Origin of the sequence: Aliiglaciecola sp. 3_MG-2023, from assembly GCF_030548205.1 — a bacterium.
Classification (GTDB): Bacteria; Pseudomonadota; Gammaproteobacteria; order Enterobacterales; family Alteromonadaceae; genus Aliiglaciecola.
The window spans coordinates 230686-288356 of record NZ_JAUORV010000004.1; the positions used below are offsets into that span (position 1 = coordinate 230686).

Sequence of the window (57671 nt, forward strand, 5' to 3'; positions counted from 1 at the left end):
CTGCCTTCAGGCCCTAATCCAATGAAAAACGCACTAATTTGATGCTCCCCTTGGGCCAAATTGCCAATATGTAAACGTTGCACACCGCCACGATAAAGGGCATCGACTTGGCGGTCTGTGTAAAGATACTCGGTGACGACTTTGTCATCAATTTTTAGCTCTACAGCATCTAACTTAAAATAAGTACCTACATCTACAGAAAGATAAACGACCACCTGAGTGCTCGACGGGAAAAGTAAATCTTCTTCAAGTACGAATAAATCGCGATTAAGGGCAATGACTTCTTTTCTCAATTGCTGTAATTGTTTTGCCACCGTTTGCTGTTCATCGCCACCGGCTTGTTGTGCATTGCTATGCCACGCAGTGGCGCACAACACAATTGTTAGGATAAAAGTGCGTAGTTTCATCGGTATCATCTCGTCGCCTAGTACCAAAATGACACATATAAACGTGTCACATTAGCGGAAAATTCAAACAAAGGCTCTTCCCCAACGGGTGCATCAGCCAAAACATTTCTAAAATCATCATACTGAAAGCGCAAATGATCTAATTCGTAATTTAAGGTACCTTTTTTCAACCAAGAACTCGGAGAAAACTGATATTCGTAGGTCACGCTCAATCCAATAGAAGTATTTTTGAATGAACTCATTTCTTTATCCCGGGCACGATAGTTAAATTCAGCACTGCGAGAAAATAAATCTTGATAAAAATCGGCGTTGTCTTGTTGATACTGTCGAACCCGTAAATCTAAAATCCAGTCATCCCCAAAGGTGTGGATGTAGCCAAGTTTATAGGTATTGGCATCGATTCCCCAGGTATCGGAAAATACCCTCACTTCACCGTAGATACTGGCGCGATAAGCTAAATAGTAATTTAGGTTGATTGCAGCCGCGTTACTGGTGCGGGTATTTGGATAGACCTCAGTTTCAAAACGATATCCTCGATCTGCTGTGGGATCAACATATCGAACCGAACGATAGGGATTATTTAGATAACCTTCATCTGAAATGTTTTCGAAATTAATACCAACAATCATGTTTTTTGTGAGTACTTGTGTGAGGCCAAATTGAAATTGTTGACGCTCGGCTTCTTCAAAAAAATTCTCATCGCCCCGTTTACCTACCTCGTCCCAGCCTTTTGAATAGCCCATACTTAAGGTAGTAAGATCGCCGAAAAAGTCTTGAGATATACCGAAATGCACCGAACGGGCTTCAAAATCGTTTTCTGAACTGCTGGTAAAATTAACATTCATTAAGGTTTTATTATGCAAGAAATCGACACCCACACTATGTTCAGTACGTTCTTCCTCGTAAGGACTGGCTGTGGCTAAGACGTCAATGGACGCGCCGGAAATCATATCGACATAATAGTTAGCAGAAACCGACACCTTATTGCCAATTTGTTTACGCACTAAAACCGATGGTCCATCAATGGACATACCGTCACCTTCATAGGAATGATACATCACATCAGCGCGCTCTTGGGGTAACACAGCACTGAAAGTGCTAAATGAAACCATTAGCAATAGCGAGATTAGAATGAATAAGGCTAATTTGGATTGGTTCATGGTCATTTGCGCTCTAGTTGCATCCACAACCGCCACCCGCACCACCTTCCGCACCCCGCGCACCTTCTCGCGCCTGGAATGCGTGCATGGTATAACTAGAGGAAACAGGATTGCGGTTTGCGCTCATAATTGGATCGGCCAAATTATCCCTTTCATAGGGCTTTACCCATGGCTCAATAGACGTAGCACAGCCGCTGATTAACAACACACTAGTGAAGAGCAATCCACTTAGACTGTATCGAAGCAGTTGTTTATTCATCATCAATCCTTGTTATTCACTTAATAAACCGTAGATTCAACAAAAGTAAGTGCTTACTCTCTAAGTAAAGCTTTAACCACTTTTTCATATTTAGCTTCATCACCACTTTTATAACCATAATGGGTTAGACGCTTATTACCATCTCGGTCAATAATGACTGTAGTCGGCATTGCTCTGACATCGTATAATTTGCTGACTTTATCAAGGTCGTCAAACAATACAGGAAAGCTTACGGGAATATCTCTGAGCAAATTGTTTGCTTTCTCTGGGTGCTCATCTACATTTACAGCTAAAACCGTAAAACCAAGATCTTCATATTCTTTTTGCATAGCATCGAAATGTGGTAACTCTTCCCGACATGGTGCGCACCAAGACGCCCAAAAGTTCACAATAACCACGTTGCCCTGCTGCTCTTCTAGTCGCAAATTTTCCCCACTGTTACTCTTTAAAGTAAAATCTGGAGCGGATTGCAGCTCAGCAGCACCGGTAGTAAAAGCCGTTAATAAGGTTAACGACATTACCGCAATAAACAATAAAACAAAGTTAGATAAAGGTTTTGAATTCATGACAATACTCCGTCAAATATTCTGTTATTTAAAAGGCTCAAAAGAAAAACGTCGCACCGAGTCCATACTCGATGTTATGGGTAGTTTTTTCTTCGCCAATAATTTCACTATTAAAAATGTGGTCTTTAACTCCCACATGTACTGCAAAATAGTCAGTTAATAACAACCGATATCCTGCGCCAACACTGACGGTGAAACGATTATCACCGCCGAATTCTGTACTACCTGCGCCTACGGTAAAATATGTCGCAGAATTAAATACCCAATTAGGGCTAAAAAACACTTCGCCATTGAGGTTATAACCCAACGAGAGGTCGTAAAAACTATATTCGCGCTCTTCTTCAGTTAAAAAAGGCGCGCCGCCACTTAGCAATTCGAAACTGGTTTCTCCAGCAGTAGCTTGTCCATAATTCGCTTCAACAAAAAAGTCTTCATTTACATGGTAAGTTAATCTTGCCCCCACTAATGAGCTAGAGGAAAAATCTTCGATACTAATTACCCCAGCAAACAAGCCAATTTCGAAATCCTCAGTGTCAATATTCGATTCATTTATGTCTCGGCGTTTCAAATCAGGCTCGATAACATTCTGCACAGAGGCTCTGTTGTCAGCCTGAGCAAACGCAAAATTGCTAGCGCCAATTAAAATGGCTCCTAGAAAAAAACTGCAAATCCGAGTTTCCACTCTTCAAGCTCCTCATTTTCATCACGCTCAGTCAGCGCCAGTAAGTTTTGATATTCAAATTTCACAACAAAATTCTGCGCCAGGTAATACCGCACGCCAATTCCCCCCACCAATAGATCGTTAGTTCTGGTTTCTTCTCCAGATTGCACTAAGCTCGCTCTAGGTTTGGTTTTTATCTGTCCAAAACCAAGGCGAAAATACGGAGATATGCGCCATTCAGGGAAGGTAGTATGGGTCACACTTAATAACCCAAATTGACTTTCCGAAAAGTCACCCAATGCCTGGCTATAACTCACTTCTGCAGCGATATTCTCTGTTACCACCCAAGCACCAAAAACACTCAAAGAAGGCACACCGTCTAAGGAACCGCCACTGGCACCCAATTCAAAATCACGCTGTTGATAACTGCTAAAACTGCCATCTTCAATCTGCACCGGTTCACCAACACTGCTCACAGTCAACCTAAGCTCATCGAGTGATACCCAGCCTTCTTTCCCCTTAACCGTTCGCACCTTAAACCAACTTGTGCGACGTTTAAGAATACTTATCCACTCGCCTTTTTCGGCCACGTGAAAAATTGGATAACCTTGCGCTGGTCCTGTGCGCATATCGATATAAGGTTCAACTATCTGAACCTCAGGAAATTGCTCTTCGGCATTTGCCACTTTAATCATTAACACTAACCCAATCAGGGCGATCCACTTTGCCATCATTTCCATCTACTAATCTGCCGGAGCTGCAAAGGGATTATTATAGTATTGGGCGCCAATATCCAGCCATTCAGCGATTAGTTTCAACTCAGCTTGACTTAACCATCCCTGATGGCTGCCTCCGGCCTCAAAAAGGCTGAAAAAGGCAGCGCTACTGCGAGCCCCATTGGTGCTCAAAGTATTTGCCACAGCGACTGTTTGATAAATAGGGATAGGATTACCCTCGGCATCTAAAATAAGCTCACCGTCTTCATCGCGCTCATAAACGGGCTCTCCACTACCATCAAACACCTGTACTAACCGATCAACAATGGCTCCTTCCCGCAATTCTTGTTCAAGATCGGCAAACATAAGTTCACGATAACTAGTCAGGTAATCAGGATTGTCCGTAGAGGCTGTACCGCTTAAATCAAGTTGTGCAATGGGCACCCGAGCCATGTCTGCCTCATCTGTTGGCGAGTGACAACTCACGCAGGTATTATCCTCTATTACCGTCAGGCCATCTTCGGCAATGACTTGTCGTGTCACCTCAAAAATAGGATGAATAGATTCAGGATAATTAATTTGAATTCGGCATAGGCTTGTCCAATTTGTTGCGCAAGCCGTTGTAATCGGCAAAGGAGAGGATAAGTCTGCATAAGAATAGATAAATGACTCGGCGGGTGTAGCTATAGCCGGATCAGTCCAAATATCATTAAATTCAAGATTAGGTTGAGGGTATTCAGCCCCATTAATTCGCGCTGCAGTTTGCGCCATAGTCTCGCCAAAATCAGCAAATAACACGGGGTTTGTATTGGGGAAAGGTACTCCTGTTGCGCTTGCACCAAAATTAATAGATTCCGCTTCTGCACTCAAACGACCATGGGGCAAGGTGCTTTGCTGGGTATGACAACCATTGCAGGTTTTCACCTCGCCGGGTGCAAACTGCAGCCAATTTTGATGACGAGCACCAACACGTTTGCCATTAATATCCACCAAACTTAATGCTAAAGGCAAGTTTGCCGGAACTTCAAATAAAGCCGAACCATCCGGCTGTACAGGAACATAACCGATAATTTCGCGCATTAATTGGCCGCGACTACGTCCAAATGCGGAAGCATCAAAATCTCTTACATCATCATCAGGGATGGATACCGATTTCACCACTCTTAGAAACTGCACAGGTCGCTGTAAAGCAGGCGTTTGAGTCGGATCTGCCAGGGCAGCAATTCCTTGTGAGGAAGAATCGACGCCAGCAAAATCATAAACACTTCGAATATGTACTTTTGCCAAATTTTCATCGGCCAATGCCTGCTCATATTCTTCTGCTATCTGAGCACTGGCCGGATAGGCACGTTCCCCCATTGCCACGGCTTCAGTGTACATTTCACCTTCTACAGGCACACCTATAGGTAGCTGCGTATTCTCAATGCCGTCGTACATCCAAAGACCAAACAAAAGCGGTGCTTGTTGAATATCTGGATTTTCCAGGTGACTGTCATCACAAGGCAAGATTTTCCGTTCAACAACTTCACCGGCAATCACTTCTTGTTCAGGATCATAGACGCGGCATTGGCTCCAACTAAATATAACCCGTTCACTGCCATCCCAAAGGGGATAAACAGAAGCAAAACGCCCTGCTAATGAAAGACTGCCATCAATCACAATATTATCAAACAGTGCAGGGGTTTGTGCCGGCCCAGTCAAATTAGATTGGGACGCTATCCCTTGGCTATTATCGATATAATTCAAGTAATCAATGCTAACAAAATCCCCCCCTATGGTGTCGCTCTGGAAGGGACGAATGGCACTTAAAATAGTACCGTCTTGCAATTCGCGGACTTTAACAAACTGTAAGAGTTGATCTGTACGCTCACTATCATGACTGTGCCGGCCATACACAATTTCTAAACCTGAACCATCACTGTTCATTTGATAAAGATTGATGCTGTTATTGTTACCCGCTTGATCCCAGCGACTAAACAAAATTTTACCACTGGTTAGCACCACAGGATCTAAATCATGACTTTGATTGAAAGAGATTTGTTGTATGTTGCTACCATCGCTATCCATCACATGGATAACTGAGGCATATTCATCTAAGCCTTCATCTAAACCTTGGTATTGTGGCTTGCCTTCATCTAACAAAATAGCTTGATTACCCGCCTGACGAGTTGAACTAAATACAATTCGACCATCAGGCAAATAGGTTGGCCCAGTATCTTGGCCTGCTTCGGCTTGAATATCAGAGCTGATGACACGACGCAATTCATCGGAAACACGATTATATTCCCAAATATTCCAAGTGGGCTGTTCATCGTCATCTGCATCTTCGATGGCAGGCGCTCGCATAGCAAAGACTAATCGTTCAGAGTCATAAGACACATCCACATCTTTGACATCATACCCGGCTAAGGGACTATCTTCTGTGGCTTGTTCAATTTGTTCTTGGGTATAAAATGCGCGGTCAGTAATGTTAGTTTCATCAACACTGGCGGAAGCCCGAGGTTTTATATACAGAGCAGCTCCGGGCAAAAACGCGAATGGCTCTGTTAAATCATCGGTAATTAACACGCCCTCTTCATCAAGGGGGAGAGCACGTTTAACGTATGCAATGGGAATATCGACAACCACAGGATCAGGCTCTTGAGAAGAAGTCACCAATAGTTCATCAGAACCACAACTGCTAACAAAAGCGCAAACAACCGTCAAAAGCACGGCCTTACGAATCATTTCTGTTGTGATCTGGCTAAAAATACATGGCATAAATATCGCTGAACCTTTTCTCGCGGGAAACTAATGCTTCACAACGGGTCTAGAATGTTAATTATTTGCTTGAGTTTAGGAACTCAAAGATATCAATTATCCATCGTTAGCAAACAAGTTTAAACTGTCTCTGCTTCACGACAATTTGCTAATACCCGTCAATACATCAGTCAGTCAATTTAGTTTGAATTACAATTCAACGGTATTCCATTAAGTAAATTGTTTCATTAAGTGCTGAATAAAACAATTTTAGTATTGATGCATAGTGATAGTTTTTAATACCTTAGCGATAACCTGTTACTTAACATCAAGGTCAAAAAAAGTTGTTAAATCCTGTTATCGCCCCATAGCTCAATAGAGTGTCGCCGATTCAACACGCCATTACCACCATCACTAAAACCCACTACCTTACTGTTTTTATTATACTTTTTAAATTACTTAGTCATTAATGTGATTCCAGAAGATTAAAAGTGTAGGCCGATGAATACGAAAATACTGTCCCTATTGCCTCCCAGTAGCGCAAAAATGACCTTGTAAGCCTTAATTTTCGCAACTGGCCCAGAAACTGCTACCTACCTTAAGATCAATAACTTAGATTCCGACTCTTTGATATAGTCACTAAGTTATCACCTCTATTTTGAAATGAGAAATAGCGACAAGAGCTTTAACCTTCTTTGAAGTTGTGAAGTTGAAAGGTAATTTGGGTATAAATATTAACACCCAATAGTAGACTGTCATATTTACCCTTGCTGGCAAATTCGACTATTTTTATATGTATCGCATTGAGGAGCACCAGTTTGGAAACAGTTTTATCTAAAAAGAGGAATTCGCGCCTTTTTCCCCTTCGGCTCACAGCTAACTTCTTTGGTTTAGCGCTTCTGATTTTAATGTTCTGTCACCTTAATGCCCTTGCAGGCCCTACAGAACAGGCCCAGCGGATGCATAATCGTCTAGCTGGTGTGCCAGCAACCTCATCGGTCCTTGAGCAGATGAGCGGCCTTATTGAACAAGGAAAGAATCAAGAAGCGGCCTATTTAGCCATGGATAATCCGGCTTTTTATAATGTCACCTTGAAAAATTGGATAACGCCTTGGACAAACGAAGAAGCTGACATTTTTGCACCCTTGAATGATTACACTGCAACAGTAATAGGCATGGCCCGGGACGATATAGACTTCCGCCTAATTTTAAGCGGCAATATTTTGTACGTAGGTAATACCTCCCTCGACATTCCTGACTATGGAATCGATAACAACGCCCATTATCAAGCCATGGAAGACCAAGAAGTCGATCTCAGTGAAGAGTTAGTTGCAACTACACAAACAGCCATGACGGGGTTGCCAGAGCATGCAACGGCTGGTGTGCTAACCACCAGAGCCGCTGCAAAATCTTTTTTTAAAGATGGTACCAACCGAGCCATGTTTCGATTCACGTTAATAAATCATTTATGTACGGATTTAGAAGGCGTTAAAGACACGAGTCGTGTACCGGATCGTATCCGCCAGGACGTGAGTCGCAGCCCAGGTGGTGATAGCCGAATCTTTTTAAACTCCTGTATCGGTTGCCATTCTGGAATGGATCCGTTAGCGCAGGCTTTTGCATATTATGAATACGATTATGACATTGAAGCCGACCCTGATGGGGTGAGTGGCTATTTAAGCTACAATCAAGAAGGTCAAATTGATCCTCAAACCGGTTCTCGGGTAACGGCTAAACACCAAATCAATGGCAATAACTTCCCCTACGGTTTTATGATTCAAGATGATAAGTGGGACAACTATTGGCGCGCGGGATTAAATAAAAATTTAGGTTGGGATGAGAGTTTGCCCGGCAGCGGTAACGGTGCTAAAAGTATGGGCCAAGAACTTGCTCACAGCGCGCAGTTTTCCCAATGCCAGGTGAAAAAAGTATTTGAAAATGTATGCCTACGAGCTCCCCAAGATAGTCAAGATTGGAGTCAGGTGGATGCTATGGTGGTGAACTTCCAAGGCAGCGGATATCAGATTAAGCAGGTATTTGCAGATGCCGCCAACTATTGTAAAGGGAGTTAACAATGAGGTTTTTATTTCACTCCAGAATACTCCAACTCACCATAATTACAGCACTTACTTTGGTGCTCAGCGCCTGCGGTGGGAGTGCTGCAAAAGTAGAAGAAACCCCAACCCCTCCCCCTATATCTCAACCTGGAGAGAGCTATTCCGGTCCTCCAGCAAATACAGACGATGTGCAAAGTTACAAACTTAATTTATGGGATAACATAAGTAGTGCTGAGCGCTGCGGAGCCTGCCACATAGAAAACGGTCAATCCCCTGAATTTGTAAGAGCTGATGATATTAACCTTGCCTATGCGGCCACCAACCCACTGGTAAATTTAGACGAGCCAGAAACCTCTACTTTGGTGACTAAAGTGGCTGGAGGCCACAATTGTTGGTTAACCAGTCCTTCGGCTTGTGCTGATATTATGACAACTTGGATCGCTAATTGGGCTGATAACGATGTCACGGCGAATAAGATCCAGCTGGAAGCCCCCACATTGAAGTCTCCTGGAGCCAACAAAAACTTCCCGGAAAATAGTGCTTTATTTGCCTCAACAGTATACCCGTTGTTAACAACCTACTGTGCCAGTTGCCACACGAATTCAGCAAGCGTACCAATCTCCCCTTACTTTGCCTCCAGTGATGTTGATGAAGCCTACCTAGCGTCGAAAGCCAGAATCAGTTTAGACACGCCAGCATCCTCACGATTTGTTGGCCGCCTTAGGGATGAATTTCATAACTGTTGGAGTAACTGTAGTAGTGATGCCAGTGAGTTAACTGCCGCGATTCAAGGGATGGCTGATGGTATCGAAGTAACCGAATTAGCCCCCGAACTGGTAAACAGTCAAGCGTTGACGCTTTTTGATGGCACTTTGGCCACAGGTGGCGGCCGATTTGAAAGTGATCTCATTGCCAAATGGGAATTTAAGACCGGCTCAGGTACCACTGCGTTTGACACCAGTGGCGTTGAACCCGCCATTGATTTGACCCTCAGCGGTGATGTTTCCTGGATTGGTGGATGGGGCTTGCAAATGGTAGACGGCAAAGCTCAAGGCAGCACCGCTAGCAGTAAAAAACTACATACCCTGTTAACCGCCACGGGAGAAATGTCGATTGAAGCTTGGGTAGTACCGGCAAACGTAACTCAAGAAGGTCCAGCCCGCATTATTAGCTACTCTGGAGGGGCGCAAACCCGTAACTTCACCCTGGGTCAAACCTTGTATAACTATGACTATCTATTAAGAACAAGCAATACCGATGCAAATGGAGAAAGTGCCTTATCGACTGCTGATGGAGACGAATTACTGCAATCCAGTTTGCAACACGTGGTGCTGACATATGATCCTATTAATGGTCGCCAAATCTATGTAAATGGTGTGCATTCAGGGGTAACTGATAATGTAGAGATCGGCAATTTTAACGAATGGAATGATACCTATGCCTTTGTGCTTGGTAACGAAGTGTCCGGTGATATTCCGTGGGCAGGCTCAATTCGCATGGTGGCGGTGCACAATAGAACCTTAAGCGCAGAACAAATAGCACAGAACTTTGCGGCCGGAATCGGCCAGAAGTTTTTCCTATTGTTCAACGTAACTGAACACACCAATATTGCGCAAAGTTATGTGGTGCTCGAAGTGAGTCAGTTTGATAGTTACAGTTACCTATTCGCCGAACCCTTTTTCATTAGTCTAGACGACAACGCCAGTATTTCATCGGTTCCTATGCAAGGGATGCGTATCGGCTTAAATGGACGTGAAGTAGCCGCAGGGCAAGTTTTCCAAAACTTAGACGTGTTAATCAGTGATAGCGATTATATCCCCGGCGAAGGTCAAGCCCTATCATCCCTAGGAACCACGGTTGCCATCGAAAAAAGTCCCGAAGCCGATGAGTTTTTCTTAACCTTTGAACAACTTGGTAGTGCAACAAATGTTGTGATAGAAGCCGACCCACCAGCGGCTGCGTCCCCCATAGATTTAGAACCTCAAGCAGATATCGGGGTACGAAACTTTGCTGAAATCAATGCCAGTATGTCAGTGGTCACCGGTGTACCAACGAATAACGCTGCTGTGAAGGCATCTTTTGAAAAACTAAAACAGCAACTGCCTAGCGTCACCAATATTGATAGCTATTTAGCATCGAATCAAATGGCAGTGACACAAATGGCAATCAAATATTGCGATCAACTTGTAGAAGACGACAATCTAAGGGCAAGCTACTTCACAGGTTTTGACTTCACTCAACCGGCTGATACGGCTTTTGTTGACCAAGACCGAAACCTCATTTTGACGCCATTGCTAGATAGGGCCATTGGTAACAATATAGCGACTCAACCGCAGAGGGATTCGGTGAGTGACGAATTGAATAGCTTGATCGACATGCTAACTGACTGTAGCGGTGATAAAGTCTGCGACGCCATTTATACACAGACTATCGTTAAAGCGACATGTGCAGCTACCATTGGTAGTGCCGCCCTGCTCATTCAATAAATAGAATCCAATAAGTAGCGAGTTTTAGGTACATAGATATGAAAAAAACTAAATTTGACAATTTATCCACCGATGCTCCGCTGCTGCATGATGATCACGCTAAACCGGTCACGCGTCGCGAGTTTATTTCCCAGGGCTTTACCGCAGGTTTAGGTACGGTAATGGCTGGCTCGGTGTTTAGTATGTTTGCCAATCCCAAACAAGCAAATGCGGCATTATCGAGTGATTTAGAAGCCTTAAAAGCCAACTGTGGTATTGCAACTCAAGGAGCGGGAAAAATTCCGTTTATTTGTTTTGATCTTGCTGGCGGAGCGAATATAGCAGGCTCAAATGTGCTGGTTGGTGGCCGCGGTGGTCAAATGGACTTCTTAAGCACGGGTGGCTACAGCAAGCTCGGACTACCGGGTGATATGGTGCCGTCAATTATGAACCCAACATCAGGCTTAAGTGATTATATTAATAGTGAACTGGGCCTGGCTTTTCATGCCGACAGCGCGTATTTGCGGGGTATTCTAGAAAAAGTCAATCCAGCTAACCGCGCCAATATAAACGGTGCCGTTATTCCAGCGCGATCTGAAAATGATACGGGTAATAACCCTCACAACCCAATGTACGGTATTAATAAAGTGGGGGCTGATGGCTCCTTATTAACCTTAATCGGTTCTCGAAATTCCGATTCGGGTGGAAATAGCATGTCACCAGTTTCGATGATAGATACTGCCAAACGGCCCACTAAAGTGGACCGCCCTTCTGATGTGACTGGCTTAGTGGACACCGGAGATTTGGTTGGACTCCTAAGCCAGCAAGACTCAGTGGCTGTGATGGAGTCTATTCAGCGAATCAGCGACATGAAGTTAGGCCAAGTGAATACCCAAATTAGCACCGATGATGTGATTAAAGACTTGGTCCGTTGTGGTTACGTGAAAAGTGCGGATATAACCGACCGCTTTGGCGACCCATCTGCTCTTGATCCTGAATTGGATGAGGATATTGTTGGTCCTTCTGGCATTTTCAGCCAACAAGAATTTGACAGTGATAGTGAGTTTCGCAAAACCGCAGCGGTTATGAAATTGGTGATGAACGGTTTCGCTGGCGCGGGTACGATTACCATGGGTGGCTTTGATTATCACACCGGTAATCGCATGGTAGGGGAAACACGTGACCTACGCGCGGGTCGCTGTATGGGAGCTTGCATGGAATACGCGGCTCGCGTTGGCGTGCCACTAATGATGTACGTGTGCAGCGACGGCTCGGTATCGAGTAACGGGATGATAGACGACTCAGAAGATGGCAGAGGAAAAGGAGTCTGGACCGGCGATAATTCATCCACGGCAGCGTCGTTCTTTTTAGTCTACAACCCCAACGGTACACCACAACTAATGGGCGCCACCACAGATCAACAAGCACAGCATCAACAAATTGGTTATATGCGCAGTGATGCATCCGTTGAAACCGCTGCGACGCCAGCGGCCAATAACGTAAATTTACTAGTGGAAACCGTGATCTTAAATTATATGGCGTTACATGGCGAGCAAGGCAATTTTAGTAGCCTGTTTCCTTCCAATGGATTAGGCAATAGCACTCTCATGGATAGCCTTACGGCCTTCCAGCCCATTGTCAACGGCACCATTTCGTAACACTCGTTGTAGCATGGTCTTTAGGCCATGAGTTTCAGAATTGGATTTTAAATCAATTGCCTCGGAGCTAAAACACCCGAATTCATTGCTCTGCCCGACAAACAACAGAGAATAAAAAAGCCGCAGAAGCGGCTTTTTTAATGGTTTACGATTCGAACTAAATCATTTAGAACTCGTATTTAAGCGACAAGTTTATATTTGTGCCTCGAGTTTCCGAACGTAACAATGTGTCTTCAAATTCGATGTCTTTTTGTTGATTCAACATATTCTGCACTCTAAACTTCACAGTCGTATTGAAGTTTGGATAGTAGGTATAAACTACATCTAAAGAGTGGAACGGTTGCTCATAACTGTCATCAAATCCATCGATACCAGGAATAAGAATACGTTCACCAAATACGTTGTATACCAAAGACGCAGAATGCTCACCGTTATCTGAATCGAAACCAAGTTGGGTGTTTACCACATACTCAGAGTGACCAGTTAAACGACGAGTGAGGTTGGTAACAGATGTGGATACACCTGTTTGCTCAACTACATTTTGACCGTCTAGTTGAATCTCAGAGTCACTTAATGTGAGGTTTCCAGATAAAAACAGATTATCCCAAATACCATCACCAATGAAACCAAGTCCTTTGAGGAATTCAAATTCCACACCATACAACTCACCAGACTCTGCGTTAGCGATACGCACTAGTGGCGGGCCATCCTGTGCAGGTGATTGAACCGATTCAATAGGGCTATCCATATCTTTATAAAATAGAGCCACTGATAAGTTATCACCCTGATCCAAGTACCACTCCCAACGGAAATCGTAGTTTTTGATTTGCGTCGTACGCAAACCAGGTGTACCACCGACAGGGAAATCAGTAAGGGGATCAATATAGGTTGAAGACGCTAATTCACGAGTATCAGGGCGAACAACGGTTTCACCGTAACTTGCTCTGAATTGCACTTTTTCACTCATGATATATGTTACAGCTAGCGCTGGATAGAAATCGCTTTCTTGGAACGCTAGCTGTGATCGGTCATCTTCGTCTGACAAATCAATTTGATTACTTTTCGGATCAAATGGTACCACCGCCTGACGGTAGTCTTCCCAGCGAACACCACCACTAATACGCCAAGTATTGTCGAAGAAAATATCAGCTTCAAAATAATAGGCATCTATCTTTTGGGCAGCAACATAATCATCACCAGCAATGGTAGTTTCAGACAACAACGGAATGGAAGACAGTTCTGCCGCATCCAAATTCTCATCACTCAGTATGTCGTTAAACACACTGCCTACCAATACTGCACTATCAGAAAAACCACGGGTATTGATATCAAAACGTCTATTTTCAGCGGTTCTCGCTTTACTGACAAAATCACCACCTACCTTAAATTCCATATCAAAACGATCTATGGCATAGGGGTAGTTAAGATTCCAAGTAAAGTTTTCTACACGGTCATCAAGGCGTTGAAATTGATAACGACCCGCAGTCGTTGCATTGGTTAGGGAACTTTCGGTTTCTTTATCGTAAATACCGTCTTCATTATCATCGGTAAGTATAAAGCGAGTTTCCATTGTACCAGGCGCGTAGCGGGCAGAACGACTTTTGGTATATTGCCAATCAAACCCTAAGAAATTCAAATTAGTGAAAGTATGCTGACCACGAATTTGATTTGTCCACATTTGACGTTCTTCGTAAACAACTTCAAAATCTCTAACTCGCTGTCCATCACTTAACTGAATATTATTGGTGTTACCCACTTTTTCACTAATGGCATCATTGGTGTCGTTTAACGCCACCGTTGTAATGTCAATGCGATGATTGCGGTTGTAGTCAATTCCAAAGTTAGCCATTCCTGAAAAGCGAACACTGTGCTCGGTTACATCCACTTCATCAAAATAACGTGGGAAAGAAATAAGATCACCACTGCGCTGAGCTTGTTCACCAATAAACTGTTCGCTGACGGTCCAGCGATTGTCATAACCAGTAGTGAGCAAGAAGCCGACTCGCCAGTCGTCATCTAAATCAAAGCTATTACCCAGGGATAAATTAAATCCATAATCAGGGTCAACACTTTGTAACACCGGATCATAATCAGTATTAAGCTCTTTCAATAGTTCACGGGCTTCAGTTGAACTGATATTATCTAGAAATTGCTTACTATCCCAAAGCGCGACAATAGAAGCCGGGGCAGCACGGGTTCCATCATCTTCTCCCATCCAATCATCGCCACCACCGTTATATTGATAAGCATCATCAAAATTATCAGTATTTGTGCCGATTTTACCCGTCATATTAAACACAAAATCTGTTGGAATAGATTTCAAACGAATATCTACGTTTCCGCCACCAAACGCCGCAGGCATTGATGGTGAAAAAGACTTTTGTACTGACAAACTTTCAATAATATCCGAAGGAAATAAATCCAAAGGAATTACAGAGCGAGTGGGATCCGGGCTAGGAACCGATGCTCCGTTTAATTGCGTACTAGAATAACGTTCCCCTAGACCACGTACGTAAATGAACTTGCCATCCACTAACGTTAGGCCGGTTACACGGCGAAGTGCCGCTGCAGCATCACCATCACCGGTTCTAGATATTTGATCGGCGCCGAGAATATCTGCTACGAAAGCTTGGTTTTTACGTTCCTGCAGTACAGCTGATGCCGTACCTTTTAGGCGAGTACCGGTAGCAACGACTTCCTCAATTACATCTTCTTCAGAAGCACTCTGGGCAAATAACGATGCGCTTGGCAAAGTTACAGCTGCAAGAATTGCTAAAGAAACTGGCTTGAGAGGAAACCTGTTAAAAGGCGTATTCATTATTAACCTCATTGTCGTACAAACGGCAGCTAAATGCATTCAAAACGATGTTACTGCCTTATACATTGTGTCATTTATCTTAATCGTAAAAGCGCTTTTTCGTTCCCAAAAAAGCGCATATCAAATCTAAAAACGAGTTAATAAAGAACCCTATTCTAGACCGACAGTCCAGCCTGAAGTCCAGTCAGCATCTTCATCAACAGCACCAACGAAGTCGGCGTTATCGAAGAAAGTATCACCGCTAAAATCTTTAGGTGTTACATCAGAGATAGTGAATATTCCGTCTAGAACAGCAGCTTGGTTAGCAGCTACAGCGTTGTCAGTTTGATTGTTTAAGAACCAATCTTCTAAGTCTACGATTGTGTGAGTAGCGCCTTCCGGTAAAGAACCATCTTTAAAGTTCTCGTCGTTTTCACAAGCAATAACAGAGTTAGTGAAAGTGATAGTACCGTCGCCTAGGTTAGTTTGACTTTCCAGTACACCTTCAACTTCGAAGCATTCACCCATTCCTGCAGAACCGGTGATGATAACGTTAGAAAGTTGTGCACCTGTACCTTCACGTAAGTAGATACCTTCAGCATCGTCTTCACCGTCGAAGTCGTTTCCAATAATCGTCATGTTAGCGATAGTTGGGTTAGACTGTGGCTCGCTATCTGGAACTGAACCATCGTTGTCGGCTTCAATTGCACGGTTAGCATCTGAGTTATCTTGTGCTTGACGAACTAAGACGTACTGCATGCGACCTACGAAACCATTATCCCAGTCAACACTGTCATCTTGGATATCGGTTAACACTAAGTATTTAACATCAACAGCGCCACCGAAGAACTCAACACCGTCATCAGCATTTTTGTGAACTTGTAAATACTCAACAGTCGTACCAGAACCTACACCACCGAAGGTAACACCGTTCAATTCGTTATCAGGTGCAACTTCAAAACCACCGTGCATAACGCGAACATAACGAAGTGTACCTGAATTATCAGTTGAATCTGTTCCACCAAATACTGCACCTTCTTGTACACCTTCAATTTGAAGCGCACAGTCTGCGTCAGCTGGACATTTGTTTGATGGTGCGTTACCTAGAATAACCAAGCCACCCCATTGGCCAGCTTCACCGGCTTCCAATCCACCAATCACAGCTGCAGAAGAAGTTAGGGTTACTGGGTTAGTCGCTGTGCCTTGGGCATCAATTTTAGAGCCACGGCTTACCACTAGATAATCGTTACCTGAAGCGCCGAATACAGTAACACCAGCATCAATTGTCAATGTTGCGCTATCTTCGTTGTCATCTCCAACAAATACCGCACCAGATAATGCATACAAGTTACCTTCTGTAAGGGTCAAATCAGAAGTAATACGACCTGAAATTTCACAGGTATTGGTGACGCCATCAGCAGCTGAAACAGTTGTTGTTCCTGCAGGGCAACCTGAAGCAGTTTGAGTTACTTTAACTGTTCCACCGCCAAAGCCGAATGCCCAACCTTGACGCCAATCGTCATCAGAGGTTACCGCACCAACAAAGGTTGTTGCATCAAAGAAACCATCGATTTGAGAAACATCAGCAGCACCTTCAAGCAACAAAGAGCCTGTCATTGGCGTACCATCGGCATTCAACATAACTGATTCAGACACTCGGTTGTTACGAGACTCTTCTAGGAACCAAGCTTCTAAATCTACGATAGTGTGAGTTGCGCCATCTGGTAAAGCGCCATCTTTGAAATTCTCGCCATTTGTACAAGCCATAACCGAGTTTTCAATGGTAATAGTTCCGTCTGAAAGATTAGTTTGGCTTTCTAGCACACCTTCAACTTCCAAACATTCACCCATACCATCAGTACCAGTGATAACCATGTTGTAGATTTGTGCACCTGTACCTTCACGAAGATAAACACCTTCTGAATCATCTTCACCATCAAAATCGTTTCCGATAATAGTCATGTTCGCGATAGTTGGATTAGATTGAGGTTCATTGTCAGGAGTAGAACCGTCGTTATCGGCTTCGATACCGCGGTTTGCATCGCCATTGGCGCTATCTTGTTCAATGTAAACATATTGTAGTTTACCTTGGAAACCGTTATCCCAATCAACGCTATCGTCTTGGTTAGAGGTTAAAACAAGGTGTTTAGCAGTAACATTACCACCAAAGAATTCAACACCGTCATCAGCGTTAGCGTGTACTTGGATATAATCCACCTCGGTAGCAGAACCAACACCACCAAAAGTAATACCATTTAATTCGTTATCTGGAGAAATTTCGAATCCTGCGTACTTAACGACTAAGTAATTCAAAATACCTGAATTATCGTCTTCATCATCTCCACCAAATACCGCACCTTCTTCAACACCTTCGACTTGAAGTGCACAATCCGCATCTGCTGGACATTTGTTTGAAGGAGCGTTACCAAGTAAAACAAGACCACCCCATTGACCCGCGCCAATCTCATCACCGATTACGTCGTTATAAGAAGTCATAATAATTGGGTCTGTTGAAGTACCCATAGCTTCGATTTGTGAACCTCGGCTGATCACTAAATAGTCGCTACCCGTGCTACCGAAAATGATAGTCCCTTCTTCGATTTCTAGTACTGTACTATCGGCGTTATCAGATCCAACAAAAACGGCACCGTCTAATGCCCAAACAGTATCGTTTGTTAGGGTGATTTTTCCGCTACTATCTTCGTCATCATCAGTTAAACGACCTGATAATGTGCGTACTTCAATGGTTTCACCTAAGGCAGTTGAGATCTCTGTGCTTAAAGTAGAATCTACCTCGCCTGGAGCATCGTCAGTTGGAGTAGGAGTTGGTGTCGTAGGCGCGTTATTATTCGTAGTAGTCGTACTATTATCAATATCGCCTTCGCTAATATTAATATCACCACCACAACCAGCAAGTACCAAAGCAGCTGCTATAGCGCTTACTTTAAAGATGTTTTTGATTTCCATCGAGCTCTCCAAATGCGAGTGTTAAATTGTTTCAAGTTTTTATCTATTAGTGACTTGATAACGAAAGTTTTAAAATCGCGAGAAGGTTACCCAAGCTCAATGACAGTTTTGTTACATTACAGAACTGTCACAAAAGTTTCATAATTCCAGGAGTATGTAAATCTATGAATTTTGGAGAAAATCTACCCATCTATCTTGTTTAGGGTTGTGGTAATAGGCAGGGGAAACGCCTATAGACTTATTGGTTAGTTGATTTTCTTGGCTTTTTGCCTTTTGTTACAAAAACATCTTCTCTGAACCATTTCGTAATAACCACCTTTTCTCCTCGGGTAATTGGATGGGCATGATGCAAGGTATCTGTGTTAATAGAACCATTTGGAAGAAGATTATTCCACACTAAAGCCATTCCTCGAGTGGGCTTAAATTTGCGCCCCAGTTTAATAAATTCGGTTTCACCTCCTTCACAATCTTCATTGAGATACACCATAAACGTCCAAGTGCGCTGACCACCATTTTTGCTGTAAATTTTAAAATCGTTGGTGCCTGGCAGAAAATAGTCACAATGGGCTTTGAATTCTTGGCCAACAGCATAGTGTTGAGCTTGGATCACTTCTTTTTCACCAAATCCCAACCCTAAGGTATCAATAATTTTTTCATCGATTTCTTGAGCTAAAGGATCTTTGGTAAAGGGTAGATCACAGGTAGAAGAGGTTCTAAATTTTTGATACGCATCCCCTTCTCTTTCGGGGATCTCCGAAGGCCTCAATTTGGTCTTAGTTAGCGCAATTAGGGCGTCGCACTCCTGTTCCGACAAGAAGTTATTGATTTGCACCATCTGCACTCGAGGATCATCAATCAGTTTCCCATTATACTGCGCTAAGTTCTGCAACAATTTAGGTTGAGATACTTTGGCATAAAAACTTTCATCTTTATTACAACCGGTGCCCGCTGGTAAATTGTTACCAAGGGCATTTTTGGCCGCTTCGAAAGTGAACCCGTTTTGCAAAAGAATCTTCAATATTTCAATACTATCCGTTCCTTGCAATAAATTTTGCAAAACCCAAGATTTCCAATTTTGCGGTAAAGATGACATCTAGATAACCTATATTGATTGATTTAAAGATAACGCTTAGTTCGACGTTAATACCTTTAGTTGTTGCTTTATAAGATCGTTAGGCATACTGACATAGCCATCTCGTTGCACAGCCTGCTGACCTTTTTGGGATAATACAAAACGCAAAAACTCTTCTTCGAGCAAAGGTAAATTTTCATTGGGGGGTTTGTTCACCACCAAATACAAAAAACGCGATAATGGATATTTGCCACTGCTAATGGTTTGCCGGGTCGCAGGAATAAAAGCGCCTGTATGGTCTGCAATAGCCAATGCTTTAACTGCTGCGGTTTTTTGACCAAAACCGGCATAACCGATTGCACCATTGGAATAGGCGACTGATTGAATAACCGAAGCCGACCCGGGCAGCTCGTTGACAGTGGCTTTAAAGTCACCATCACATAAGGCTAATTGTTTAAACAAACCATAAGTACCGGAAACAGAGTTACGTCCAAACACCTGTATTTTCCGGTTGGCGTAACTTCCTGTCACGCCTAACTGCCCCCAATAACGGGTTTCTTGCCGAGAACCACAAAATCGCGTGGCTGCAAAAATACTATCGATCTGTTTAATCGTTAAATTTGAAATAGGATTATTCACATCTACGAACAAGGCGATGGCATCAATAGCGACTTTAATAGAAAGTGGCTGATAACCATGCTGACCGCTGAAATAGCGTAACTCACCGCTGTGCATCTCTCGACTCATGGGGCCAACGTTTGACGTACCTTCAGAAATGGCAGGTGGGGCTGTAGAAGAACCTGATGCCTGAATTTGAAACTTTACCTGGGGATAAAGTTGCTTAAACTCAACCGCCCAATTCGTCATCAAACTAGCCATGGTATCTGACCCAACAGACGTTATAGAGCCTGCTACCCCGGGTTTCTTTTGATAAGTTTCAGCTGCTTCAACTGGCAGATATAACCCACTACAAAAGATAAATATACAACCTAAAACAACCGCTTTGAGCTGTTTAATCAAGGTAATTTTTCCATTTTATCTGTTGATGGATTTTGCACAGACAACTCACCGGAAAATGAAAAAGAAAACTCACTACCAACCCCTACTTCACTTGTTATTTCTAACTTCGAATTATGATGGGTTAGCACATGTTTCACAATAGACAATCCTAATCCGGAACCACCGGTTTTTCGAGAACGTGCTTTATCCACACGATAAAACCGTTCAGTTAGCCTGTTGAGATGCTTCTCTGGAATGCCTTCACCATTGTCTTTTACGGAAAAATGCGCATGGCCATCGAGCTTCAGCCAATTAACTTCAATTTTCCCAGGGGATGGAGTGTAATGGATAGCATTAAATATTAGGTTTGAAAACGCACTGCGAAGCTCAGTTTCAATACCATAAACTTTTAGGGAAGGCGCAATATTAAAATGAATTTCGTGGCCTTTATCTTTATTTAACGCTTCAGCTTCGAGTTGAATGGCTGCCAGCATTTGCGGCACATTCACAGGTTTTTCAAATACCCGCTCTGAACTTGCTTCAATCCGAGATAAAACCAACAACTCTTCCACCAAATTTTGCATTCTTTCTGATTGTGAGCGCATTTCATTAAACGCTTTATTCAAAAATGCAGGCGGGACATTTTCGGTGTTTGGAAGCATTTCTAAGTACCCATTTAAAACCGTTAAAGGGGTACGCAATTCGTGGGAAACGTTAGCGACAAAATCTTTGCGCATTTGTTCAAGCTGCGTTAAGCGTGTGACATCTCGTGCAATAAGCAACAAGTGTTTTTCCCCGTAAGGCATAATACGGTATTCAAATATTTTTTGAACATTAGAAGGCGATGGCACTTCCACTGGATAATCGTATTTACCGCTATGGAAATATTCAATAAATTTAGGGTGTCGGATTAAATTATCAACTCGACGTCCTGAGTCCTGGGGCCAACGTAATCCCAACTCAATACGCGCAAGCCGATTACACCAAACTATACATGCGTTTGAATCTACCACTACAGTGGCATCGGGTAAGGCTTCCGAACCTTCACGAAATCGTTTTACCATGCGGGTAAGTTCTTTACGCTTACGTCTATTCCGACGTTGTATGTAATAAACTCCCTCATAAACATGTTCCCAAAAGCCTGGCACTTTTGGCGGGGTCATTTTTTTACTATGCCAAATCCACCGATTAAATCGGTACATGTGCCATGAGTAAAACCCTAATAACCAAGTGGAACCAAATGCAACAGCGATAGCCAATGCATCAAAGTACACTCCGATTAAAATCACGATTACGTAAAACCCACCGATTCTAAGTAAATTTTTCAACCATGAAAATGGATAGTACATGTATCAATGGATCCTTTGTTGAACGTTTTATTCAACCGATTCGCTGTATAACGATTATACTTTTGCAGAAAAGCGATAACCAGCACCGCGAACGGTTTGAATCATGTCATCATGGGAAAATTTAGAAATTGCTTTACGCAATCTGCGTATGTGAACATCAACCGTTCGATCTTCCACATAAACATTAGTTCCCCAAACATTATCTAACAACTGTTCTCGGCTATAGACTCTCTCAACGTGTGTCATGAAAAAATGTAGCAGCTTAAATTCAGTAGGCCCCATATCCAAAGGTTCCTCTTCTGCCGTTACCCGATGAGAAACAGGATCCAAAACCAGACCGTTTATTGCGATAGGCTCTTCTGCGGAAGTTGGTGTTACCCTGCGCATCACAGCTTTGATTCGCGCAACCAGTTCTTTGGGTGAAAAGGGTTTGGTGATGTAATCATCAGCGCCAGAATCTAAACCGCGCACTTTATCTTCTTCTTCACCACGAGCGGTCAACATAATAATAGGAATATCGCGAGTAAACTCGTGTTGTTTTAGTTTTTTCGCCAACTGCACCCCGCTGCCACCTGGCAACATCCAATCAAGTAAAATTAAATCAGGATAAGGTTCTTTGACTAAATCCAATGCAACTTGATAGTCTTCCGCTTGTTGGGTTTCAAAACCGGACTGTTCTAACACAAAATCAAGCATTTCTCTGATAGGTGCTTCGTCCTCTACCAGCAAAATTTTTCTGGCCATTACTTTTTTCCTGCTCATGATAAAGGCGCCATTATTAGTTTAGGTTGTGACACTTTTATTAAACTTATCATATAAATGTCAAATTTCGGTCATGTTAGGGAAAAGAAAGCTCTGAAAACCACGGTTTAGGGTTAATTATATTTGAATTTTATCTTTCTGTTACAGGTAAACATTTGACCCAGTTAAGAAAGTGTTATTTTTTATGGGAAATCCACATTAACGAAAAACTATTATTCACAGCTTCTTGTTAATTAGACGTTTTACGCATATTCTTTACCTTCTTAATTGGTATAATTACTAGATTCTTAAAGGTTCGTGAATGGCTAGAGTCAAAACGGGTTTGTCTAAAAAGTTGTTGACACGCGTGCTGTCCGTTTACTTCGTACTGACGCTAGTCGTCACTGTGGGGCAAATTCTTACAGAATATTTAAATGCCAAGAATCATATTCAAAGCGAACTGCAAACACTCAAAAATACCTTTAGCGTAAGTTTAACGCGGGCAATTTGGGAGCTCAATTATATCCAAGCTGACGACTTAGCTAACGGCTTGATGGCCCTTCCCATTGTAGAAGGGGTGCAAATTCGAGATGAAAATGGCGCATTTATTGCCAACACAGGGCGTACTTCTAAGTTGCCCGCAGAAATGATCACTTCAGGCATCATGCTCGACCATCCAGGAGGCACCTTCGGTTATTCTTTCCCGCTTATTTTCGAGTTCTCTGGACGAAGATCACACGTCGGTGATGTTACCTTGTACTCAAGCGCTAGTATTATATTTGGTCGCATCGAAGTTGGCGTATTTTTCTTAATTGGAAATGCCATCATTAAAACTGCGTTTTTAGTTTTTCTATTTTTAAATGCCTTCCGTCAAATGCTTACGGATCCCCTGGAAGAATTAACCCAGCAAATTAGTGAATTCGATGTTAATCGCCCAGAATCATCTAAATTGCACCTTCATATCGAAGATGACAATGAATTGAAACTGTTGCAGGTATCATATAACGAATTAATTGATGACTTAATTGACTACAAACAAAAGCTTAGAGCCACTCGAAACGACCTCACAGAAGCTAACCGTAGACTCGATGATCAAAACATTATGCTGGAACAAGAAGTAGCTAAGAAAACCGCTTCCTTAAGTAAAATAATGTTGGATCTAGAACAGCAGAAAGATGAATTAATTGTTAATCAACGAGAGTTACGACAAGAAAACGAAAACCGTCAATATATTGAAGATGAATTGCGAAAACGTAATACAGAATTGGCAGATTCAATGGAAACGGTGAAAATCGCCAAAGACCAGTTAATCGAATCTGAGCGCATGGCGTCACTCGGTGGCTTGGTCGCTGGCATTGCTCATGATGTCAATACCCCCATCGGCGTAGGGGTTACCGCTGCCAGCTTTTTACAAGAGCGGATCAAGAATCTACAAACAGCATATGAAGAAAAAACCTTAACCGGTAAAACAATGAGCACATTTTTATCAGAAGCAAACCAAACTACTGAATTATTAATGGGTAACTTGAATCGCGCTTCTGACCTGATCTCTAGTTTCAAGCAAGTCGCCGTTGATCAAACCAGTGAAGCCATTCGTGATGTTGATCTTAAACTTTATATTCATGAAGTCATTCAATCATTGGCACCAAATTTCAAAAAGACATCCCACTCAATTAGCGTTAATTGCCCCGAGAAGTTAGTCGTAAAATGCGCTCCAGGAGCCATTGCTCAAATTTTTACCAATATGATTATGAATTCCTTAATCCATGGCTTAGATGAAAAAGAAAACGGTAAAATAACCATTGACGTTTGCCAACAAAATGACGAAGTGGTGATTAAATATGCCGACGACGGTAAAGGCTTATCTGAAGAAAACTTAGATCGCCATTTTGATGCATTTTACACAACTAAGCGTGGGAAAGGTGGAAGTGGTTTAGGCACTCACATAATGTATAACTTAGTGACGCAAGCGTTAGATGGCAGAATTACCGCTCAAAGTGCCGAAGGTGAAGGCTTGAGCTATGAAATTAGATTTCCTTTGCAATCTTAATATGTTTCGTACACTTCACAGCTACCGCTGGTGAAGGTTTCAAAAGAAACCTCTAATCACGCTAGTTAGTAGCCAAATATACTCACAGATAATCGATTATTGTGCAAGACGCATTGCCCATAAACATGTTAGTCTTCGCGCCTTTCCTTGTATTTTTCTAAAACTAAATAATCCATGTGGTTTTAGAGTTAAATACCAAATAAAAACTGACTAAAGTAGAGAATATGTGGTTTAAAAATCTAAAACTCTTTGCCATCACGCAAACACTAGACTGGCAAGAAGATGACGTTGAGCAAAAGCTAGCAGAATTTAAATTTCGCCCTTGCAATAGCCAAGAGTTATCCACTATGGGTTTCTCATCTCCTTTTGAATCTGGCAGTACTTTACTGCACAGTGCCCAAGGCCGAATTTGGATTACCCTTAAAAAACAAGAGCGTATCCTACCCGCTGTAGTCGTGAATGCGGAACTTGCGGAAAAAGTGGCTCAAATTGAAACGGAAACCGGTTCAGCGGTTGGTAAAAAAGCCAAGCAAGACTTAAAAGAAGAAATTATTCGTCGATTATTACCCCAAGCCTTTACCAAAAATAGTTTTACCCATGGCTTCATTTCCATTAAAGATAATTTGGTTGTGGTAGATGCATCCGCTGATGGTAAAGCCGAAGTGTTTCTAGCGATGATCCGTAAGGCCATGACATCACTGCCGGTAGTGCCCTTGTCTCGTACAAGCATCCAAGGCGAGTTAACAAACTGGATAAAAGATTCTGCAGCACCAAGTGATGTGGTGTTGTTGGAAGAAGCTGAACTTCGAGGTCAAGGGGAAGAAGACAGCATTGTTCGGGTTAAAAACCAGCCGCTTTTAGAAGATGAAATTCTCAATCACATTGAAGCGGGTAAATTTGTCCATAAACTAGCCATAGAGTGGGATGAAAGTCTCACAGCAATGTTAGAAGAAGATTTATCGGTTAAACGTCTTAAATTTACCGATGTGGTTAAAGAGCAAAACGATGATATCCCTAAAGAAGATAAGCTAGCACGTGTCGATGCTGACTTTACGTTGATGTCTGGCGAAATCGTGCGCTTTTCCCAATGGTTAATAAAAACCTTCGATTTAGATCAAGATTAATCCGCGATTGAATTTTTTAGCCCTCAAATAAAAATGCTGTATTAGGGATATTCTCTAATACAGCATTGTTTTAATAGTGACTAAAATGTTGGGTTATTATGCGAAGACAGATTTTGCACTGGCTCTAGCGTCAATAAATTCAGGACTATCTAATATGCTTAAATCTTCAATTATTTTCTTCTCTAAACATATTTTCAACACTGCATCTTTTTGACTATCAAATACCCCACTGAGTGCAGCACCGAGCCTTACAAAATCAATTAAACTAATATCTTGTTCTTGATAACTCATATCTCGCCACTTTTCAGCAATGTTGACAAATTGCTCGTCAAAATCCCACTGGCGCATAATTTTGCCACCAATATGGCCTGATAATTTGATAATAGAAGTATTTAAAAATGTGGGATTAGCAAACACTTCTTCATGACGCTCTGCTTCCGTTAAAATAGGTAATACACCTATATTATAAACCAAGCACGCAAGGGTTAATGTATCTAAACTCAAATAGCGCTTTTTACTTTTCTCGGTAAACTGCAGTGCCGCAACCGAATAAGAAAGACTTTCAATGGTTTGTGCCCACATTTTAGCAATGTAATTTTTGACCAATTCGTTTTTCGAAACAAAAAGCTGCTCCATTGCCAAAGCCGTTGAAATATTTTTGATTTGGCTAAGACCAATTCGGGTTACAGCTTGTGAAACCGATGTTACCTTGACTGCTCTGCCTAGATAAGCACTATTTGAAATTTTAATGATGCGAGCACTTAACGAGGGATCTTGTGCAATGATATCGCCCATTGAGTTTAGATTTATGTTCGGATCATCTGCAGTGCGTCTGACTTTCAGCGCTATTGCGGGAAGTGTTGGTAAAACAATCGTATCATTCTTAATTTTCTCAACCAGAATGGTTAACAACGCGTTTTCTGTGGACATGTTTCTTCCTATTTAATTGAGCGATGACCTACTCGACATTGAAAATGAAGGCAGCCGTATCAATATTTAGTTTGATGAGTATATTCATCTCCATGGAATTGATAAACTTAAGGTAATTTAAGGTCTAGTTCTTAATATAGCAGTTAATTCGTTACCTAAATTAATAAGATAATTTAAACTGCACTTTTCAATATATAGACTATAAACTACGCATAGCACTTTAAATTTGCAATTCAATTATTTATGCATTCAATAAAAAAAACAAATTAGGATGAGCAATGATTAGAAAAAATCTCCTCGCGTTAACCCTTTCTGCGCTGTTTTTAACCGCCTGTTCAGATTCATCGAAGCAGACACAAGTAACAAGTCCTCAAGCTCCCGCTAAAGTAGAAAAAATAGAGTTGGTTGCTGATGCAGAAGAACGCCTAGACATATATTTTCCAGTGACTTTAACAGCAGATTTATCTGCTTATAGTGAAAACCAGAAAAACATGCTGTCCCTTCTCATTGATGCATCGAAGATTATGGACGATCTGTTTTGGATGCAGGCATTTAGTCAACCTAAACAAGCATTTTTAGACGCATTGGACGATCCAAAAGTACGTCAATTTGCAGAAATTAATTATGGACCTTGGGATAGATTGAACGGTGATAAGCCTTTCTTAACCCAAACCCAAGCAAAACCCTTAGGAGCCCAATTTTACCCCGAAGACATGAGTAAGGAGGAATATTTAGCCAGTGACATAAAACGCAAAGATAATCTTTACTCTATGGTTTCCCGTGATGAGAAGGGAAAATTAATAGCGGTGCCCTACTCGGAATATTTTGCGGATGAATTGCAGGCAGCTGCTGATTTACTCCTAGAAGCTTCAAAATTAGCGGAGAATCCAGCATTTGGAAATTATTTAACAATGCGAGCTGAGGCTTTAATAACGGATAAATATCAACCTTCTGATTTCGCTTGGATGCAAATGAAGGATAACCCCATTGAATTGGTGATAGGACCCATTGAAACTTATGAGGACCAATTGTTTGGATACCGTGCAGCTTTCGAAGCTTATGTTTTACTAAAAGATCTCAGTTGGAGCGAACGTTTAGCTAAATACGCGGCTTATTTGCCTGAACTGCAACATGGTCTGCCTGTAGCTGATGAATATAAAGCAGAAATGCCAGGCAGCAACGCTGATCTTAATGCTTATGACGTTATCTACTATGCAGGCCATTCAAACGCCGGAAGTAAAACTATAGCCATTAATTTACCCAATGATGAAGAAGTGCAACTCAAAAATGGGACGCGCAGACTACAGCTCAAAAACGCAATGCAGGCAAAGTTTGAGCACATTTTGGTTCCTATATCTGACTTGTTAATCACCCCAGAGCAGCGCAAACATATCACCTTTAACGCTTTTTTTGCGAATACCATGTTTCATGAGGTAGCCCACGGCTTAGGGATTAAAAATACCCTTGATGGAGAAGGAACTGTCAGAGGTGCATTAAAAGAGCATGCCTCAGCCTTAGAAGAGGGCAAAGCTGATATTCTAGGTTTATATATGGTTGAACAACTTCTCAAAAAAGGCGCTATCAGCGAAGGACAACTGGAAGACTACTATGTGACGTTTATGGCCGGTATTTTCCGTTCTGTGCGCTTTGGTGCATCCAGTGCTCATGGTAAAGCCAATATGATTCGATTTAATTTTTTCCAGGAAATGGGCGCTTTTAGTCGAGATGAGAATGGTCTCTACCAAGTCAATATGGAAAAGATGGGCGAGGCAATAGCAGCATTATCTGAAGTCATTCTAACCTTGCAAGGAGATGGTGATTATCAAGGTGTTAGTCAATTAGTAGCCGACAAAGGCATTATCAAAGACGTGCTTGCTGAAGATTTACAAAAACTCACGGATGCCAATATTCCCGTAGATATTACGTTTAAACAAGGCAAAGAAGTGCTTAGACTTTAGTCTAAAAAAATAGATCAACGCTTTGTAAGTGTTCACAACACCTACAAAGCGTGATTAAATAACTTCAAGTCGCAAGGCTAGTATTGAATTAGTAAAGTAGTAAAGTAGTGAGAACAATCGATTAGCTAGAATGATTCGCCACATCATGGGCCTTTAGGCCTTTTAAGAATATGAGGCACTCCAATTAAACCGAACTTAGCACTTCAGGAAAAACATCGACAGGATGCTGCCGATATTTTGTACTCTAATGGCTATACTGGCATAGTTATAAGTCTTGTTGCCTCCTCTCTTCTTGTGTTCGGTTTTAGCAATTCAGAAATTGATACCTTTAAAACCTATTGGTGGATATCAATGATGGTGCTACTACTAGTGCGAATGGCGGATAGCTATTTTTGGCTCAGAAAAAACAAGTCTACTAAGAGCAATGGCAAACAATCTATTTTACGGTTCTCAGTCGGTACCATAGCAACGGCAAGCATGTGGTGTATTTATTGTCTTGTTCTGTTTCCCTACATAGATACTATTGAGCTGGCGTTTAACATCATTATAGTTTCAGCCATGGCCGGGGGTGCGAGCACTGTCTTGGCCGGTAATAAAATTACCGCAATGTTGTATTGTGGAATTTTATTAATTCCATTTTCAATCGCATTATTGTTAGCCCCAGAGTTCCACGAATATATTTTAGGGTTACTGGGGATGTCGTTTGGTTGCGTTATGTTAATTACAGCAAACAAATCTGCTAACTTTACAGCTTTAGCAATACGTTTGAAGAATGAAAATGCAGTTTTAGTTGAAGATATGGAAGCGGAAGTTACGGCTAGAACAAGGCAAATATACGAACTTTCCAATATTGACCCCCTTACAGGCCTGTTTAATCGAAATGCCTTTCTAACTCATCTGCGCAACAATATTGAAAACAGCCAAAAAGCAAACGAAGCCTTGGCTTTACTGTTTATTGATTTAGATGGCTTTAAAAAAATCAACGACACCATTGGTCATGAAACAGGCGATATGGTTTTGAAACAGACCGCAGATAGATTGAAAGAAATTTACCAAAACCATCAACTTATATGTCGTTGGGGGGGAGATGAATTTTTAGTCGCGGTAGAAAACGCGAGTCAAGATAAAGCAATTGTACTTGCGGACAGCTTAATAAAGCGTATTTCTGAACCTTATATTTTCTTTCACAATCGTTTATCAATTAGTGCCACTATTGGTATTGCTATGTTTCCTGAACATGCCACGCAAGAAAATGTCCTTATCCAACTTGCCGATACTGCAATGTACTATCAAAAAAAAGCATTTCCCTCTACGGCAGGGGTTTTTTCCGCCCATCTAGGTAAACAACTTGCTCGAGAACAACGCTTAAAAGACGGATTAAGCGAGGCCATTGAAAATCAGCAACTTAGACTGGTTTTTCAACCTATAGTGGATAGTGAAACCTTTCAGCCAGTTGCTTTTGAAGCTTTATTAAGGTGGCAACTTGTTAACGAAAATATTCCCCCATACGAGTTTATTTCTATCGCCGAACAATATGGTCAAATTCGAAAGATTGGCGCTTGGGTGCTCAATCAAGCATGCATAGCCGCAAAATCGTGGCAATCTCAAATGCCCTTGTCCGTCGCTGTGAATGTCAGCGTTATCCAATTGCAAGATGATGACTTCATTGACATTGTAGAGCAAGCCTTAGTCGACTCGGGCCTAGCTGCACAGTATCTGCATATCGAAATTACAGAATCGGTATTTGCCGCAGATAAAGAAACCTTGTTGGACAAAATATCTAATCTTCAACAGCGAGGAATTAGAGTTTCAATTGATGATTTCGGCACTGAATATTCTTCATTATCCGTGATCCAAGAATTATCTGCTAACAAAGTTAAAATTGATAAAGCTTTTGTGGACAGTTTAGACACTAGTGGTATGCCAATTGTTAATGCGGTACTGCATATTGCTAAAGCGTTTGGTTACGATGTAGTCGCCGAAGGTGTTGAAACTTTGCAACAAGCAGAAATCTTAAGAAAAGCAGGTGTTAATCACCTCCAAGGGTTTTACTTTGCTAAACCCTTGGAGTCATCCCTTCTAAAACAATACTTGAAGGGACGAGCTTTACCACTAATAGATTAAGGAAGTGGCTGTTTGAGGGTGTCTTGATACGGTGGCCAGCCCATTGGTTTGCCGGCTAAAACATGTAAATGAATATGATAAACAGTTTGCCCGCCATCCATATTACAATTCATCACAGCGCGATAGCCATTTTCTGCAAAGCCTTGTTCTTTGGCTATTTGAGCCGCAGCAATGTAAAGTTGCCCAACGATTTCCGCATCTTCTGCTTGAATATCATTAATAGTCGCAATGGCTTTTTTAGGAATCACAAGAAAGTGCACAGGAGCTTGGGGGTTAATATCCTTGAATGCTAATACCTGATCATTTTCGAAAATGATCTCAGCGGGGATCTCCCGATTGATTATTTTTGTAAAGATAGTTTCAGACACAATGACACTCCAACATAATTAGGTTTAAACAATCAGTTTTAAAAATAGAAAACCACGATTTACCAAAAAACGAAACCAAGTAAAACAGCACCTAGCACTAACCGATATATGACAAATGGCAGCATCCCAATTTTTGATATCCAAGAAAGAAACAAAAAGATACAAGCATAAGCGCTAATGAATGACAGGCCTATACCATAGAAAAGAGCTTCCCAATCAACGGCTGTGTCGGCTTGCAACAAATCTAATGTGGCTAACAATCCTGCACCTAAAATAACAGGTATGGACAATAAGAAAGAAAACCGTGCGGCACTCTCTCTATTCATGCCCAACATTAATCCTGCGGTCATAGTAATACCTGAACGAGACGTGCCCGGTATGAGTGCTATTGCTTGGGCGATGCCAATAAAAAGTGCATTTTTCCATGTTAACTGATAAATATTTTTAGTGAGCTTGCCGGTAACATCGGCATACCATAGTAGCAAGCCAAAGACGATGGTCGTAAAGGCGATGACTAACGCTGATCGAGCGTACTCTTCTATCAAGTCTTTGGCGACAAAACCAATCACCACAGCTGGAATAGTGGCTAAAATAACCCACCATGCTAACTTACTATCATCGCTTTGTTGTTTGCTGAAGCCAGACTGCAACCAAGCTACCATCATACGGGCAATATCAGCGCGAAAATAGATCATAACGGCAAGCAAACTACCAACATGAACCGCCACATCAAAGGCTAACCCCTGATTTTGCCAACCCAATAATTCAGAAGGAAGAATTAAGTGGGCTGAGCTTGATATAGGCAAAAATTCAGTTATGCCTTGAATAATAGCTAACACAATAATTTCGAACAAAGTCATAATGTCGCGGGTCTCCAGTTAAATTCAATCGTCCATAATTTCTGTTGGCTTTCATCGTAATCTTCCAACATTGCGGCAATACTTCTTTGGTGAACGGGATGTATTACATTTCCAGCAATTTCACTCAGAGGCAGTAAAACAAAGGCATTATAATCAATTTCATGGCGAGGTAGTACAACTCCATCTTCGGTTACAACATCATCAAACAAGAGTAAATCGAGATCCAATGTTCTAGGAGCGAATTTTTTTTCGCCTCTTATCCGACCATTTTGGTTTTCTATGGATTTGAGGATCTCACACACTTGTTGCACAGATTTTGTGGTTTTAGCCCCCACAACCAAATTGTAAAAATGTGAGCCGCTAAATCCAACAGCCTCGCTTTCATACACATTCGATAAGGTTAATTCGCCAAACTCGGCAAATAATCCATCCAGCCCAGCGCGGGTATATTTGTCTCGTTCAACGTTACTACCAATACTAATATAAATTTGATGCAACATTAGTTAAGGATTTTCCCGAAAAAGTTCAACTGTCACTGCGTTGGCATTGGGCAATATGTTGGGTTTAGACAGCGATATTTTAGCGCTTTTAACGCCGCTATAACTCAAAAGATGTTGAATGATATGATTGGCTAATGCTTCTAATAGTTGAAATTTACTATTAAACGCAATTTCTTCCACGGCAAACGCTAAAGCAGCATAGTCGATAGTATCTTTGACATCATCTGAGGTTCCAGCGGTGCGCAAATCCAACGATAATTCAATATCAATTAATAGTGGTTGTTTTGCCTCTCTTTCCCAATCGTAAACCCCAATTAGTGATTTGACTTGTAAGCCTTGTATAATAATTTTGTCCATGACAGATCCGCACTGTTATAATATCTACATGCAGTAAAGTGACGACTTATGTGAGAAGCTAACACAAGATCACATTTACCCGTTTACTGGTTCGAGAGTTTAACGTGTTAGGAAGACCAAGTATATGACAGCACTAACAATATTGATGATCGCTTCTGCCTATTTGGCCGGTTCTATATCCAGTGCAATGCTTGTCAGTAATTTATTCTATTTACCTAACCCCCGTCTACATGGTTCTAGAAATCCAGGCGCAACCAATATATTGCGATTGGGTGGCAGGTTACCTGCTGTCTTAGTACTCTTGTTCGATGTGCTAAAAGGTACCATTCCTGTTTGGTTTAGTTATTACCTGGGGTTTTCACCTCTGATGCTTGGATTTGTCGCAATAGCAGCATGTTTAGGGCATATATTTCCGTTATTTTTCAGTTTTAAGGGTGGAAAGGCGGTAGCCACTGCATTTGGTGCCATGTTGCCCATAGGCGTGGAATTGGCAGGGGCATTAATTGCTTGTTGGGGGTTAGTCGTATTCGCCACTGGTTATTCTTCATTAGCAGCCATATCCGCAGTCGCTTTATCTCCAGTTATTACCTACTTCGTTAAACCCGAGTATACCTTGCCCGTAAGCATGTTAGCTGTGCTGATAATCTTGCGCCACAAAGCGAACCTTTTGCGTTTAGTGCGTGGTCAAGAAAGTAAGATATGGGAAAAAGGTAAAGGCCGAGGATTTAAAAAGCCATCTAAATGAAGATGGCTTTTTACGAGCTTAAATCAGATTAATTAACGATATTATTTTTTTCGACACACTCTTATCAACCCTATCCCCACCAAAATGAACATTAATGTTGGTACGTTGGGCACACCAATGGGTTCATCGGATGTGGCTAAAAAGGCAAAGGCATTCAATGCAAAAATACCGTTATCATTTAAAGGGTTAAATTGCGCCTGAGTAGTGAACATATCTATATCCGCTACCACAATAAGCGAACCTGAGCCTGCTGCATATTGCCCAGCTCCCCAGGCAGCAGCGATAACTTGGTTTTCAGTATTCATTCCAATAATACTGCCATTGGCATTCAGTACATCCGCAGTTGACAAGAAACCTTCTTCTCCACCACCTTGGGTTACATTGTTAGCTACACCAAAGGGTCCATCAAATAAGGGCTCAATGCCATTTACTGGGGTGATAGCCGTCTGCCCTACCGTAGGAATGCCCAACAAAGCACCAATACCGTCGCGCCCAGAGCTATCCTGCATCAACCAGAGATCTCCACCGTTCAAAAAGAAATCGACCACATCAGCATGATAAGCGCTTGATTCTGATACATTCCACCACGGAGCGATAAAACCATCCACCCCAGCTAGCCCTGCAGCATCAGGTATGATATCCATTGTAGTAATAGATTCATTAACCACTCCTCCAGCACCAAAAAATAAAGGATTCTCTAAAGCATTTCGAAAATCGGTTATAAAACTGCCACCGTCCCAAGAGTACCCAGAGTTTGATGTTTGTAATGATGAATTTGGTCCCCCTACCAAATAGGCTTGGGCTGAAAACATTGGTAGCAACGTGCAAAAACAAATTAGAATATTTTTTAAAGTAAATTTACGCATAAACTTTTCCTTGTTTAAAAAAAGCCTCAATTCTAAGCAATTTCACCAGAATCAAGGTGTTCATTTTTTATACAGCATGAAGCGTGCCAGCGTAATAAAATCAAGTAGTTAAAAAACCGCTGTTTATAAATTGTAAATTTACTTGACACTTAATGTAAAAAGAACCATTAAATTTAAAGCGTTTTTGAACATCGTGCTTTTAAAATATTTCTGATTTAAGGGGATCTTGGATTATATGGCAGGCAAAGTATCAAGGGACCATCGCGGTTTGGCTTTACTATTTAAAGACTCAACCTGCCCCGCTTTAAGTCGTTGCAAACCAGCATAGGCAATCATGGCACCATTGTCAGTGCAAAATTCTAAGCGTGGGTAATACACCTTTCCATTGATTTTTTTCATCATTGTCTCTAACTGAGTTCTTAGCATTGAATTGGCACTAACACCGCCAGCGATGACCAAGCGTTTCAATCCAGTTTGTTTCAGTGCGCGTCGACATTTGATGGCCAAGGTATCGACTACCGCCTCTTGGAATGCATAAGCAATATCGGCTTTTGTTTGCTCATTTAAGGTTTCGCTGCGAATTGTATTGGCGGCGGCGGTTTTTAATCCGCTAAAGCTAAAATCCAACCCGGGTTTTGAGGTCATGGGCCGTGGGAATTCAAATCGGCCAGGTGTGCCAGCCTCAGCTAGTTTGGCTAACAAAGGGCCACCAGGGTAATCAAGACCCATCATTTTTGCGGTTTTATCAAAGGCTTCGCCTGCGGCATCATCCACTGACTCACCTAGTACTTGGTACTGACCAATACCTTCTACCTTCACCATCATTGTATGCCCGCCGGACACTAATAAAGCAATAAAAGGAAATTCAGGTTTAGGATCGTCAAGCATAGGCGCTAACAAATGACCTTCCATATGGTGAACACCAACGGCAGGCACTCCCCAAGCAAAAGCTAAACTTCTGCCTACCGACGCCCCAACTAACAAAGCCCCGATCAGACCAGGGCCTTGAGTATAAGCTATACCATCAATCTGATTAGCGTGGGTATTGGCATCGGACATGGCTTTTTTGATCAATGGAACAATTTTCCGTACATGATCTCTTGAGGCTAATTCAGGTACTACCCCACCGTAATCAGCATGTAACTTAACTTGACTATATAATTCGTGGGAAAGCAGTCCGTGCTGATCATCTAAAATCGCCACGCCAGTTTCGTCACAGGAAGTTTCGATTCCTAAAATTCGCATATTCAATTATACTCTGCTTGAAAATTCCTCGAAGTTTACCTTTGCACCTTCAAAGACGCTAGGGTTCTGCTAATTTAAACCGCAAAAAGCAAAAAACTTGGGGCAAAATTAAAATAATCTTCAATCTTCCCTTTACAAGCGCCCAGCGAATGATTAAAATTCCGCACCATTTTTGACCGCACCGGCTATTTTTTGGGCTGGTAACCAGATTTAATATTTTGAGGTGAGATTTTAATGCCAATCGTTAAAGTAAGAGAGAACGAACCATTTGACGTAGCACTGCGTCGTTTCAAGCGTTCATGTGAAAAAGCAGGTGTTCTTTCAGAAGTTCGTCGTCGCGAATTCTTTGAAAAGCCGACTTGGGAACGTAAGCGTAAGAAAGCAGCTGCTAAAAAGCGTCATTTGAAAAAGTTAGCTCGCGAAAACGCTCGTCGCATCAAGTTATACTAATATCTCGCTTCTGTTGCTTGGTTTTGGATGTTTATTATTTTAATAACAGCCAATCCCAAGCCCCAAGCTGTCTAAATAGTTTTACGTTTTAGAGTTTTCAGATGACCCTTCTTGAACAACTAAATCAAGCAATGAAAGATGCTATGCGTGCCAAAGATAAACTTCGTCTTGGTACTATTCGTATGGCACTTGCAGCAGTAAAGCAGCGTGAAGTAGACGAGAGAATTGAGTTAACTGATACTGATGTAATTGTACTGCTAACAAAGATGGTCAAGCAGCGTAAAGATGCCGCTAGCCAATTTGAAGATGCTGAACGCCAAGATTTGGCTGACACTGAAAAAGCAGAAATCGATGTTATCCAATCATTTTTACCTCAGCCTTTAACCGCTGACGAGTTAGATGATTTGATCCAACAAGCGATGCAAGATACTCAGGCTGCGGGGATGCAGGATATGGGCAAGGTAATGGGCTGGTTAAAACCGAAAGTTCAAGGCCGTGCTGATATGGGCAAATTAAGTGGTCAAATTAAAGCTAAGCTTGCCTGATTACCTTAAGCCACTCGCGAAACTATTCCCAAGCCGCAATTGCAAAATTGCGGCTTGTTTGTTTCTGTTGCTTACTGATAAAGTAATGTTTGTTGAACCCCTTTTACAAGTTTGAATCCTATTCATGGCTGGACGAATTCCAAAAGATTTTATCGATGACTTGATTGCTCGCACTGATATTGTTGAGCTAATCGATAGTCGAGTTAAATTAAAAAAAGCGGGCAAAAACTATCAAGCATGTTGCCCTTTCCATAGTGAAAAAAGTCCATCATTTACGGTCAGCCAAGAGAAACAGTTTTATCATTGTTTTGGTTGTGGCGCCCATGGTAATGCCATTTCCTTTGTCATTGAATATGACCGTCTTGAGTTCCCCGAAGCCGTAGAGGAATTAGCCAGATTTCACAGTATAGAAGTGCCACGGGAACAGGGTGGCAAACCGGGCCCTACTCCTCAGCAAAAAGCCCAAATTGCTGACGATTATCAATTAATGGAACAGGCCGCCCGTTTTTTTGAACATCAATTAAAACAGCACGAACAAAAAAACAAACCCATAGACTATTTAAAACAGCGTGGTCTCAGTGGGGAAATTGTTAAAGCCTTTGGTATAGGGTATGCGCCGCCTGAATGGGACAGTATTTTCAAGCAATTTGGCAGCACACCAGAAAAACAACAACAACTACTCGACTTAAAACTGATTACTGAAAATGATAACCGTCGTCGTTATGACTTTTTCAGAGATAGGATCATGTTTCCGATCCGCGATAAACGAGGCAGAGTGATTGGCTTTGGTGGTCGAGTACTTGAAGAAGGCGGCCCTAAATACCTTAACTCACCCGAAACCCGAATTTTCCACAAAGGCCATGAATTATATGGCTTTTATCAAGCGAAGCAGGCCAACCGAAAACTTGAACGTTTGATGATTGTAGAAGGTTACATGGACGTAGTCGCTTTAGCGCAATTTGGTATCGACTATGCTGTAGCGTCATTGGGCACCTCCACTACCCCTGAACATATACAAATGTTATTTCGCGCGGCACCAGAAATAATCTGCTGTTACGATGGTGATAGAGCGGGTCGTGATGCGGCGTGGCGAGCCCTTGAAAATGCGCTACCACAGCTCAAAGATGGAGTGGAAATGAAGTTTTTGTTCCTGCCCGATGGTGAAGATCCAGATACCCTCGTCAGACAGACAGGAAAAGAACAATTCGAAACCCTATTACGGGAAAAATCTGTTCCCTTGTCTCAATTCTTTTTTGAAAACCTCATTCAACAATTTAACGTGGGTAGCAGTGAAGGCAAGGCGGCGTTAACCAAAGCTGCCAATGAATATATTGAGCAAATTAATGCTGAAAATCTTGTTGTTCTGCTAAAAGAAGAATTGCGTAAAAAGATCAAAGGCGATAGCTATAAAGCTGATATTTTAGAGGATATCAAACAAGCTAATCGAGTTGGAAAAGCCCAAAAACTTGACTACCAGCTACCAAATAAAAATAACATGTCACCGGTTAGGAAGTTACTACGCCTCCTACTGCTGCACCCTAATTTAGCAAAGCAACACCCAGATATTCAACCTGCGGCACTGAATCCTGACTTCATCAAAGGCCTGCATGTTCTGATTAAGATGCAGCAGTTTTGTGCGTCGCAATCAAATATTAATACAGGTCATGTGTTAGAGCATTTCAGGGGAGATCCCGAAGCAAAGTTTTTGCATCAATTATTACAAATTGACCATGATGCTGACGATAAGCGACCGGATAAATTGTACATTGACAGTTTCAATCGCTTAATTGAACAGCAACTTAAAGCAAGATATCAACAGCTTATGGCCAAAGGTTCAGCAATGACTAGAGAAGAGATGCAAGAAGTGAAGTTGCTCACTCAAACTAAAGCAACTTATAGTGCCGAATAATCATGACATTCTATCTTGCTAGATAAAAATTTTACCCATTGTTTATTCCAGTGTTTTAATTAAATTGCACTTGAATAAAAACTATTCACCCATACATATAAAAAACTGTCAGGTTTAACGATAAAATAACCGAAAACGGCTTAATTAACTGGCCTGACTACAGGGTTTTCTGCTATACTGGCTAATTCGCAAACGCCTCGGTGCGCGCAGATTTTATCTGGATTTTTGACAATTTAGATTGGTCAGTTCCAGGTACACTTTCAACTGATTTTGAGAAACGTAGGTTATATGGCGCAAAGCAAGCAGTCTCAGATAAAACTCCTTATTGTAAAAGGAAAAGAGCAAGGTTATTTAACTTTTGCTGAAGTAAACGATCACCTTCCCCAGGATATTATCGACTCAGATCAAATCGAAGACATTATTCGAATGATCAACGATATGGGTATTCAGGTATTCGAATCAGCTCCCGATTCTGACGAATTGTTGATGCAAGAAACGACAGCCGATGAAGAAGTCGCTGAAGCCGCTGCCCAAGCGTTAGCAACGGTTGAGAGTGAAATTGGTCGTACAACTGACCCAGTTCGTATGTACATGCGTGAAATGGGAACCGTTGAGCTACTGACTCGTGAAGGCGAAATTGAAATTGCTAAACGAATTGAAGATGGTATTAACCAAGTTCAATGTTCAGTCGCAGAATACCCAGAAGCAATTACCTATTTGCTTGACCAATGGGACCAATTCGAAGCTGAAGAAATTCGTCTAAGTGACATTATTATCGGATTTGTTGATCCTAACGAAACGGATGTAGCTCCAACTGCGACACACGTAGGTTCTGAGTTATCTGAAGAAGAGTTAGAAGACGAAGATGATGATGAAGATGATGAGGACGAAGAGGAAGAAGATACCGGTCCTGATCCTGAACTAGCAAGAGAAAAGTTCGATGAATTGCGCAAGCAGTACATCAAAGCCCGCGACGTGATCGCAGACAAAGGACGTTCTCATAAAGACGCTAGAAAACAAATTAATGAATTAAGTGAAGTCTTTAAAGAGTTCAGATTAGTTCCAAAACAGTTCGATCGTATGGTTAAAAACATGCGTAGCATGATGAACCGCGTACGTGTTCAAGAACGAATTGTTATGAAGCACTGTGTAGTGAACGCTAAAATGCCGAAGAAAGATTTTATCAAGGCATTTGCAGGTAACGAAACCACCACTGATTGGTTGGTAGCAGTACTTGAGAGTGGCGCAAGCTATGTGCCTGCACTACTTGAAGTGAAAGAAGAGTTAGAACGCGCTATCAGCAAGATGAACCAAGTTGAAGAAGAAACTGGGTTGATTATCGCTGATATAAAAGACATTAACCGTCGTATGTCGATTGGTGAAGCGAAAGCTCGTCGCGCGAAAAAGGAAATGGTAGAAGCGAACTTACGTTTGGTTATCTCCATAGCTAAAAAATATACAAACCGCGGGCTGCAATTCTTGGATCTTATTCAAGAAGGTAACATTGGTTTGATGAAAGCCGTTGATAAATTTGAATACCGCCGTGGTTATAAGTTTTCAACTTATGCAACTTGGTGGATTCGACAAGCGATTACTCGTTCAATTGCTGACCAAGCACGAACTATTCGTATTCCAGTACACATGATCGAAACGATTAATAAACTGAACCGTATTTCTCGTCAGATGCTACAGGAAATGGGTAGAGAGCCAACACCTGAAGAGTTGTCAGAACGCATGATAATGCCTGAAGACAAGATCCGTAAGGTACTTAAAATTGCTAAAGAACCAATCTCCATGGAAACCCCTATCGGTGATGATGAAGATTCGCACTTAGGTGACTTTATTGAAGACAGTACGATTGTGCAGCCTCTCGACTCTGCTACTGGCGGCAGTCTAAAAGACGCGACTCAAGAAGTACTAGCTGGGCTAACCGCTAGAGAAGCAAAAGTATTGCGTATGCGTTTTGGTATTGATATGAACACTGACCATACTTTGGAAGAAGTTGGTAAGCAGTTTGATGTTACCCGTGAACGTATTCGTCAGATTGAAGCTAAGGCCTTACGTAAATTACGTCACCCTAGCCGTTCTGAGCAATTACGCAGTTTCTTAGACGAGTAATTGGGTCTGATAGAAAAGATACATACCTTTAAAAGCCGCTTAACAGCGGCTTTTTTATTTGCACATCATTAAACACCTGTAGGCGGGTGCTTTAGCCCCGCAGGTATGCCGTATGCCGTAGGTATGCACAACCCTTCATGGCCTAAAGACCATGCTACAATATCGGCTCAATATGCAATATCGCCATGGGATTAGATAAAACCTGTAGGCGGGTGCTTTAGCCCCGCAGGTATGCCGTAGGTATACACAACCTTTCATGGCCTAAAGACCATGCTACAACATAGGCGCAATATGCATATCTCCATGGGACAATAAAACCTGTAGGCGGGTGCTTTAGCCCCGCAGGTATGCCGTATGCCGCCGGTATGCACAACCTTTCATGGCCTAAAGACCATGCTACAACATAGACTCAATATGCATATCGCCATGGGACAATAAAACCTGTAGGCGGGTGCTTTAGCCCCGCAGGTATGCCGTAGGTATACACAACCTTTCATGGCCTAAAGACCCTGCTACAACATAGGCGCAATAAGCATATCTCCATGGGATCAGATGAAACCTGTAGACGGGTGCTTTAGCCCCGCGGGTATGCCGTATGCCGCGGGTATGCCGGTATGCACAACCCTTCATGGCCTAAAGACCATGCTACAATATTTGCGCAATATGCAATATCCACTCAGGATCAAGACAACACCTATTGAATGGTTAAACCAGACTGAATGTCACTGATCTTATCTACAATAACTCGACTGACTTTGCGACTGCTGGGTAGAAAGGTATGTACTACTGGCACTTTAATAACCTCTGAAATATCTTGATGTGCGCATTCACTCACAGATACTACACCGTCATTTTCGTCTTCTAAAAAGTACTTTTTCGTTAGGGGAAAGCTTCGTGTTCCAACTATTGCTGTTTTAGGGATGCTGGGCATAGGAATTTTCGAAAGTCTAGCTGCACTAGCTAATAGTTGTCCACAATCTCCTGAGACTAATTGAAACCCCAGTTCATGCTGACTCTTTTGAGCCAACCTTGCTGGGGAGACCGGGGAGCCTAACAGAAACAAATGCTTTGGCGATCTGATGTTTTTAGGCATATTTTGTAATGCAGCTCTTAACATTAGGCCACCTAGGGAGTGCCCAATTAAGACGTATTCCCCTTTCTCCGCCATTTCCTGAATTTTCAGGCTAACCCTATTGGCTATTTCTGCAAATGTTTCAGTGCCAGTAAAATAGCCCACCACATCAACCGAGTGACCGTGTCTACGCAGTCGCCATAACATGGGCGTGGCCGATATTGGCGTCCGGCCCATGCCGTGGACAAACAAAATCAACATAGTTACCAAGTACCTTTGGTTTGCATTAGTTCAATGCTAGTAATATGTTCTTTGCAAACCTCCGAATCCAGTTCCGAGATCACTGTAAAAACAGTATCGGAATGTTGTGATGCCTTTAGCGCTTGTGAATACAGAATATGGTTAAATGCAATACTGCATTTTATGAAAGGATCTTCAATTTTGCGTAGTAAATTTATAGATTTATCAAAAAAGTCGGGCCGTCCAATGATATCGAATGCTTCCACTATATTACCTTCAGATTCACTCGTTTGAGCCAATTTAATAGTGTTTTTAGCGCGCATTAATAATGCAATATTCTGTTCATTATTCTCAGTTAATTCATATAGATATTGTTTTAAAAGCCCCTGACCTTTGCCACACATATTTGCAGGACTATCTTCATTAATATCTTCCAACTGTTGAATTAACTCATCAATTTCAGGATTCCAGTCTTGCCATCGTTTATTGTCACTTACCTCTGGAAATAGAAATAATATTTCTCTAGCTTTTCTAGCAGAATAAACGCCTGCACAATGAAAACGGGTTCCAGTTAGATAGGTTTGATTATGCCAATAGTATGATTTTTCTATATCCTGGCGAATTCCATAACCGCCGGAAAAATAGTTGAAAGCAAGAATATTCATACAGCCAGCATGTGCTTGATTAGCGCACAAATGCCAATATTTATAACCTAAACGAGGTGCTTCTAATAAAAATCGTGCAATATGACCGGATTCAAAAAGCATATCACCCAAATCCGAAATGTTAGGGTAGTGTTCAATTAATTTATCCACTTTTTCCAAACCATTTTCTAATTGCGCAATGTGGACAGTTTGATCTAATTCAATTCTTGCGAAGTTTAATATTGTGAGGGCTTTTATTAAAACTTGGTGAAGTACAACGGCGCGTTCCAGTGGAAGATCATGAGACTCAATTGTCCTATTGAGTACATCGGCCGCATGGTCTAATGCCACTAAATCGAGCTCCTCATAAGGGTGCTTCTGAACATCGTCACCATATACATAAGCAATTGCTGCTTGAGCATCATCTAACAAGTTTTGTTCGGCTATAGCCGCCGAACAAAACCCACATAACGCTAGTATATATAACCGTAAAATCATTTAATTTAGTCAACATTATCAACAATGTTGATTAGTCTAACCTCAAAATACAGACTAGACTAGTTTCCATCTAAACCGCATCGCCTTTCTGATAAGGTATTTTTTCATCAAGCTCTTCTAATTCGTGTGCAATCTCTTCTGGTGAACCTGTATGTCTGGCTAACCAATAATAGGCAATAGGCACCACGTAAAGCGTCATTAATGCAGATAATAAAACACCGTAAAAAATAACGATACCAATGACTGCCCGACTCTCTGAGCCAGGTCCGGTAGCAATAACCAGAGGGAGTGAACTAAAGACGGTGGTAAACCCTGTCATGACAATTGGTCTTAGTCGTTGCGTGGCAGCGCGTTTTAATGCAGCTTCAAATTCCATTCCAGCATCTCGCAGCTGATTAGCAAACTCGACAATTAGAATACCATTCTTAGCCGCCAAGCCTATCAGCATCACCAGTCCTATCTGGCTATAAATATTCAGACTTGCGCCCGATACATATAGTCCAATAAATGCCCCTAATAAAGCCAATGGAACAGTCAACATAATCACTAAAGGGTGTATCCAACTCTCGAACTGGGCAGCTAATACTAGGTATGTGATGGCTAGAGCGAGAAGGAATACAAAAATAATCGAACTACCCGTTTCTTTATAAAGTTGGGACTCTCCCTTGTAATCTATTGAGACCCCTGCTGGTAATTCGGTTTCAACAATGTTTTCCAAATACTCCAAGGCTTCACCAACCGTATAATCATCTGCTAAGTTTGCACTGATTGTCACGCTTCGCATGCGGTTATATCGATTTAATCTTGCTGAAGTTGCTTGCTCTTCGAACTTCAGCAAATTGTCCATTGGGATCAATTGATTGGTAGTGGATGACCTAACATACAAGTTTTCAATACTTTGAGGACTGCGATAATCTTCTTCCTTACCTTCAAGAATCACGTCATATTCCTGTCCACGGTCCAGATACGTAGATACCCTTCTTTGCCCAAGCATGGTTTCTAAAGTACTGCCAATATCCGAGATGGAAACGCCAAGATCCGCTGCACGTTGCCTATCAATATTAATCAATATTTGCGGTAGGGTTTCTTTATAATCCGAGTCTAAGCGCAATAGTTTCGGATTCTCTGAGGCTTTCTGTAGTAGTGTATTTCGCCACTTAACTAAGTCATCATAGGTATCACCTTGCAATACAAATTGCACAGGTCGTCCTAAACCTCGCCCACCAATGCCGGGACGCATAATAGCAAAAGCGCGAACATCAGGAATCTGAGATAACTTAGCACTTAACTCGTCCATTAACTCAAAGGTCGAGCGCTCCCGTTCATCAAATGGCACCATTCCAATGACTGCCCGGCCTGCAGACCCCCCACCACCAGGTGTGCGCACAATAATTCTTTCAATTTCACCTTCGCCCAGATATGGCAGAAGTAAGGCTTCTACTTTATCAAGGTTAGCCGAGTTACTTTCGAAACTTGCTCCTTCAGCCCCCTGCAAAGAAAGGAAGAAATTGCCTCTGTCTTCTTTAGGAATGAATTCGCTTGGTATTTTTTGACTCATTTGCACTAGCGCTACAACACTCGCTATTAGCATGATTACAATCAGAACAGGCTGATGGAGAGTACGACTTAAACTATTGAAATAAGCGCCTTCTACCTTCTTAAAAGCATTGTCCATCCACATTCCAAAGCCTGAACTACGAGATCTCTTTTTCAATAATTTAGATGACAACATGGGCGACAGTGTTAAAGCGGTAAAACTCGAAAAAGCCACTGCAGCAGCGATAGCCAAAGCAAACTCAGTAAATAAACGGCCTATGTTCCCCTCTAGGAAAACCAATGGCACAAATACAGATATCAACACAAGGGTTGTCGCTATTACCGCAAAACCGACCTCTTTTGCACCGCGAAAAGCAGCTAATAAGGGTGGCTCTCCCATTTCTAGGCGACGATAGATATTCTCAATTACCACTATCGCATCATCTACCACTAGACCAATTGCCAACACCATTGCTAATAACGTCAGTAAGTTTATGGAGAAGCCAAGTGCATACATAACAATAAATGCAGCCACCAGTGAAACAGGCACAGTGACCGCAGGAATGAGAGTGGCTCTTATACTTCCTAAAAATATATAAATCACAATCACCACCAGAGCCATTGCAACCCCTAAGGTATTGTAGACTTCACTAATGGACTCATCGATAAATACTGAGGAATCGTAACTGGGTACGATAAATATATTATCAGGTAGGCTTTCAGATATTTCTTCAATTGCTTTTCGCGCTTCTCTAGCAACTTCTAAGGTATTGGCTTTGGATTGTTTTATAATCCCCATACCAATCATGTTGACGCCATCACCACGAAATGCAGATTCATCATCTTCAGCGGCCAACTCCACCAGCGCTATTTCTTTTAACTTAACTAAATAGCCACCGGCTCCTACTTTTATGGTCAGATCAGCAAAGTCATCAGGTGTGAGGAAACTTCTTGCAACACGTACTTCAAAATCCCTATCATTTGACTGAATTTCACCAGCAGGTAATTCAACGTTTTCAGAACGAATAACTCTTTCAACATCAGCAACGGTAATTTCACGAGCAGCCATGGCATTGCGATCTAACCATACTTTCATAGCATAGGTTCGACCGCCACCTAATTGCACCCGGGCAATACCATTTACAACAGATAAACGATCCACCAAGAAACGGTCTGCATAATCGGTAAGCTCCATTACAGACATATTGTCACTACGTAAGTTGTACCAAACAACAACATCTTCATCGGAATCCGATTTAGATACTTCTGGCGGATCGGCTTGGTCAGGCAAATTATTTAACGCACGACTAACGCGCTCTCGTACGTCATTTGAAGCCGCATCAATATCTCTTGATAAGTCGAATTCAATGCTAATATCAGAACGACCGTTTCGACTGGTTGAAGTAATATTTTTAATCCCTTCGATGCCAGAGATACGGTCTTCGAGCAACTGTGTTATACGAGTTTCAACAATTGACGCTGATGCCCCAACATAGTTGGTATTAATCGATACAATGGGTGGGTCTATATCCGGGTATTCTCGTAACGATAATAAACTAATGGCAACGATACCAAATATAATTAGGAGCAAATTAACAACTGAAGCAAAGACTGGACGTTTGACTGAAATATCAGATAAAAGCATGTTAATTCCCTACAAAGTCACTTGTTCTAAAAGCGAAACAGAGGATCCATTCACTAATCTCAATGCACCTTCAGTTACAACTTTCTGACCTTCTTCTAGCCCAGATAGTATTTGCACTAAGCCTGGACGTCGCAAGCCGACTTTAACTTCTTTCAATACTGCTTTTTCGTCTTCGATAATAAACACAAACTGTTTATCTTCGTTCGGAATAACTGCTTTTTCAGGAATGACTAACGAGCTTAAAACTTGTTTTTCTAAATTTATTTGCATCAACATGCCTGGTCGCAATTTCAACTCAGGATTATCAATTAGTGCTCTAACTTGAATTGAGCGTGTATTTGCGTCTACGCGCGAGTTCACACTCCTAATTTCACCTATAAATAAGTCATCTGGATAAGCAATCGATAGTGCTTTTACCTGCTGACCTTCTGAAAGTGAAGGCAAGTGACTTTCTGAAATATTAAAATCTACTTTCACTTTACGTAAGTCATCTAAAGTCGTTATCACATCATCAGGCGTTACATAAGCCCCAACACTCACCATGCGAATGCCTAACTTTCCTGAGAATGGGGCTTTTAATGTCAGTTCAGATAACTGTGCATTTGCCACTTCAATTTGTGCTTTGAGAGTTTTTACTTTAGCTTGCTGCTCATCTAGAAGCTGTTGGGAAGCCACACTACTTTTGGCCAAGTTAACGATGCGTTTAAGCTGTCGTTGTGCTTCTTGTAAATTAATATTCAGTTCATTCAATCTAGCCTGTTCTTCCCTATCATTCATGCGCATTAATAACTGATCTTTTTTAACTACATCGCCATCATCAAAATACAATTCTTGGATAACATCTGACTGCAAAGGAGTCAGAGAAACGGCTTCATTTGCTCGCGCCGTGCCCAGAGCTTCTACAATGACAGGAAAGTCAGTTCTTAACACCTCAAAAAATGCCACGGGGGTTGCAGGTCTCCCTTTGCTTGCAGCGTTTTCTTGCTCACTGAAACCAGGGTAGTTTAAGAAAACAAGCAGGCCAGCAAGGGCAAGCGTGGCTATCAATACTGGTGATAGCATTGTTTTTATTGTCATGAATAGTTCCTGAATAATGTAGTGTGTTTAATCTAAGCAGTTATTATTTGGCGTAATAAGTAGTAAACTGCTGGCAGAAAAATTATTTAATTATTGTACCCTCTATTGTGAAGAATAAATTAGTCATCTACCTAGCAATATCGTCATTCTGTCTTACTTCTTGCAGTGAGACAAAGCCCAGCGATCCAGTTTGCCGAGTAGACCAATCAGAATCCCCCCAGCAAACAGCGAATGCGGCTTGTCTGATACGATTGGGTGATAAATTAGTCACCATCACCCAAAGACTCAGCGGTAAATTAGATTTACCTGGAGGCACATCAGACACCCTAGAATCGGCCAAATGCACCGCCCATCGAGAAACATGGGAAGAAACAGGCTTTAATGTTGAAGTACAGCAGTGGTTGGGAACCAGTAACAATGGAATGCGTTTTTACGAATGTCATTTAGCCGCCAATTTTGATGGTAGCTTTACAGAGTTTCCAGTACCAGACTGGGCTAATATAGAAGTGGCGTCCATTCAATTAGTTGATCCCTTTACCACCGAATTCAATCAGTGGCGCTATCCACAAGAATTAACTCAGATTCGTCAAATGTTCAATAAAGTCAAAGACTCCTCAATCCAAACACGGCCAGCAAATAAATAATAAACTATTACTATAGGTAATTTAAAGTTTAGGGGCTGAGGCTGTATAATGCCCTCCCATCAACTGGTCTGAACAGTTTACTTAACCTATAGGGTGGAAATTTATGCCGCAATACACAGCTCCGTTAACAGATATGCAATTTCTTTTGCACGACTGGTTAAAATTAGAGGATCACTATTCATCCTTGGGTCTTCAAGACTTCGACAAGGACTTAGTTAATGAAATACTGAGTCAAGGTGCTAAATTTGCTGAGCAAGCTATCGCTCCTTTAAATCGGGAAGGCGATGAACAAAGCTGTAAACTCGAAAATGGGAAAGTGACTACGCCTGACGGTTTCGCTGAAGCTTACCATGAATATATTGCTAATGGCTGGAATGCCATGCTCGGAAATCCAGAATACGACGGCCAAGATCTTCCCCACACCATGGCTGTGCCTGTTCAGGAAATGCTGTGTTCAGCGAATGTAAGCTGGCGTTTAATTAGCATGTTGACTGAGAGTGCGGTTTTAGCCATCAACAAACACGGTGACCAGGCCCTAAAAGATACCTATCTCAGAAAGCTTATTTCCGGCGAGTGGACAGGCACTATGTGTTTAACTGAGCCCCAAGCGGGTACTGATTTGAGTTTATTGTCTACCAAGGCGGAACCCCAGGAAGACGGCAGTTATAAAATTACCGGTAATAAAATTTTTATCTCCGGCGGCGATCAAGAGTGGACTGACAATATCATTCATCTGGTTTTGGCCAGGTTGCCTGATGCGCCTGCGGGAGTAAAAGGCATAAGCCTGTTTGCTGTGCCTAAAAAAATGGTCTTAGAAAATGGAGAGCTAGGCGCAGAAAACTCATTGTCAGTGGGCAGTTTAGAAAAGAAAATGGGAATTAAAGCCTGTCCTACTTGCGTAATGAATTTTGATCAAGCGACAGGTTTCATAGTAGGCGCGCCCCACAAAGGATTGGCATGCATGTTTACGATGATGAACGACGCGCGTTTTCAGGTTGGATTGCAAGGTCTTGGCATAGCTGAAGGCTCTTTCCAAGGTGCCCTTGCCTATGCCCGTGATCGTCTGCAATCCAGGGCTCCTCAAGGGGTTCAAAATCCAGAAGGTAAAGCAGACCCTATCATGGCGCATCCCGATGTACGCAAAATGCTTCTTACCCAAAAATCACTCACCGAAGGCTGTCGAGCATTATCTTTTTTATACGCTAGTCAAATGGATATTGAAAAATCTGCTGACGATGAAGCCAGTAAGCAAGCTGCAGCTAATGTCGTTGCGTTTTTGACTCCAATTGCCAAAGGTTTTATGACAGATGTTGGCCAGGAAGTGAGTAGTTTAGGGGTGCAAGTATTCGGTGGACATGGCTTTATCCGTGAATGGGGTATGGAGCAATACATGCGTGATAGCCGTATTACCCAACTTTATGAAGGAACTAATGGTATTCAAGCTGCCGACTTAATAGGTCGGAAACTTTCCAGAGATAATGGTGACATGTTAAACGACACCTATCAGGTCTTTGACAAAATGGTCGCTGATATTGCGGATCCCAAGGGTTTAGAGAAAGCAAAATCCATACTGGAAGAATGGTATCAAACGTCATTACAGGTTAAACAGCAATCGGCGGTAAACGTTGCGGGTGCTGCTTATGATTACATGAATTTCAGTGCCTATAGTTTATTAGGTATATTGTGGTTAAGTATGGCTGATAAAGCGTCGCAAAACGAAAATCCGTCGATACAACAGGGCAAAAAAGCGACTTCTGATTTTTACATCAAGCGCATGTTGCCTCGTAAAGATGCGTTTAAAGTGAACCTATTGGAAGATGCGAACGATTTAATTGATGTTGCAGATAATTTATTTGATTATCAATAGCACAGCTTTGAAAGCTTGGTGATTGTAAAGCACTCCTAGGCAATATCAGATAGACATAAAAAAACCGGTAAAACTTAGTTTTACCGGTTTTTATTTACCTAAGATTTAATTAACGAGTTGAACAAGCACGACGTGTACATAAGCTGCGTAGTGCAGATACGTCACGGCTATCAAGCAAACCGTCATTGTTATAATCATGCTCGGCAACGGTCGCTTCACCGCGTTGGATTAGCAACATTAACGCACGCATATCATAAGAATCTACGTCCGTATCACCGTCTAAGTCACCAGCAACTGATGGAGACTCAAGCTCAAAGCTTATCATCACAGGATCATGATCTGACACTCTAAACATATCAGTAGAATAGAAATCAGTCACTTGAGCGTCTGATTTATATTCTACGTTGTAATCCAGTGCAAAAGGCTCATCTGCGTTAATATGCCATTCAATGGTATCAACAGCTTGGGCTAATAGACTTTCGCTGGCTAAGGCATGGTCTAAGTAACCAAACTCACCACTGAAGGTATACGAATAAGCTTCAGCACCTTGGAAGGCTTCAACCAAGTTTACAAAACCCTGACCTTCAAGAGCGGCAATTGGGTCTTCTTTAGCGTAAGAATTCAAATCACCAATGATTAACACATTCTCTTTAGTCGATAGGCTTTCTTCACTGGCTAACCAGGTTGCTAGCGCTAAAGATTGTTGCGTACGTTTCGCATTGTAGCAGCCTTGGCCATCACCTTGGTCTGTATCATCTCCGGTAGCACTGCCACATCCTTTAGATTTAAAGTGATTTACCACAACAGTAATATCAGCGCCATTTGCAGCAGTGAATGACTGTGCAACTGGAGGACGATTAAAAATACTATCGAAGTTAATTTTCACTTCACCATCTAAAGTAACCTTGGCAGGTTTATATAACAGCGCTACCGCGATAGCATCAGTGCCAATTGGACCAGAGTAACTAACAAAATCATAGGTTCCTTCACCCATTTCAGCGTTCAAACGGTCAGTTAGTTCTGCAATCATGCTGTACTCATCAAAGCCGTCATTTTCGATTTCCATAAGACCGACAATGTCAGCATCCATAGTAGAAATTGCAGCAACGGTTTTAACAATCTGACGCTCATATTCGAACAATGAATCTGCACCACGCTCGGTTGGGAAACCTTCGCCTTGTCCATCACCATTAAACAAGTTCAACACGTTTAAGCTAGCAACCGTTAAGTTACCACGGGTAATCGCTGGTTCAGATTCACGCTCATTTGAGTGCACAATCGTAGGTGTTTCAATTGGGTGAATACGGAAATGACTGAAGCTGTAATCCAATGCACCTTTAATATTGACCACGGTATCACCAGTGCGCAAGGTATTTAATGCGGAAAGGTTGCCCGTTGGATAAATAACTGTTTCTGGATTTTGTACGTCTAAGTTATCGTCCATTACAATAAAATTAAGTGCATTTTCAGCAGCTAAATCAATCGCCTCTGGCGAAAGCGGCGCATATACATTAGTTGGGTTGAACAGTCTACCAAAGGACAAACCTACTTCACCGAAGCGAGCCAAAGTATAAGTATCGGTTACGGTCAGAGGAGATTCATTCTCCACCAACATATTCTCTAATGATTCCGCATCAAGAGAACTGCTAAACGGCATAGTAAAGACCGTTGAAGTCACGCTACCCGTACCACAGGCTACGAATGCAGAAGATACATCTAACTGAGTACGACCAAAGTTTTCAGTCACTGTACCTAGTACACGTACCAAATTGCCTTCTTCAGGGAATACTTCTGACCCTGAATAATTCACGAATATACCTTCAGAAGTAGCTGGATCCGCGTCAGCGTCAGCGTCTTCTTCTTGTAAATAAAAACCATTGAAGTCAGCAACTACTGACGTCACCACAGCTTCAACTATGTGCTCTTCACCTTCTAAAAGCGATGCAAAATCGTTACCTTGAATCGTGCTGATTAAGGTTGCTGGATCAGCACACATACCAATTTCAGGTGTTTCGTCAACGGGGTCGTCTTCACCACCGCCACTTGTGCCGCCGTCGGGGCCAGAACCTGGCGTTCCATAGTCTCCGTCACCATAAGTTTCTGTAGATTCAGCTACCCAGTTTTCGCCAACATTGTTATCCAGGCTGGCTGAAATCAACGTCATAGACGCGCCATTAGGATCTGGGAAATCTGGACCACCGTCGTATTCAACAATATCTTCAATATCACCATTGGGGCGTACTAATACAACTTCATCGCCACCATTTGCTGCGGTAAACCCACTATATTGATACAGAACATCCATGCCACCATTGGTCTCAGAATCACTATTGATAGCTAAAACCGCATAAGTACCAGCTGGCACATATACGTCGCCAACGATAGTGTGTGAATCAAAGTCATTATCACGTAACACCCAACCATTTAAGTTAGCTGCAATCACACCGGTATTAAGTACTTCAATCCACTCACCGTTTGCATCACTTACCGCACTCGGATTTTGCATAATCTCGGTGATAACTAAACTAAAGCTTGCATCACCTGTACCTGGTGTACCTGAGTCGGAGCTACCATAGAAGTTAGTAGTGTCTTCTGCCCATTTAGTGCCTATGTTGTTGTCTCCATAGAGGTCAACTAGATACATAGACGCGCCATTTGGATCAGGGAAAGTGTCACCATCATCATAAGTGATTTCGTCGATGATATTGCCTTCAGGATCAACCAGAACTATCTCGTCATCACCGTTTGCCAATGCCATAGAACCACCAAAGGCATAAGCCAAAATAATTCCGCCATTTACTGATGTATCTGCATTTTTACCTAATACGGCATATTCACCAACACCAATAAAGACATCTTCATCGACCACAAAAGAGTCTGTATCGTTGTCGCGGATAGTCCAACCATTTAGGTTAATCACTTGCGTACTGGTATTAAGTACTTCAAACCATTCACCGTATGAATCACCTACCGCACTCGGATTTTGCATGATTTCGGTAATCACTAACGCGTTAGCTTCTACTGAACCAGTTTCAACGGGATCTTCGCCGTCGTCACCGCCACCATCATCACCACCACCATCATCGTCTCCACAGACTTCAGCAGTGTATAAGGTTGCAACCCATTCAGGGTGATCAATATAGGGGTTACGGTTGCCTTGGTACTCGTAAATGGTTTCGTTACGTTGTTGCTCTAAAGCGTCAACTGGATCACCATTGTGCCATTCAATCAAACGGCAAAGTCTGCCAAGCTGCGCTTCACCAGCGCTAGTCAAACCATTACTTAATAATAAATCAGGTGTAAGGTCACCTAACCCTTCATAACGTGTGTCCATATAAAACATCATACGGGCCACATCACCTTTGACTTCATCTCTTGGTTCAAAAGAATCACCGTCAACACTATTACTAGGTGCTTCCGCTAGCGGTGTATCACTATTGTCAAAATCTAGGTTGCCGCGAGAACTATTGACTGAAATATCAGAAGGACGTAAATGATGGATATCTGTATAGGCTTCATAATCACGATCCGGGAAGCCATGGCTATTAGGCCAAACGTGTTCACGGTTCCAATTGTCTGGGTTAGAGCTTTGCTCAGCGCTACCGTTAGATAACTTAGGCAGTGAAATGCCTTTATAAATTAATAGCACATTATCAGCGTTTTCTGGATCTTCATCTGACTCCGTTAAAGCGGTCCAGACTTGATCATAAGTAAGCACACGATGATCAGTAGAGATAACATCAGTCAATGCCGATTTAATCATTGTAGAAGTAGAACCATTCTCCACTTCAGTAATAACAGTTGCATAATAACTGGCGTCATTAAACTCTGCGGCATCGGCAACTTTATCTAAATCTGGGCAGTTAAAACAAACGCCTTCTAGGCTGCCTGTATCATCACCGCCACCGTCATCGCCGCCGCCATCATCGCCACTGCCAAACGTTTGCCCAGTGTTAATTGCACCAAAGGTATTTGCCGCTGCACTTTGCCACGCAAAGTCACCGTCATCAGTGCCTGAACCAGACAACTGTAACGAATCACCAACAGCCGTACTGCCGCTTTCGGAAACGCCAATATCGGTAGGGGTCATTCCATCCGCTGCACCACCTACGGCATCAAATGTGCCTTCGTAGCTAATAAATTGAACAACAGTATTACTACTATTTACTAATGCAATTGCGTCAGGGCCGTTTTGAATACCGTTTGAAGGATAAGAAACTGCTACTGTACCAAAACCGTCTTGCTGATTGGGTATGCTGCCATTTAGAGAAGTGGTTTGGTAAACTGAACCATTACTTCCGTTATAAAATACTAAACTCCATCCGCTTAAGTCAGTGTCTGCCGGACCTGCAATTTCTATTGCTTCGCCGGAATCAGTACTGACATTATCGTAATGAAGTTCGTTGATGAATACGCTTTCTGCATGCGCGAAGGATGCACACACAAGCGCCAGCAACGCTGGATACTTAATTTTCATAGCCTCTCCTAACCTGAGTACTTCAAATGCCATTTAATGGCTTATAATTAGTTATTTTTTGGGGCGTAGCCCTTTTTATTAGTGGTCGGATGGTATTGCCATTGTGTGACATTCAAATGACAAACTGTACCTTTTTCCGGCATCGATATTGTCAGAAACAGGTTAGTAATTCAACGAATTAAAAAGGCATGGAGACGCTTGAAGGGTAAATATATTTCACCACGAAAATAATGAAATCATTGTTTCATATTGATTTTAAAGGGTTATTCAAATAATAAACCTGAACAAATGGTCAGAAAAAAACCGCCAATTGGCGGTCTTTTTTTCATTTTTTGGCGATTAAATCTGGAAATTCATCCTTAAACCAATCTTTGATCATCTCCTTTTCGTATCGCAAAGAATCACTTTTAGATAAAAAATTAGCATTGTCCATAAACATCATGTCTTTTAATTTCACTTCATCTGCAGAATGCAGAACCGTTCCGCTTGCATCTGTCAAAGCATAGGAAAAGGTCATTCTAGGGATGTCGAGTTGTTTTACCACTCTCACTTCACCTCCGCCCGTGCCCATTCCGACAAAAGAGGAAGGCCAAACTTCACCGGCTAAATCGAGATCTGAAACGGTCATGGTCAACTTTTGGCCATCGGGTAAATCTTCCGCTAGCTTATTGATATATTCTTCAAGATCTTCAAATGTTTGCTCTCTAAATTTAGTGCGCGATTGAAGCGTCGGTTTCACATCTCGAAACTCTTTCGGGTTTTCCCAAGTAATCTCTACATCGGCTTTAGCATAACTGAAACAAGAAGCCGTTGTTGCGACCATTGCAAGCAATGCTAATGATAAATTTTTCATTATTAATCCCCTTTGTTTAAGTTAAATAACCTTATTCATTACAGTTTAAGCTCATTGTCTGAACGTTAACTGAATAACCTTAATCATCAAACAATAATATATCTATTTTGAGAGCTTTATTGACCCTTTTAGAGTAGACCAATTAGAGTAGGTAGGCAAATTCACTAAAATGTTCCCTTCGCCAAACATGTAAAACAAAAAAAGAGCCGCCGTAATGAATGACGGCTCTACAGGCCTAACGCCCTAAAACGCTAAGGCGTTAAATGGACAGCCTTAAAAAGGTCCTAAAGCAGCACTCGGGTTATCCCACAACGCCTGCCAAACTTGATTTCCGCGGAAGTAATACACGTAATCACCTTGGATCACACTGCGATCGTCACCAGAGTAGCTATATTCATTACTAGCATCATCCGCTTTGACATTACCTAACCATTGCAATTCCGGCAATTCACTTTTTGATTCAACTTCAAATAACATCAAACTATTACCTGGAACATCAACCACGTTTTCCAGGATGGTAATATCGCTGTCACTGTTGAGTTTTTCCACTGGAAAGGCAAACCGATAATGCCCGTCCACTTCCAATACACTCAACGCTTTATAATTAAACTCAACAGGCGTGAATGCATCAGCTGCTATCCATGATGAGAGTTCAATGGGGTGACTACTATCTCGAATATCAAATAAGCTGATTTTCATGCCTACGGGTTCAGCAGGCGGTGGCGACAACATTGTTTCAGCACGGTTTTTTAGGTCCGATGGATTGTTTTCAATTAGGTTGGAATCGGTGCTGTTAGCTAGATCTTCGATCTCGACTTGCTGTCCAACTCCTAGCAATAAACCATTCTTAAGGGGGTGCAAATAACTGGAAAAACCAGGTATCTCTAAACTACCGGCGATAAATGGTGTTGTATTATCACTCAAATCAATTACATATAAGGGATCAATTCGTTCAAATGTTACTATGTAAGCTTTGTCATCAATAAATCTCACTGCGTAAATATCTTCACCGGGTTTACCTATGGTTTCAGTGTGATTTTCATTTGGCAGGCTGGCAACAATCGCTAATTCATTGCCATTTTGGCTCAAAACCCTAAGTTGATGAGTTGCTGGAGAAACAGAATAATCCGTAGTGACTACCCGCAAATAGCCTTCACTTTCATCAATTTTAAATAGAGGATCGCTGCGCCAGCTCAAAATACCATCTACCTCCCCAGAAGCCTGGTACGCCATAGTTTCCAAACTCACTTTATGAAAAGCAGTTTGTTGCCCTTCAATACTGCTGGCTAAGTACATGGATTGTTCCGACATATAGAGCAAATAAGCTTGTAAACTCATACAAATGGACTGGTGATCATTGGGATCTTCTATATTGACTCTCGTCACCGTCAATATCTGCGCGTAACCATCATTTTCCTCCGCAGATTCTGCAACATAACATTCTGACATATCATTCATTGCGCTGGATTGACCATCAATGTTCAAATGCGGCATCAACTCATCAGCATCTAATTGCGCGACTTTTTGATAGTTGGCCAATTTCTCTTCATCTGTGCTCGCCTGCGGCTGGAGCCCTTCAATATAGGGCACATAGCTACTAACTAAGTAAAGTTGTTCCTCTATCCTTCTAGTTGAAAGCAATGCGCCATCAAAGGTAAGTAGGTTTGCCTCAGTGGCATTTTCGGGATCACTTACATTAAAAATTTGAATACTAAATTGCTGCTCTACGGGTTCCCAAGGTGCAATAGTCACCCCATTAATAGGATAAATAGGCGACTCAGAACTTATTGCAACTAAGCGGTTTTGGTGTAAGTAAATTCCCATAATATTATCGTCTTCACGAGCCAATTGAAGACTCTCCAAACGACTTAAGCTGTTGTTGTCGCCGCGCTGAACAATGCCTATATCCGCGGCGCTTTGATTTTCATTTGACCAAACAGGGGAATTTGCCAAATAGAAAGTTTGCCCATCATATTTAACTCTGTCAGCTTCATCGACGCCATTTTCAATGGTGTTCGTTGCAGAAAATTGGGGGGCTGCCAGGCTCGGAATTGCCACTTCCCCTTCGACATTAGAATCTGCAGCAAATAATGAAGCGGCATAAATCCCATTTTTAATATATTCTTCGGCTTTTTCAGCATCTTGGGTTAAAGGTCCAATGAACCCAGTTGGTTGATTGACTTGGGGAGGCGATTCAATCACTTTGGTGTTGGTTTCGCTTTTCCCTCCACTTCCGCCGCATGCAGCCAATAGCAGGGCAGAAAAAACCACGGTTGTTGCAACTTTATATCCGTACATGGCAAACACCTAAACCTAAATTTTGCGAAATTTATTGGACTAATCCTAGTCAATGAAT

The 57671-nt window shown here is 41.9% G+C and carries 41 protein-coding genes (1 of these 41 running past the window's edge); 14 read left to right on the plus strand and 27 right to left on the minus strand.

Annotated elements, in window-relative coordinates:
• The 7 genes in view from Q4574_RS06305 to Q4574_RS06335 are tightly spaced (at most 53 nt apart) and all read right to left on the minus strand, a layout consistent with a single transcriptional unit that may run on beyond the window.
• On the minus strand, window positions 1–407 hold the 5' portion of the coding sequence (locus Q4574_RS06305; protein WP_303472672.1) for a hypothetical protein. The gene continues 121 nt to the left of window position 1, outside the view; the window shows 407 of its 528 coding nt (coding positions 1–407); the start codon lies at window positions 405–407; its stop codon lies off the left edge, out of view.
• 17 nt (window positions 408–424) lie between these two features.
• Complete coding sequence (locus tag Q4574_RS06310; protein WP_303472848.1) at window positions 425–1567, minus strand: DUF3570 domain-containing protein; 1143 nt, start codon at window positions 1565–1567, stop codon at window positions 425–427.
• A 13-nt stretch (window positions 1568–1580) separates the two neighbouring features.
• Window positions 1581–1826, minus strand: a complete 246-nt coding sequence (locus tag Q4574_RS06315) for a DUF4266 domain-containing protein (protein WP_303472674.1) — start codon at window positions 1824–1826, stop codon at window positions 1581–1583.
• 53 nt (window positions 1827–1879) lie between these two features.
• Entirely contained in the window at window positions 1880–2392 is a 513-nt protein-coding gene (locus Q4574_RS06320) for a TlpA disulfide reductase family protein (RefSeq protein ID WP_303472675.1), read from the minus strand.
• Between the two features lie 37 nt (window positions 2393–2429).
• Window positions 2430–3074 carry an outer membrane beta-barrel domain-containing protein gene (locus Q4574_RS06325; protein ID WP_303472677.1) on the minus strand — a complete coding sequence of 215 codons (645 nt, stop codon included), beginning with the start codon at window positions 3072–3074 and terminating at the stop codon, window positions 2430–2432.
• Window positions 3044–3787, minus strand: a complete 744-nt coding sequence (locus Q4574_RS06330; RefSeq protein WP_303472679.1) for an SH3 domain-containing protein — start codon at window positions 3785–3787, stop codon at window positions 3044–3046. Before Q4574_RS06330 ends, Q4574_RS06325 begins: the two co-directional genes overlap by 31 nt.
• A 9-nt stretch (window positions 3788–3796) precedes the next feature.
• Window positions 3797–6529, minus strand: coding sequence for a hypothetical protein (locus Q4574_RS06335; protein ID WP_303472681.1), 2733 nt, complete (start codon window positions 6527–6529; stop codon window positions 3797–3799).
• 938 nt (window positions 6530–7467) lie between these two features.
• On the opposite strand from Q4574_RS06335, the gene Q4574_RS06340 reads away from it, so the two are divergent.
• The 3 genes from Q4574_RS06340 to Q4574_RS06350 are packed head-to-tail and all read left to right on the plus strand — an operon-like array spanning window position 7468 to window position 12688.
• Window positions 7468–8580 carry a hypothetical protein gene (locus tag Q4574_RS06340; RefSeq protein WP_303472683.1) on the plus strand — a complete coding sequence of 371 codons (1113 nt, stop codon included), beginning with the start codon at window positions 7468–7470 and terminating at the stop codon, window positions 8578–8580.
• Between the two features lie 2 nt (window positions 8581–8582).
• Complete coding sequence (locus Q4574_RS06345; RefSeq protein ID WP_303472685.1) at window positions 8583–11051, plus strand: LamG domain-containing protein; 2469 nt, start codon at window positions 8583–8585, stop codon at window positions 11049–11051.
• Window positions 11052–11089: 38 nt separating this feature from the next.
• Window positions 11090–12688: a general secretion pathway protein GspF gene (locus tag Q4574_RS06350; protein ID WP_303472687.1), complete on the plus strand. Its 1599-nt coding sequence runs from the start codon at window positions 11090–11092 to the stop codon at window positions 12686–12688.
• A gap of 166 nt (window positions 12689–12854) precedes the next feature.
• On the opposite strand, the gene Q4574_RS06355 is transcribed toward Q4574_RS06350, so the two are convergent.
• The 6 genes from Q4574_RS06355 to phoB all read right to left on the minus strand — a co-directional run bounded on the left by Q4574_RS06355 (window position 12855) and on the right by phoB (window position 22616).
• Window positions 12855–15506, minus strand: coding sequence for a TonB-dependent receptor (locus tag Q4574_RS06355; protein ID WP_303472689.1), 2652 nt, complete (start codon window positions 15504–15506; stop codon window positions 12855–12857).
• Window positions 15507–15656: 150 nt separating this feature from the next.
• A complete protein-coding gene (locus tag Q4574_RS06360; protein ID WP_303472690.1) occupies window positions 15657–18452 on the minus strand; it encodes a hypothetical protein in 2796 nt (931 codons plus the stop codon).
• A 238-nt stretch (window positions 18453–18690) separates the two neighbouring features.
• Window positions 18691–19545, minus strand: a complete 855-nt coding sequence (locus Q4574_RS06365; RefSeq protein ID WP_303472693.1) for a 2OG-Fe(II) oxygenase — start codon at window positions 19543–19545, stop codon at window positions 18691–18693.
• A 36-nt stretch (window positions 19546–19581) separates the two neighbouring features.
• Window positions 19582–20544: a PstS family phosphate ABC transporter substrate-binding protein gene (locus Q4574_RS06370; protein ID WP_303472695.1), complete on the minus strand. Its 963-nt coding sequence runs from the start codon at window positions 20542–20544 to the stop codon at window positions 19582–19584.
• Window positions 20541–21872 carry a phosphate regulon sensor histidine kinase PhoR gene (gene phoR / locus Q4574_RS06375; protein WP_303472698.1) on the minus strand — a complete coding sequence of 444 codons (1332 nt, stop codon included), beginning with the start codon at window positions 21870–21872 and terminating at the stop codon, window positions 20541–20543. The genes Q4574_RS06370 and phoR overlap by 4 nt, the downstream gene beginning before the upstream one ends.
• Before the next feature lie 54 nt (window positions 21873–21926).
• Window positions 21927–22616, minus strand: coding sequence for a phosphate regulon transcriptional regulator PhoB (gene phoB / locus Q4574_RS06380; protein ID WP_303472700.1), 690 nt, complete (start codon window positions 22614–22616; stop codon window positions 21927–21929).
• 319 nt (window positions 22617–22935) lie between these two features.
• Here phoB and Q4574_RS06385 point away from each other — a divergent pair, with 319 nt between their 5' ends.
• Complete coding sequence (locus Q4574_RS06385; RefSeq protein ID WP_303472702.1) at window positions 22936–24663, plus strand: sensor histidine kinase; 1728 nt, start codon at window positions 22936–22938, stop codon at window positions 24661–24663.
• A 224-nt stretch (window positions 24664–24887) separates the two neighbouring features.
• Complete coding sequence (rdgC, locus tag Q4574_RS06390) at window positions 24888–25787, plus strand: recombination-associated protein RdgC (RefSeq protein ID WP_303472704.1); 900 nt, start codon at window positions 24888–24890, stop codon at window positions 25785–25787.
• A gap of 96 nt (window positions 25788–25883) precedes the next feature.
• Here rdgC and Q4574_RS06395 read toward each other — a convergent pair whose 3' ends face one another.
• A complete protein-coding gene (locus Q4574_RS06395; RefSeq protein ID WP_303472706.1) occupies window positions 25884–26717 on the minus strand; it encodes an HDOD domain-containing protein in 834 nt (277 codons plus the stop codon).
• 278 nt (window positions 26718–26995) lie between these two features.
• Between Q4574_RS06395 and Q4574_RS06400 the strand changes: the two genes are divergently transcribed.
• Window positions 26996–28675: a Zn-dependent hydrolase gene (locus Q4574_RS06400; RefSeq protein WP_303472707.1), complete on the plus strand. Its 1680-nt coding sequence runs from the start codon at window positions 26996–26998 to the stop codon at window positions 28673–28675.
• 351 nt (window positions 28676–29026) lie between these two features.
• The gene (locus Q4574_RS06405) at window positions 29027–30799 is read left to right on the plus strand and encodes a bifunctional diguanylate cyclase/phosphodiesterase (protein ID WP_303472709.1); all 1773 of its coding nucleotides are present in this window, start codon (window positions 29027–29029) and stop codon (window positions 30797–30799) included.
• Here Q4574_RS06405 and Q4574_RS06410 read toward each other — a convergent pair.
• From Q4574_RS06410 to folB, 4 genes are read right to left on the minus strand one after another with little or no spacing between them, the layout of a single operon-like run.
• Window positions 30796–31167: a histidine triad nucleotide-binding protein gene (locus Q4574_RS06410; protein ID WP_303472711.1), complete on the minus strand. Its 372-nt coding sequence runs from the start codon at window positions 31165–31167 to the stop codon at window positions 30796–30798. The genes Q4574_RS06405 and Q4574_RS06410 overlap by 4 nt on opposite strands.
• Before the next feature lie 59 nt (window positions 31168–31226).
• Window positions 31227–32027, minus strand: a complete 801-nt coding sequence (locus Q4574_RS06415; protein ID WP_303472712.1) for an undecaprenyl-diphosphate phosphatase — start codon at window positions 32025–32027, stop codon at window positions 31227–31229.
• Window positions 32024–32527 carry a 2-amino-4-hydroxy-6-hydroxymethyldihydropteridine diphosphokinase gene (gene folK / locus Q4574_RS06420; RefSeq protein WP_303472714.1) on the minus strand — a complete coding sequence of 168 codons (504 nt, stop codon included), beginning with the start codon at window positions 32525–32527 and terminating at the stop codon, window positions 32024–32026. Before folK ends, Q4574_RS06415 begins: the two co-directional genes overlap by 4 nt.
• Before the next feature lie 3 nt (window positions 32528–32530).
• Entirely contained in the window at window positions 32531–32884 is a 354-nt protein-coding gene (gene folB, locus Q4574_RS06425; RefSeq protein WP_303472716.1) for a dihydroneopterin aldolase, read from the minus strand.
• A 124-nt stretch (window positions 32885–33008) separates the two neighbouring features.
• Between folB and plsY the strand changes: the two genes are divergently transcribed.
• Entirely contained in the window at window positions 33009–33629 is a 621-nt protein-coding gene (gene plsY, locus Q4574_RS06430) for a glycerol-3-phosphate 1-O-acyltransferase PlsY (protein WP_303472718.1), read from the plus strand.
• Window positions 33630–33670: 41 nt separating this feature from the next.
• On the opposite strand, the gene Q4574_RS06435 is transcribed toward plsY, so the two are convergent.
• Together Q4574_RS06435 and tsaD are read right to left on the minus strand one after the other, a co-directional pair.
• On the minus strand, window positions 33671–34495 hold the full coding sequence (locus Q4574_RS06435; RefSeq protein WP_303472720.1) for a hypothetical protein: 825 nt from the start codon (window positions 34493–34495) through the stop codon (window positions 33671–33673).
• Window positions 34496–34726: 231 nt separating this feature from the next.
• The gene (gene tsaD / locus Q4574_RS06440; RefSeq protein WP_303472850.1) at window positions 34727–35740 is read right to left on the minus strand and encodes a tRNA (adenosine(37)-N6)-threonylcarbamoyltransferase complex transferase subunit TsaD; all 1014 of its coding nucleotides are present in this window, start codon (window positions 35738–35740) and stop codon (window positions 34727–34729) included.
• 234 nt (window positions 35741–35974) lie between these two features.
• On the opposite strand from tsaD, the gene rpsU reads away from it, so the two are divergent.
• The 4 genes from rpsU (at window position 35975) to rpoD (ending at window position 40762) form a co-directional block, all read left to right on the plus strand.
• Window positions 35975–36190, plus strand: coding sequence for a 30S ribosomal protein S21 (gene rpsU / locus Q4574_RS06445; RefSeq protein ID WP_008845199.1), 216 nt, complete (start codon window positions 35975–35977; stop codon window positions 36188–36190).
• Between the two features lie 101 nt (window positions 36191–36291).
• The gene (locus Q4574_RS06450) at window positions 36292–36735 is read left to right on the plus strand and encodes a GatB/YqeY domain-containing protein (RefSeq protein ID WP_303472727.1); all 444 of its coding nucleotides are present in this window, start codon (window positions 36292–36294) and stop codon (window positions 36733–36735) included.
• A gap of 124 nt (window positions 36736–36859) precedes the next feature.
• The gene (gene dnaG, locus Q4574_RS06455) at window positions 36860–38644 is read left to right on the plus strand and encodes a DNA primase (protein WP_303472729.1); all 1785 of its coding nucleotides are present in this window, start codon (window positions 36860–36862) and stop codon (window positions 38642–38644) included.
• Between the two features lie 288 nt (window positions 38645–38932).
• A complete protein-coding gene (rpoD, locus tag Q4574_RS06460; RefSeq protein ID WP_303472731.1) occupies window positions 38933–40762 on the plus strand; it encodes an RNA polymerase sigma factor RpoD in 1830 nt (609 codons plus the stop codon).
• Window positions 40763–41456: 694 nt separating this feature from the next.
• Here rpoD and Q4574_RS06465 read toward each other — a convergent pair.
• The 4 genes from Q4574_RS06465 to Q4574_RS06480 all read right to left on the minus strand — a co-directional run bounded on the left by Q4574_RS06465 (window position 41457) and on the right by Q4574_RS06480 (window position 47474).
• On the minus strand, window positions 41457–42095 hold the full coding sequence (locus Q4574_RS06465; protein WP_303472733.1) for a triacylglycerol lipase: 639 nt from the start codon (window positions 42093–42095) through the stop codon (window positions 41457–41459).
• A 2-nt stretch (window positions 42096–42097) separates the two neighbouring features.
• The gene (locus tag Q4574_RS06470; RefSeq protein WP_303472735.1) at window positions 42098–43216 is read right to left on the minus strand and encodes a hypothetical protein; all 1119 of its coding nucleotides are present in this window, start codon (window positions 43214–43216) and stop codon (window positions 42098–42100) included.
• Between the two features lie 70 nt (window positions 43217–43286).
• Window positions 43287–46397: an efflux RND transporter permease subunit gene (locus Q4574_RS06475; RefSeq protein WP_303472737.1), complete on the minus strand. Its 3111-nt coding sequence runs from the start codon at window positions 46395–46397 to the stop codon at window positions 43287–43289.
• A 9-nt stretch (window positions 46398–46406) separates the two neighbouring features.
• A complete protein-coding gene (locus Q4574_RS06480; protein WP_303472739.1) occupies window positions 46407–47474 on the minus strand; it encodes an efflux RND transporter periplasmic adaptor subunit in 1068 nt (355 codons plus the stop codon).
• 107 nt (window positions 47475–47581) lie between these two features.
• Here Q4574_RS06480 and Q4574_RS06485 point away from each other — a divergent pair, with 107 nt between their 5' ends.
• Both Q4574_RS06485 and Q4574_RS06490 read left to right on the plus strand, forming a co-directional pair.
• Window positions 47582–48118 (plus strand): NUDIX hydrolase, encoded by a 537-nt coding sequence (locus tag Q4574_RS06485; RefSeq protein WP_303472742.1) that lies wholly within the window; start codon window positions 47582–47584, stop codon window positions 48116–48118.
• 103 nt (window positions 48119–48221) lie between these two features.
• Window positions 48222–49985, plus strand: a complete 1764-nt coding sequence (locus tag Q4574_RS06490; RefSeq protein ID WP_303472744.1) for an acyl-CoA dehydrogenase family protein — start codon at window positions 48222–48224, stop codon at window positions 49983–49985.
• Between the two features lie 109 nt (window positions 49986–50094).
• Here the strand turns inward: Q4574_RS06490 and Q4574_RS06495 are convergent, their stop codons facing one another.
• The 3 genes from Q4574_RS06495 to Q4574_RS06505 all read right to left on the minus strand — a co-directional run bounded on the left by Q4574_RS06495 (window position 50095) and on the right by Q4574_RS06505 (window position 57613).
• Window positions 50095–54462 carry an ExeM/NucH family extracellular endonuclease gene (locus Q4574_RS06495; RefSeq protein WP_303472746.1) on the minus strand — a complete coding sequence of 1456 codons (4368 nt, stop codon included), beginning with the start codon at window positions 54460–54462 and terminating at the stop codon, window positions 50095–50097.
• Between the two features lie 325 nt (window positions 54463–54787).
• Entirely contained in the window at window positions 54788–55315 is a 528-nt protein-coding gene (locus Q4574_RS06500) for a DUF3016 domain-containing protein (protein WP_303472748.1), read from the minus strand.
• Between the two features lie 273 nt (window positions 55316–55588).
• Window positions 55589–57613, minus strand: coding sequence for a beta-propeller domain-containing protein (locus Q4574_RS06505; protein ID WP_303472750.1), 2025 nt, complete (start codon window positions 57611–57613; stop codon window positions 55589–55591).
• Between the last annotated feature and the right edge of the window lie 58 nt (window positions 57614–57671).

What these genes read in the sequence shown, in the direction of transcription:
- Q4574_RS06310 (WP_303472848.1), bottom strand. Translation starts at nt 1,567, where the DNA reads ATGAACCAATCCAAATTAGCCTTATTCATTCTAATCTCGCTATTGCTA.
- Q4574_RS06315 (WP_303472674.1), bottom strand. Translation starts at nt 1,826, where the DNA reads ATGAATAAACAACTGCTTCGATACAGTCTAAGTGGATTGCTCTTCACT.
- Q4574_RS06320 (WP_303472675.1), bottom strand. Translation starts at nt 2,392, where the DNA reads ATGAATTCAAAACCTTTATCTAACTTTGTTTTATTGTTTATTGCGGTA.
- Q4574_RS06330 (WP_303472679.1), bottom strand. Translation starts at nt 3,787, where the DNA reads ATGATGGCAAAGTGGATCGCCCTGATTGGGTTAGTGTTAATGATTAAA.
- Q4574_RS06335 (WP_303472681.1), bottom strand. Translation starts at nt 6,529, where the DNA reads ATGCCATGTATTTTTAGCCAGATCACAACAGAAATGATTCGTAAGGCC.
- Q4574_RS06340 (WP_303472683.1), top strand. Translation starts at nt 7,468, where the DNA reads ATGCATAATCGTCTAGCTGGTGTGCCAGCAACCTCATCGGTCCTTGAG.
- Q4574_RS06345 (WP_303472685.1), top strand. Translation starts at nt 8,583, where the DNA reads ATGAGGTTTTTATTTCACTCCAGAATACTCCAACTCACCATAATTACA.
- Q4574_RS06350 (WP_303472687.1), top strand. Translation starts at nt 11,090, where the DNA reads ATGAAAAAAACTAAATTTGACAATTTATCCACCGATGCTCCGCTGCTG.
- Q4574_RS06355 (WP_303472689.1), bottom strand. Translation starts at nt 15,506, where the DNA reads ATGAATACGCCTTTTAACAGGTTTCCTCTCAAGCCAGTTTCTTTAGCA.
- Q4574_RS06360 (WP_303472690.1), bottom strand. Translation starts at nt 18,452, where the DNA reads ATGGAAATCAAAAACATCTTTAAAGTAAGCGCTATAGCAGCTGCTTTG.
- Q4574_RS06365 (WP_303472693.1), bottom strand. Translation starts at nt 19,545, where the DNA reads ATGTCATCTTTACCGCAAAATTGGAAATCTTGGGTTTTGCAAAATTTA.
- phoR (WP_303472698.1), bottom strand. Translation starts at nt 21,872, where the DNA reads ATGTACTATCCATTTTCATGGTTGAAAAATTTACTTAGAATCGGTGGG.
- phoB (WP_303472700.1), bottom strand. Translation starts at nt 22,616, where the DNA reads ATGGCCAGAAAAATTTTGCTGGTAGAGGACGAAGCACCTATCAGAGAA.
- Q4574_RS06385 (WP_303472702.1), top strand. Translation starts at nt 22,936, where the DNA reads ATGGCTAGAGTCAAAACGGGTTTGTCTAAAAAGTTGTTGACACGCGTG.
- rdgC (WP_303472704.1), top strand. Translation starts at nt 24,888, where the DNA reads ATGTGGTTTAAAAATCTAAAACTCTTTGCCATCACGCAAACACTAGAC.
- Q4574_RS06395 (WP_303472706.1), bottom strand. Translation starts at nt 26,717, where the DNA reads ATGTCCACAGAAAACGCGTTGTTAACCATTCTGGTTGAGAAAATTAAG.
- Q4574_RS06400 (WP_303472707.1), top strand. Translation starts at nt 26,996, where the DNA reads ATGATTAGAAAAAATCTCCTCGCGTTAACCCTTTCTGCGCTGTTTTTA.
- Q4574_RS06405 (WP_303472709.1), top strand. Translation starts at nt 29,027, where the DNA reads ATGATGGTGCTACTACTAGTGCGAATGGCGGATAGCTATTTTTGGCTC.
- Q4574_RS06415 (WP_303472712.1), bottom strand. Translation starts at nt 32,027, where the DNA reads ATGACTTTGTTCGAAATTATTGTGTTAGCTATTATTCAAGGCATAACT.
- folK (WP_303472714.1), bottom strand. Translation starts at nt 32,527, where the DNA reads ATGTTGCATCAAATTTATATTAGTATTGGTAGTAACGTTGAACGAGAC.
- folB (WP_303472716.1), bottom strand. Translation starts at nt 32,884, where the DNA reads ATGGACAAAATTATTATACAAGGCTTACAAGTCAAATCACTAATTGGG.
- plsY (WP_303472718.1), top strand. Translation starts at nt 33,009, where the DNA reads ATGACAGCACTAACAATATTGATGATCGCTTCTGCCTATTTGGCCGGT.
- Q4574_RS06435 (WP_303472720.1), bottom strand. Translation starts at nt 34,495, where the DNA reads ATGCGTAAATTTACTTTAAAAAATATTCTAATTTGTTTTTGCACGTTG.
- tsaD (WP_303472850.1), bottom strand. Translation starts at nt 35,740, where the DNA reads ATGCGAATTTTAGGAATCGAAACTTCCTGTGACGAAACTGGCGTGGCG.
- rpsU (WP_008845199.1), top strand. Translation starts at nt 35,975, where the DNA reads ATGCCAATCGTTAAAGTAAGAGAGAACGAACCATTTGACGTAGCACTG.
- Q4574_RS06450 (WP_303472727.1), top strand. Translation starts at nt 36,292, where the DNA reads ATGACCCTTCTTGAACAACTAAATCAAGCAATGAAAGATGCTATGCGT.
- dnaG (WP_303472729.1), top strand. Translation starts at nt 36,860, where the DNA reads ATGGCTGGACGAATTCCAAAAGATTTTATCGATGACTTGATTGCTCGC.
- rpoD (WP_303472731.1), top strand. Translation starts at nt 38,933, where the DNA reads ATGGCGCAAAGCAAGCAGTCTCAGATAAAACTCCTTATTGTAAAAGGA.
- Q4574_RS06465 (WP_303472733.1), bottom strand. Translation starts at nt 42,095, where the DNA reads ATGTTGATTTTGTTTGTCCACGGCATGGGCCGGACGCCAATATCGGCC.
- Q4574_RS06470 (WP_303472735.1), bottom strand. Translation starts at nt 43,216, where the DNA reads ATGATTTTACGGTTATATATACTAGCGTTATGTGGGTTTTGTTCGGCG.
- Q4574_RS06475 (WP_303472737.1), bottom strand. Translation starts at nt 46,397, where the DNA reads ATGCTTTTATCTGATATTTCAGTCAAACGTCCAGTCTTTGCTTCAGTT.
- Q4574_RS06480 (WP_303472739.1), bottom strand. Translation starts at nt 47,474, where the DNA reads ATGACAATAAAAACAATGCTATCACCAGTATTGATAGCCACGCTTGCC.
- Q4574_RS06490 (WP_303472744.1), top strand. Translation starts at nt 48,222, where the DNA reads ATGCCGCAATACACAGCTCCGTTAACAGATATGCAATTTCTTTTGCAC.
- Q4574_RS06495 (WP_303472746.1), bottom strand. Translation starts at nt 54,462, where the DNA reads ATGAAAATTAAGTATCCAGCGTTGCTGGCGCTTGTGTGTGCATCCTTC.
- Q4574_RS06500 (WP_303472748.1), bottom strand. Translation starts at nt 55,315, where the DNA reads ATGAAAAATTTATCATTAGCATTGCTTGCAATGGTCGCAACAACGGCT.
- Q4574_RS06505 (WP_303472750.1), bottom strand. Translation starts at nt 57,613, where the DNA reads ATGTACGGATATAAAGTTGCAACAACCGTGGTTTTTTCTGCCCTGCTA.